This window comes from Cellulomonas avistercoris (assembly GCF_014836445.1).
In the GTDB taxonomy this organism is placed as follows: domain Bacteria; phylum Actinomycetota; class Actinomycetes; order Actinomycetales; family Cellulomonadaceae; genus Cellulomonas; species Cellulomonas avistercoris.
In genome coordinates this window covers 126,542-183,956 of sequence record NZ_JACSQV010000002.1, presented here as the reverse complement: position 1 = coordinate 183,956, position 57,415 = coordinate 126,542, and the positions used below count along the sequence as shown (strand labels likewise).

Annotated in this window: 51 protein-coding genes (2 of these 51 cut by a window edge); 20 read left to right on the top strand and 31 right to left on the bottom strand. The window is 75.8% G+C overall.

Translation table 11 applies throughout. The features are described 5' to 3' along the window. The 14 genes from H9657_RS03140 to H9657_RS03075 all read left to right on the top strand — a co-directional run. On the top strand, window positions 1–66 hold the final stretch of the coding sequence (locus H9657_RS03140) for an ABC transporter substrate-binding protein (protein WP_225214530.1). 1,506 nt of this gene lie to the left of the window's left edge; 66 of the gene's 1,572 nt are visible here — the last part of the coding sequence; its start codon lies beyond the left edge, outside the window; it ends in the stop codon at window positions 64–66. A 36-nt stretch (window positions 67–102) separates the two neighbouring features. Beyond that, the gene (locus H9657_RS03135; protein WP_191780256.1) at window positions 103–1,083 is read left to right on the top strand and encodes an ABC transporter permease; all 981 of its coding nucleotides are present in this window, start codon (window positions 103–105) and stop codon (window positions 1,081–1,083) included. Continuing rightward, window positions 1,080–1,979, top strand: coding sequence for an ABC transporter permease (locus tag H9657_RS03130; RefSeq protein ID WP_191780254.1), 900 nt, complete (start codon window positions 1,080–1,082; stop codon window positions 1,977–1,979). Before H9657_RS03135 ends, H9657_RS03130 begins: the two co-directional genes overlap by 4 nt. Beyond that, a complete protein-coding gene (locus H9657_RS03125) occupies window positions 1,976–3,019 on the top strand; it encodes an ABC transporter ATP-binding protein (protein WP_191780252.1) in 1,044 nt (347 codons plus the stop codon). Before H9657_RS03130 ends, H9657_RS03125 begins: the two co-directional genes overlap by 4 nt. After that, window positions 3,006–3,830, top strand: a complete 825-nt coding sequence (locus tag H9657_RS03120) for an ABC transporter ATP-binding protein (RefSeq protein ID WP_191780251.1) — start codon at window positions 3,006–3,008, stop codon at window positions 3,828–3,830. The genes H9657_RS03125 and H9657_RS03120 overlap by 14 nt, the downstream gene beginning before the upstream one ends. Window positions 3,831–3,887: 57 nt before the next feature. Next, on the top strand, window positions 3,888–5,240 hold the full coding sequence (locus tag H9657_RS03115) for a C69 family dipeptidase (RefSeq protein ID WP_191780248.1): 1,353 nt from the start codon (window positions 3,888–3,890) through the stop codon (window positions 5,238–5,240). Between the two features lie 11 nt (window positions 5,241–5,251). Then, window positions 5,252–5,959, top strand: a complete 708-nt coding sequence (locus H9657_RS03110) for a GntR family transcriptional regulator (protein WP_191780246.1) — start codon at window positions 5,252–5,254, stop codon at window positions 5,957–5,959. Continuing rightward, entirely contained in the window at window positions 5,956–7,143 is a 1,188-nt protein-coding gene (locus H9657_RS03105) for a glycerate kinase (protein ID WP_191780245.1), read from the top strand. The genes H9657_RS03110 and H9657_RS03105 overlap by 4 nt, the downstream gene beginning before the upstream one ends. A 272-nt stretch (window positions 7,144–7,415) precedes the next feature. Next, window positions 7,416–8,702, top strand: coding sequence for an urea ABC transporter substrate-binding protein (urtA, locus tag H9657_RS03100; protein WP_225214529.1), 1,287 nt, complete (start codon window positions 7,416–7,418; stop codon window positions 8,700–8,702). 113 nt (window positions 8,703–8,815) lie between these two features. Continuing rightward, window positions 8,816–9,700: an urea ABC transporter permease subunit UrtB gene (gene urtB, locus H9657_RS03095; protein WP_191780243.1), complete on the top strand. Its 885-nt coding sequence runs from the start codon at window positions 8,816–8,818 to the stop codon at window positions 9,698–9,700. Beyond that, window positions 9,697–10,914: an urea ABC transporter permease subunit UrtC gene (gene urtC / locus H9657_RS03090; RefSeq protein ID WP_225214528.1), complete on the top strand. Its 1,218-nt coding sequence runs from the start codon at window positions 9,697–9,699 to the stop codon at window positions 10,912–10,914. Before urtB ends, urtC begins: the two co-directional genes overlap by 4 nt. After that, a complete protein-coding gene (gene urtD / locus H9657_RS03085) occupies window positions 10,911–11,807 on the top strand; it encodes an urea ABC transporter ATP-binding protein UrtD (protein WP_191780241.1) in 897 nt (298 codons plus the stop codon). Before urtC ends, urtD begins: the two co-directional genes overlap by 4 nt. Then, window positions 11,807–12,502, top strand: coding sequence for an urea ABC transporter ATP-binding subunit UrtE (gene urtE, locus H9657_RS03080; protein WP_191780239.1), 696 nt, complete (start codon window positions 11,807–11,809; stop codon window positions 12,500–12,502). Before urtD ends, urtE begins: the two co-directional genes overlap by 1 nt. Window positions 12,503–12,566: 64 nt before the next feature. After that, the gene (locus tag H9657_RS03075) at window positions 12,567–13,301 is read left to right on the top strand and encodes a GntR family transcriptional regulator (protein ID WP_191780238.1); all 735 of its coding nucleotides are present in this window, start codon (window positions 12,567–12,569) and stop codon (window positions 13,299–13,301) included. A gap of 9 nt (window positions 13,302–13,310) precedes the next feature. On the opposite strand, the gene H9657_RS03070 is transcribed toward H9657_RS03075, so the two are convergent. From H9657_RS03070 to H9657_RS03055, 4 genes are all read right to left on the bottom strand, one after another. Beyond that, the gene (locus H9657_RS03070) at window positions 13,311–13,775 is read right to left on the bottom strand and encodes a hypothetical protein (RefSeq protein ID WP_191780236.1); all 465 of its coding nucleotides are present in this window, start codon (window positions 13,773–13,775) and stop codon (window positions 13,311–13,313) included. A gap of 129 nt (window positions 13,776–13,904) precedes the next feature. Next, window positions 13,905–14,039, bottom strand: a complete 135-nt coding sequence (locus H9657_RS03065) for a methionine/alanine import family NSS transporter small subunit (protein WP_191780234.1) — start codon at window positions 14,037–14,039, stop codon at window positions 13,905–13,907. After that, window positions 14,039–15,661: a sodium-dependent transporter gene (locus H9657_RS03060; protein WP_191780232.1), complete on the bottom strand. Its 1,623-nt coding sequence runs from the start codon at window positions 15,659–15,661 to the stop codon at window positions 14,039–14,041. The genes H9657_RS03065 and H9657_RS03060 overlap by 1 nt, the downstream gene beginning before the upstream one ends. 159 nt (window positions 15,662–15,820) lie before the next feature. Continuing rightward, the gene (locus H9657_RS03055; RefSeq protein ID WP_191780230.1) at window positions 15,821–16,114 is read right to left on the bottom strand and encodes a DUF4031 domain-containing protein; all 294 of its coding nucleotides are present in this window, start codon (window positions 16,112–16,114) and stop codon (window positions 15,821–15,823) included. A 185-nt stretch (window positions 16,115–16,299) separates the two neighbouring features. Between H9657_RS03055 and H9657_RS03050 the strand changes: the two genes are divergently transcribed. Beyond that, window positions 16,300–16,590 carry a WXG100 family type VII secretion target gene (locus tag H9657_RS03050; RefSeq protein WP_191780228.1) on the top strand — a complete coding sequence of 97 codons (291 nt, stop codon included), beginning with the start codon at window positions 16,300–16,302 and terminating at the stop codon, window positions 16,588–16,590. A gap of 25 nt (window positions 16,591–16,615) precedes the next feature. Here H9657_RS03050 and H9657_RS03045 read toward each other — a convergent pair whose 3' ends face one another. The 3 genes from H9657_RS03045 to H9657_RS03035 are packed head-to-tail and all read right to left on the bottom strand — an operon-like array spanning window position 16,616 to window position 19,686. Further along, window positions 16,616–17,410 carry an HD domain-containing protein gene (locus H9657_RS03045; RefSeq protein WP_191780226.1) on the bottom strand — a complete coding sequence of 265 codons (795 nt, stop codon included), beginning with the start codon at window positions 17,408–17,410 and terminating at the stop codon, window positions 16,616–16,618. A gap of 9 nt (window positions 17,411–17,419) precedes the next feature. Next, complete coding sequence (locus H9657_RS03040) at window positions 17,420–18,970, bottom strand: sensor histidine kinase (protein WP_191780225.1); 1,551 nt, start codon at window positions 18,968–18,970, stop codon at window positions 17,420–17,422. Continuing rightward, window positions 18,967–19,686, bottom strand: a complete 720-nt coding sequence (locus H9657_RS03035) for a response regulator transcription factor (RefSeq protein WP_191780224.1) — start codon at window positions 19,684–19,686, stop codon at window positions 18,967–18,969. Before H9657_RS03035 ends, H9657_RS03040 begins: the two co-directional genes overlap by 4 nt. Before the next feature lie 185 nt (window positions 19,687–19,871). On the opposite strand from H9657_RS03035, the gene H9657_RS03030 reads away from it, so the two are divergent. Continuing rightward, window positions 19,872–20,654 (top strand): type 1 glutamine amidotransferase, encoded by a 783-nt coding sequence (locus H9657_RS03030; protein WP_191780222.1) that lies wholly within the window; start codon window positions 19,872–19,874, stop codon window positions 20,652–20,654. Window positions 20,655–20,729: 75 nt separating this feature from the next. Here the strand turns inward: H9657_RS03030 and H9657_RS03025 are convergent, their stop codons facing one another. The 7 genes from H9657_RS03025 to H9657_RS02995 form a co-directional block, all read right to left on the bottom strand. Beyond that, window positions 20,730–21,509, bottom strand: a complete 780-nt coding sequence (locus H9657_RS03025) for a PspA/IM30 family protein (RefSeq protein WP_191780220.1) — start codon at window positions 21,507–21,509, stop codon at window positions 20,730–20,732. Between the two features lie 89 nt (window positions 21,510–21,598). Then, window positions 21,599–23,656 (bottom strand): TPM domain-containing protein, encoded by a 2,058-nt coding sequence (locus H9657_RS03020; protein WP_191780218.1) that lies wholly within the window; start codon window positions 23,654–23,656, stop codon window positions 21,599–21,601. 91 nt (window positions 23,657–23,747) lie between these two features. Beyond that, window positions 23,748–24,305: a DinB family protein gene (locus H9657_RS03015; protein ID WP_191780216.1), complete on the bottom strand. Its 558-nt coding sequence runs from the start codon at window positions 24,303–24,305 to the stop codon at window positions 23,748–23,750. 84 nt (window positions 24,306–24,389) lie between these two features. Further along, window positions 24,390–25,430: a GNAT family N-acetyltransferase gene (locus H9657_RS03010; RefSeq protein ID WP_191780214.1), complete on the bottom strand. Its 1,041-nt coding sequence runs from the start codon at window positions 25,428–25,430 to the stop codon at window positions 24,390–24,392. A 171-nt stretch (window positions 25,431–25,601) separates the two neighbouring features. After that, window positions 25,602–27,248 (bottom strand): DNA repair helicase XPB, encoded by a 1,647-nt coding sequence (locus tag H9657_RS03005; RefSeq protein ID WP_191780212.1) that lies wholly within the window; start codon window positions 27,246–27,248, stop codon window positions 25,602–25,604. 73 nt (window positions 27,249–27,321) lie between these two features. Next, window positions 27,322–29,727 carry a helicase-associated domain-containing protein gene (locus tag H9657_RS03000; protein WP_191780210.1) on the bottom strand — a complete coding sequence of 802 codons (2,406 nt, stop codon included), beginning with the start codon at window positions 29,725–29,727 and terminating at the stop codon, window positions 27,322–27,324. A gap of 73 nt (window positions 29,728–29,800) precedes the next feature. After that, window positions 29,801–30,706, bottom strand: a complete 906-nt coding sequence (locus H9657_RS02995) for a hypothetical protein (RefSeq protein WP_191780208.1) — start codon at window positions 30,704–30,706, stop codon at window positions 29,801–29,803. Window positions 30,707–30,839: 133 nt separating this feature from the next. On the opposite strand from H9657_RS02995, the gene H9657_RS02990 reads away from it, so the two are divergent. Continuing rightward, entirely contained in the window at window positions 30,840–32,099 is a 1,260-nt protein-coding gene (locus H9657_RS02990; protein WP_191780206.1) for a M20 metallopeptidase family protein, read from the top strand. Window positions 32,100–32,106: 7 nt separating this feature from the next. Here the strand turns inward: H9657_RS02990 and H9657_RS02985 are convergent, their stop codons facing one another. The 17 genes from H9657_RS02985 to H9657_RS02905 form a co-directional block, all read right to left on the bottom strand. Further along, a complete protein-coding gene (locus H9657_RS02985) occupies window positions 32,107–33,696 on the bottom strand; it encodes a sugar transferase (RefSeq protein WP_225214527.1) in 1,590 nt (529 codons plus the stop codon). Between the two features lie 65 nt (window positions 33,697–33,761). Continuing rightward, window positions 33,762–34,793, bottom strand: coding sequence for a glycosyltransferase family 4 protein (locus H9657_RS02980; RefSeq protein ID WP_191780202.1), 1,032 nt, complete (start codon window positions 34,791–34,793; stop codon window positions 33,762–33,764). Further along, the gene (locus H9657_RS02975) at window positions 34,786–35,955 is read right to left on the bottom strand and encodes a hypothetical protein (protein ID WP_191780200.1); all 1,170 of its coding nucleotides are present in this window, start codon (window positions 35,953–35,955) and stop codon (window positions 34,786–34,788) included. The genes H9657_RS02980 and H9657_RS02975 overlap by 8 nt, the downstream gene beginning before the upstream one ends. Next, window positions 35,952–36,950, bottom strand: a complete 999-nt coding sequence (locus tag H9657_RS02970; protein ID WP_191780198.1) for a glycosyltransferase — start codon at window positions 36,948–36,950, stop codon at window positions 35,952–35,954. Before H9657_RS02970 ends, H9657_RS02975 begins: the two co-directional genes overlap by 4 nt. Before the next feature lie 173 nt (window positions 36,951–37,123). Then, window positions 37,124–38,428 (bottom strand): hypothetical protein, encoded by a 1,305-nt coding sequence (locus H9657_RS02965; protein WP_191780196.1) that lies wholly within the window; start codon window positions 38,426–38,428, stop codon window positions 37,124–37,126. 33 nt (window positions 38,429–38,461) lie between these two features. Then, a complete protein-coding gene (locus tag H9657_RS02960; RefSeq protein WP_191780194.1) occupies window positions 38,462–40,189 on the bottom strand; it encodes a hypothetical protein in 1,728 nt (575 codons plus the stop codon). Beyond that, window positions 40,186–41,652 carry a hypothetical protein gene (locus H9657_RS02955; protein ID WP_191780192.1) on the bottom strand — a complete coding sequence of 489 codons (1,467 nt, stop codon included), beginning with the start codon at window positions 41,650–41,652 and terminating at the stop codon, window positions 40,186–40,188. Before H9657_RS02955 ends, H9657_RS02960 begins: the two co-directional genes overlap by 4 nt. Then, the gene (locus H9657_RS02950; protein ID WP_191780190.1) at window positions 41,649–42,863 is read right to left on the bottom strand and encodes a glycoside hydrolase family 5 protein; all 1,215 of its coding nucleotides are present in this window, start codon (window positions 42,861–42,863) and stop codon (window positions 41,649–41,651) included. Before H9657_RS02950 ends, H9657_RS02955 begins: the two co-directional genes overlap by 4 nt. 14 nt (window positions 42,864–42,877) lie before the next feature. Beyond that, the gene (locus H9657_RS02945) at window positions 42,878–43,984 is read right to left on the bottom strand and encodes a polysaccharide pyruvyl transferase family protein (RefSeq protein WP_191780188.1); all 1,107 of its coding nucleotides are present in this window, start codon (window positions 43,982–43,984) and stop codon (window positions 42,878–42,880) included. A 50-nt stretch (window positions 43,985–44,034) separates the two neighbouring features. Then, the gene (locus H9657_RS02940) at window positions 44,035–44,994 is read right to left on the bottom strand and encodes a glycosyltransferase family 2 protein (protein WP_191780186.1); all 960 of its coding nucleotides are present in this window, start codon (window positions 44,992–44,994) and stop codon (window positions 44,035–44,037) included. Then, window positions 44,991–45,908, bottom strand: a complete 918-nt coding sequence (locus tag H9657_RS02935) for an alpha/beta hydrolase (protein WP_191780184.1) — start codon at window positions 45,906–45,908, stop codon at window positions 44,991–44,993. Before H9657_RS02935 ends, H9657_RS02940 begins: the two co-directional genes overlap by 4 nt. Then, window positions 45,905–47,062: an acyltransferase family protein gene (locus tag H9657_RS02930; protein ID WP_191780182.1), complete on the bottom strand. Its 1,158-nt coding sequence runs from the start codon at window positions 47,060–47,062 to the stop codon at window positions 45,905–45,907. Before H9657_RS02930 ends, H9657_RS02935 begins: the two co-directional genes overlap by 4 nt. Next, window positions 47,055–47,966 carry an alpha/beta hydrolase family protein gene (locus H9657_RS02925; RefSeq protein ID WP_191780180.1) on the bottom strand — a complete coding sequence of 304 codons (912 nt, stop codon included), beginning with the start codon at window positions 47,964–47,966 and terminating at the stop codon, window positions 47,055–47,057. The genes H9657_RS02930 and H9657_RS02925 overlap by 8 nt, the downstream gene beginning before the upstream one ends. Next, window positions 47,963–49,567: a lipopolysaccharide biosynthesis protein gene (locus H9657_RS02920; RefSeq protein WP_191780178.1), complete on the bottom strand. Its 1,605-nt coding sequence runs from the start codon at window positions 49,565–49,567 to the stop codon at window positions 47,963–47,965. The genes H9657_RS02925 and H9657_RS02920 overlap by 4 nt, the downstream gene beginning before the upstream one ends. Beyond that, window positions 49,564–50,676, bottom strand: coding sequence for a glycosyltransferase (locus tag H9657_RS02915; RefSeq protein WP_191780176.1), 1,113 nt, complete (start codon window positions 50,674–50,676; stop codon window positions 49,564–49,566). Before H9657_RS02915 ends, H9657_RS02920 begins: the two co-directional genes overlap by 4 nt. Window positions 50,677–50,908: 232 nt before the next feature. Then, entirely contained in the window at window positions 50,909–51,247 is a 339-nt protein-coding gene (locus H9657_RS02910) for a TraR/DksA family transcriptional regulator (protein ID WP_191780174.1), read from the bottom strand. 35 nt (window positions 51,248–51,282) lie between these two features. Next, window positions 51,283–53,001 carry a hypothetical protein gene (locus tag H9657_RS02905; protein ID WP_191780172.1) on the bottom strand — a complete coding sequence of 573 codons (1,719 nt, stop codon included), beginning with the start codon at window positions 52,999–53,001 and terminating at the stop codon, window positions 51,283–51,285. 244 nt (window positions 53,002–53,245) lie between these two features. On the opposite strand from H9657_RS02905, the gene H9657_RS02900 reads away from it, so the two are divergent. The 3 genes in view from H9657_RS02900 to H9657_RS02890 are tightly spaced (at most 2 nt apart) and all read left to right on the top strand, a layout consistent with a single transcriptional unit that may run on beyond the window. After that, entirely contained in the window at window positions 53,246–53,629 is a 384-nt protein-coding gene (locus tag H9657_RS02900) for a cold-shock protein (RefSeq protein WP_191780169.1), read from the top strand. Between the two features lie 2 nt (window positions 53,630–53,631). Next, window positions 53,632–54,627 (top strand): DUF3027 domain-containing protein, encoded by a 996-nt coding sequence (locus H9657_RS02895; RefSeq protein ID WP_191780724.1) that lies wholly within the window; start codon window positions 53,632–53,634, stop codon window positions 54,625–54,627. Further along, on the top strand, window positions 54,624–57,415 hold the 5' portion of the coding sequence (locus H9657_RS02890) for a sacsin N-terminal ATP-binding-like domain-containing protein (RefSeq protein ID WP_191780167.1). 322 nt of this gene lie beyond the right edge of the window; only the first 2,792 of its 3,114 coding nucleotides appear in the window; it begins with the start codon at window positions 54,624–54,626; its stop codon lies off the right edge, out of view. Before H9657_RS02895 ends, H9657_RS02890 begins: the two co-directional genes overlap by 4 nt.

The window sequence follows — 57,415 nt, the reverse complement described above, 5'->3', positions numbered from 1 at the left end:
GTCCGCGACCTCGAGGTGCCCCCCACCTCGTACCACCGCATCGAGGACGCGTTCCTCGCGAAGTGACCGTCGCACCTCGAAGGATCAAAGGAGATCTGTCGAATGCTGAGATCCATCGCCCGACGCGTCGGGCAGACCGTCGTGGTGCTCCTCGGGGTCGCGACGCTGGTGTTCTTCGCCCTGCGTCTGATCCCGGGCGACCCCGCGCGCGTCATCGCCCCCACCAGCTCGCCGGAGGTGCAGGCCGAGGTCAGGCGCTCCCTCGGCCTCGACCAGCCGCTCGGTGTGCAGTACCTGACCTACCTGCAGGACCTCGTCACCGGTGACCTCGGGACGTCGTACTTCTTCGACGGCAGCACGCTCGGTCTGGTCGGCGACGCCCTGCCGTACACGCTGTACCTCGTCGTCACGGCGCTCGCGCTCGGCCTGCTCGTCTCGCTGCCGCTCGGCGCGCTCGCCGCGCGGCACCGACGGGCCGTCACCGACCGCGCGGTCCTCGGGTTCTCGATCGTCGCGCAGTCGACGCCGAACTTCCTCATCGCGCTCCTGGGGATCACGGTCCTGGCCTCGGCGCTCTCGCTGCCGACCGTCGGGTACGTGGGTCCCGTCTCGCTCGTCCTGCCGAGCATCGCGCTGGCGGTCTCGCTCGTCGGCCTGCTCACCCAGAGCGTCCGCAACAACCTCGTCACGACGCTCGACGGCAGCCTCACCGAGGCCCTGCGGTCCCGGGGCGCGTCGGTCTGGCAGATCATCCTGCGCCACGGCGCGCGCCTGTCGGCGGTGTCGATCACCAACCTGCTGGGGGTCCAGCTCGGCTTCCTGCTCGGCGGCGCCGTGGTGATCGAGTACATCTTCAACTACCCGGGTCTGGGGCTGCTCACGCTGAACGCCGTGCTGCGCCGCGACTACCCGCTGATCCAGGCGATCACGATCACCACGGCCCTGGTGTTCGTGCTGCTCAACCTGGTCATCGACCTCTCGCACGGGTACCTCGACCCGCGGATGCGACCGGCGCGCGGCCGACCGGCGCGAGCGCCGCGGCCGGCGGCCACCGCCGTGACGGCAGCAGGGAGCGCAGCATGAGCGCGGACGTGGACACCACCGCGGCGACGGTGCCGCCCCGGGCGGCGGCGGGCACCGCGGCTCCTCGGCAGCACCCCCTGGTCCGCTGGTGGCGGCGCCAGAGCGCGCTCCTGCTCACCGGGTACGCGGTCGTGCTCGCGACGGCGGCGCTCGCCTTCGTCGTCCCGCTGGTCGCCACCGAGGACGCGGGCCGCGTGGACCCCGGCCGGGCGTACCTGCCGCCGCTGAGCGACGGCCACCTGCTGGGAACCGACCAGATCGGGCGGGACCTGCTGCTGCGGGTGGCCGACGGCCTGCGCGTGTCGCTGCTCATCAGCGGCTCCGCGGTGGCGGCGGCGATCTGCATCGGTCTGCTGGTCGGCCTGGTGGCCGGCTACTACGGGGGAGCCGTCGAGACGGTGCTCATGCGGCTCACCGACGTCCAGATGGCGCTGCCCTTCATCGTGCTGGCCGTGATGATCCTGTCGATCGCGGAGCCCAGCTACGTCTCGCTGACGCTCGTGCTGTGCCTGGCCGTGTGGCCGGCGTACGCCCGGGCGGTGCGCAGCTCGACCCGGCTCGAGAAGGACGCCAACTACGTCCAGGGCATCAAGATCCTCGGCGGCAGCAACCTGCGCGTCCTGCGCAAGTACCTGCTGCCGGCGGCCCTGGCGCCGCTGGCGGTCCTGGCGGTCCTCGACGTGGCGGCGCTGATCCTCTTCGAGGCGACGCTCGGGTTCCTCGGTATCGGGTCGCCGCCCGACGCCCCGTCGCTCGGCTCGATCATGGCCGACGGCAAGCAGTTCATCACCTCCGCGTGGTGGATCTCCGTGATCCCCGGGCTCGTCACGTTCGCCGCCATCCTCGGCATCAACCTCGTCGGGGTGGCACTTCGGGAAAGGAAGGGGCGGTCATGACGGCTCAGCCCGCAGCGGGGACCGGGGCACTGCTCGACAGGCCGCGGGGACGGGACCCGCTCCTGGCGGTCACGGGGCTCACGACGTCGTTCCCGGACGGCGACGGGGGGCGCGTCCAGGCGCTCGACGACGTCTCGTTCACCGTGCAGGCCGGACGCACCGTCGGCATCGTCGGTGAGTCCGGGTCCGGCAAGAGCGTGCTCCTGCGCTCGATCCTGGGTCTCGTCGAGCCGCCTGGGGTGGTCGAGCGCGGTGACGTGGTGTTCGAGGGCGTCTCGCTGACGCAGTCCTCGGAGGCGGCCCTGCGCCGGATCCGCGGGCGCGACATCTCGACCGTCTTCCAGAACCCCGCCGGAGCGCTCAACCCGGTCGTGAAGGTCGGCGACCAGTTCGTCGAGGCGGTGCGCCTGCACGAGCGCGTGTCCCGCACGGCGGCGTACGAGCGGGCGCTGGCGCTCGTCACCGACGTCGGCTTCGACGACGCGGCCGCGCTCATGGCCACCCGCCCGTACGAGCTGTCGTCCGGTGTGGTCCAGCGCATCCTCATCGCGATGGCCCTGGTGCACGGCCCCAAGCTGATCCTGGCGGACGAGCCGACGACCAACCTCGACGTCACCGTCGAGGCGCAGATCCTGGACGCGATCGCCCGGATCCAGGTCGAGTACTCGACCACGCTGATCATCGTGAGCCACGACATGGGTGTCGTGAGCCAGGTCAGCGACGAGATCGTCGTGATGTACGCCGGGCGGATCGTGGAGCACGGCGAGACCGCGGACGTGCTCACGCGCCCTGCGCACCCGTACACACGGGCACTCATCGAGTCGGTCCCGACCGGGCGGATCACCGCCGGGACGCGGCTGCCGACCATCCCCGGCACGCCGCCGGACCTGTCGCGGCTGGGTCCGGGCTGCGCGTTCGCGGAGCGGTGCGCGTACGCGACGGACCGCTGCGTGGTCGAGACACCCCTGCTCGTCCCCGGCGCGCGCACCCTGCGTGCGTGCCACAACCCCCTGGAGGCGGTGGCCCGTGACCACGGATAGCTTCGTCTGCGAGCGGCTCACGAAGTCGTTCGCGCACGGCCCGGACGCCGTCCCGGCGGTGGACGACGTCAGCTTCACGCTCGGTGCCGGTCGGTCCTTCGGGATCGTCGGCGAGAGCGGCGCGGGCAAGAGCACGCTGCTCAAGTGCCTCGTCGGCCTGCTGCCGGCCGACGCCGGGCGCGTGACCTACGAGGGCCAGGACGTGGGCCGCCTGTCCCGCCAGGAGATGCGGGCGTACCGCCGGCGGGTGCAGCTGGTGCTGCAGGACCCGTACACCTCCCTGCCCGTCAACGCGACGGTGGCGCAGGCGCTCGAGGAGCCCCTCGTGATCCACCGGCTGGGCCGCGCGCAGGACCGCCGAGCGCGCGTCCTGCGCGCGCTGGAGTCGGTGTCGCTCGCGCAGCGGACCCTCGACCGGGGCATCCGCACGCTCAGCGGCGGGCAGCGGCAGCGGGTCGCGATCGCGCGGGCGCTCGTGCTCGACCCGCAGACGCTGCTGCTCGACGAGCCGGTCTCCGCCCTGGACGTGTCGGTCCGCGCCCAGGTGCTCAACGTGCTCATCGACCTGCAGGAGGAACGGGGGCTGCGCTACGTGGTCGTCTCGCACGACCTCAACGTCATCAAGATCCTCGCCGGCGAGGTCGCGGTCATGCTCAAGGGCCGGTTCGTCGAGCAGGGCAGCGCGGAGCAGGTGCTCTACAGCCCGCGTCACGAGTACTCCCAGCTCCTGGTCAGCGCCGCGCCGTCGGTGGAGCGCAGCCTGGAGAACCGAGCACAGCAGGGACGGCCGGTCGCCGCTCCGGCCGTCTAGCGCACGCCCCCGGCGGCGTCCGCAGCGACGCCGGGCACCCACGAGAAGGGAAGTCCCATGAAGTTCTCCCCGTCGTGCGACACCATGGTCGCACTCGGTTCCGTCACGGCCTGTGGTCACCCCGTCTTCGCCAAGAACTCCGACCGCGAGCCCAACGAGGCCCAGTACCTGGTCCAGCAGCCGCGTGCGACCCACGAGGAGCCGATGGTGCAGTGCACGCACGTCGCGATCCCGCAGGTCGAGCGGACGCACGCCTTCATCGGGTCGCAGCCCTGGTGGATCTGGGGTCTGGAGCACGGGGTCAACGAGTTCGGCCTCGCGGTCGGGAACGAGGCCGCGTGGTCGCGCGACGAGGCGTCGCTCGAGCCCGGCCTCCTGGGGATGGACTACGTCCGCATCGCGCTCGAGCGGGCGACGACCGCGACGCAGGCGCTCGAGCTGGTGACCGGTCTGCTCGAGGAGCACGGGCAGTCCGGGTCGTGCTCCTTCGAGGGCCAGACGGCGTACCAGAACAGCTTCATCTTCGCCGACCCCACCACGGCCTGGGTCCTGGAGACCTCGGGCCGGCACTGGGCTGCGCGCCAGGTCACGGACGTCGCGTCCATCTCGAACGTCTACTCGATCGGTACCCAGTACGACCGGATCTCGCGCGACGCCGTGCAGCACGCGGTCGACAACGGCTGGCACGACCCGTCGCAGCCGTTCAGCTGGACGCTGGCGTACACCGACACCGGGCTCGACCGGCTGCCCTCGTGCCGCGCGCGGCTGGGGCGCTCGGGGAGCCTGCTCGCCGGTGAGGGGCCCGGCGTCGGGCCCGCGACGATGATGGGCTTCCTGCGCGACCACAGCGACGACTCCGGGCGGACGGGCAACGACTGGGCGCCGAGCGCGTCGAGCGAGGGCTCGCTGTGCATGCACGCCGCGACCGCCGAGGGGTTCGAGACGGCCGCCAGCGTGGTCGCGGAGCTGCACGGCGACCCCGCGCGGGGCGGGGCGACGATCTGGGCGTCCGCCGCGTCCCCGTGCATGTCGGTCTTCGTCCCGCTCTGGAACGACCTCGAGGTCCCGGCGCAGCTGCGCCGCCCCGAGAGCATGGCCGGCCCCGACTTCTGGTGGCGGACCGAGACCACGCAGCGCAGGGTCGAGCGGTACTTCGACGTGCTCCACCCCGTCGTCGCCAGGCTCGTCGACGTCGCGCAGGCGGACCTGCTCGCGGCCGAGCCGACGACGCCGGTGGACGGCCGGGCGGACCTGACCCGCCAGGCGCTGGCCGCGGCGCAGACGCACGTCGAGCACGTGGCCGACCTCGTCGACCGCACGGGCTTCGAGGGGCGCGTGCCCGCGACCGACCGCAGGGCCACCTACCTGGACGACGTCGGCACCGGCGCGTCCCTTCCCGCGACCGCATGAGGACGGACCCCATGGGCACTGATCGGATCGACGCGGTCGACCCGCCCGCGCTCGCGGTGCTCGTCGTCGACCGCATCCGCGACGCGATCATGGACGGTCGGCTGCCTCCGGGCTCGCAGCTCGTCCAGCGGGACCTGGCCCAGCAGCTGGGGGTGAGCAGGGAGCCCGTCAAGCACGCGCTCCGGGTGCTCGAGGGGGAGGGCCTGGTCGAGGCGAGGCCGCGGCGCACCTCCGTGGTCGCCGAGGTCAGCATGAAGGCGACCTGGGAGATCTACGAGGCGCGGTCCTGCCTCGAGCCGTTCATCGCGGCGAAGGTGGCGCGCTACCCGGACGGCGACCGGGAGCGGCTGGCCGCGCGGCTGACCGAGCTGTGCGACGAGGCCGACCGGACGCAGGACGGCGTCGAGCTGGCCGTGCTCGACCGCAGGTTCCACACGGTCCTCTACGAGGCGGCCGACAGCGAGCTGATGCTGAGGTTCCTGCACGCCAACTGGCGTGACATCGAGCGGGTCATGCGCCGGACGTCGAGCACGTCCTGGGTGAGCGTCTCGTGGCGCGAGCACCGGCAGATCGTCGAGGCGATCCGCCGGGGCGAGGTCGAGGAGGTCTCCGCGTGCTCCCGCGAGCACGTCGTGCGGGCCTTCGAGTGGATCGCCGAGTCGGCGCGGTCCGACGCGCCGGGTGCGGGGCCGGACGGGGCGACGGGACCGGTGACGTGATCCGGGTCCTGGTGGCTCCCGACAAGTTCAAGGGCTCGCTGTCCGCGCCCGGCGTGGCCGAGGCGGTGGCCACCGGCGTGCGCAGCGTGCTGGGGGCGGTGCCGGCCGACGGGCGCCCGGGGTGCGAGGTCGTGTGCCTGCCGATGGCCGACGGCGGGGAGGGGACGGCCGGGTGCTTCGCGGCCGCGGGCTTCACGCCGCGGACGGTGCCCGTGACCGGTCCGCTGGGTGTGCCGGTCGACGCCCCGTTCTACCGCCGGGGGCGTGCGGCGTTCGTCGAGCTCGCCGACGCGGCAGGTCTGGCGCTGTGCGGCACGCGGCGCAGCCCGCTGGACGCCACGACGTCGGGCGTCGGTGAGCTCGTGCGGGCGGCGATCCACGACGGTGCCGACCACGTGTACCTCGGCGTCGGCGGGAGCGCGTCGACCGACGGCGGCATCGGGCTGCTCGCGGCGCTGGGCGGGCGGTTCCTCGACCGTGACGGCTACGACCTGCTCCCGGGCGGCGGGGGCCTCGACGAGCTCGGCACGGTCGATCTCACCGGCGTCCGACGCTCGACGGACGGTGTCGCCTTCACCCTGGTCGCGGACGTCGACTCGGCGCTGCTCGGTCCGACCGGCGCCGCGCGGGTCTTCGCGGCGCAGAAGGGTGCCACGCCGCAGGACGTCGACCGGCTCGAACGCGGGCTCGCGCGTCTCGTGGACGTGGCCGCCACGACCTACGGCCCGGAGTACCGCGAGGCAGCCCACCGGCCCGGTGCCGGAGCGGCCGGTGGCGTCGGCTACGCGCTCCTGGCGGCGCTCGGCGCGGAGTACCGCAGCGGGATCGAGGTGGTCAAGGAGCTCGTGGGCTTCGACGCCTACGCGCGCAGCGCCGACGTCCTGGTCACGGGGGAGGGCCGCGTGGACGAGCAGACGCTGCGCGGCAAGGTCGTGGCCGGCGTGGCGCAGACCGCGCGCGCGCTCGACAAGCGCCTGCTGGTGGTCTCGGGGCGGTGCGACCTGCCGGCCGAGACCCTGACGGAGCTCGGGGTCGAGGGCGCCGTGGCGCTGCTGGAGCTGGAGCCCGACGTGCGCACGTGCATGGCCGACGCGCCCGTCCTGCTGGAGCGGGCCGGGGCGCTGCTGGCGCAGCGGCACCTGATCGGTGCGGCCCCGGAGCCGGGGGTGCCCGTCGCCGGGTGACCCGGTGCATGACACGACGAAGGCGGTGGACCGGACGGTCCACCGCCTTCGTGCTGTCCGGCCGGAGCCGCCCGGATGACCTCGTCGCCGTGCGCGAACGGGACGAAACGCGATGTTTACAGAACGCGCCCGACCCGCGAAACACGTCCTCCCTAGCGTCCTCGGCCATGGGCACCGGCCTGTATACGCCGCGGGACACAGCGCGGTGGCACGCGGTGGGTCGGGCCCGGACCGGCACCCTCGCCAGCTCGTCCGAAGCGAAAGGCACACCGTTGACCACACACACCTTCCCCCTGCGGACGACCCGGAAGCGCGCGCTCGCCCTGTCGGCCGCCGCGCTCGCGGCCGCCCTGTCGCTGTCGGCGTGCGGCGGTGCGCGCACGGCCGACGCCGCGGCCGGCACCGCGTCCGCGTCGGGCGGCGCCTCCTGCGTGGACACGTCCGGGGACACCGTGAAGATCGGGTTCCTCAACTCGCTGTCCGGCACGATGGCCATCTCCGAGCAGACGGTCCGTGACTCCCTCGACCTCGCCGCCGAGGAGATCAACGCGGCCGGCGGCGTGCTCGGCAAGCAGCTCGAGATCGTGGCCGAGGACGGCGCGTCCGAGCCCACCGTGTTCGCCGAGAAGGCCGAGAAGCTCATCTCGTCGGACTGCGTCGCCGCGGTCTTCGGCGGCTGGACGTCCTCGTCGCGCAAGGCCATGCTGCCGGTCTTCGAGTCGAAGAACTCGCTGCTCTTCTACCCCGTGCAGTACGAGGGGCTCGAGGCGTCGAAGAACATCTTCTACACCGGTGCGACGACGAACCAGCAGATCATCCCCGGCATGGACTACCTCAAGGAGCAGGGGAAGAAGAAGGTCTTCCTCGTCGGGTCGGACTACGTCTTCCCGCGCACCGCGAACAAGATCATCAACGCCTACGCCGAGGCCAACGGCATCGAGATCGTCGGCGAGGAGTACGCGCCGCTCGGGCACACGGACTTCGCGACCATCGTCAACAAGCTGAAGTCCTCAGGTGCGGACGCGGTGTTCAACACCCTCAACGGTGACTCCAACGTCGCGTTCTTCAAGGAGTACAAGAACGTCGGCCTGACGGTCGACGCGACCCCCGTGGTCTCGGTGTCGATCGCGGAGGAGGAGGTCGGCGGCATCGGCGTCGACAACATCGTCGGCCAGCTCACCGCGTGGAACTACTACCAGACGGTCGAGTCGCCGGAGAACTCCACGTTCGTCGCGGCGTTCAAGGAGAAGTACGGCGACGACCGCCCGACGTCCGACCCGATGGAGGCCGCGTACACGTCGCTGTACCTGTGGAAGGGCATGGTCGAGAAGGCCGAGTCCTTCGCGGTCGCGGACATCCAGGAGGCCGCGGACGGCGTCTCGTTCGACGCCCCCGAGGGCACGGTCACGGTGAACGGCGACAACCACCACATCGCCAAGACGGCGTACATCGGGGAGATCGGGCCCGACGGCCTCATCTACTCCGTCTGGGAGTCGGACGGCCCGATCGAGCCGGACCCGTTCCTCGAGGGGTACGACTGGGCCGAGGGCCTGTCCTGACCCGCGTCCCGCACGCCAGCACGCACCCCTGAGCGCGGTGGCCCGGTCCGACCTCGGCCGGGCCGGGCCACCGCCCTGCGGGCGCGTCGACCACCCACGGAAGGCGGCGCCGCATGGACGCCCTGTTCTCCCAGCTCTTCGCGGGCCTGAGCCTCGGCTCGGTGCTGCTGCTCGCGGCACTCGGCCTGGCCCTGACGTTCGGTCAGATGGGCGTCATCAACATGGCGCACGGCGAGTTCATGATGGCCGGCGCCTACACGGCGTTCGTCCTGCAGACGTTCATCCCCGACGCGGGGGTGTCCCTGCTCGTCGCGCTGCCCGTCGGGTTCGTCGTCGGCGGGCTGCTCGGGCTGCTGCTGGAGGTCACGCTGATCTCCCGGATGTACCGACGGCCGTTGGACACGCTGCTCGTGACGTTCGGCGTCGCGCTGGTCCTGCAGCAGCTGGCGCGCGACGTCTTCGGCGCCCCCAACGTCGACGTGCGCGCCCCGGCGTGGCTGTCGGGGGCCGTGCCGTTCCTCGGCATGAACCTGCCGAAGACGCGCCTGTTCATCCTGGGCCTCGCGATCGCGTGCGTGGTCGCGCTGTCCCTCGTCCTGAAGCTGACGTCGCTGGGCCGCCGCATCCGCGCGACCGTGCAGAACCGCGACCTCGCGGAGACCTCGGGCGTCTCGACGCGCGCCACCGACCGCCTCACGTTCTTCGTCGGCTCGGGCGTGGCCGGCGTCGCGGGCGTCGCGCTGACGCTCCTCGGGTCCATCGGGCCGACGCTCGGCACCAACTACATCGTCGACGCGTTCCTCGTGGTCGTCGTCGGCGGCATCGGGCAGCTCAAGGGCGCCGTCATCGCGGCGTTCTCGCTCGGCATCCTGCAGGCCACGTTCGAGTACTCGACGACCGCGAGCCTGGCCAAGGTCCTGCTGTTCGTCGTCATCGTCGCGTTCCTGCAGGTCCGGCCGCAGGGGCTGGTCTCGGTCCGCACCCGGAGCCTGGCATGAGCGCGGCGACCGGACCCGTCCCGGGCACGGCCACGCCCGCCCCGTGGTGGCGGCGTCCCGCGACGCGCGTGTGGGCCGGCGTCGCGATCGCCGCGGTCGTGCTCTTCGGCCTGGCGCCCGCGCTGCTCTCGGACTTCCGGCTCAACCTGCTCGCGAAGTTCCTGTGCCTCGCGATGGTCGCCGTCGGCATCGGGCTGGCGTGGGGCCGTGGCGGCATGCTCGTCCTGGGGCAGGGCGTGTTCTTCGGCATCGGCGGCTACCTCATGGCGATGCACATGAAGCTGTCCGACGCGGGCCCCGGCGCCGTCCCCGACTTCCTGCTGCTGTACGGCGACGGCGTCGTGCCGGGCTGGTGGGAGCCGCTGCGCAGCCCGGTCGTGACGATCCTCGCGATCCTCGTGCTGCCCGCCGGCATCGCCGCACTGCTGGGGCTCGCGGTGTTCCGCCGCCGTGTGCGGGGCGCGTACTTCGCGATCCTGTCGCAGGCGCTCGCGGCCGCGTTCGCGATCCTGCTGGTCGGCCAGCAGAAGGTCACGGGCGGCACCAACGGCCTCAACGGCTTCCGGTCGTTCTTCGGGTACGACCTGGCCGACCCGGTCAACAAGCGGATGCTCTACTTCATCGCCGCGGGCGTGCTCATCGCGATGGTCGTCATCGTGCGGCTGCTCATGAGCTCGCGCTACGGCGAGCTCCTGGTCGCGGTGCGCGACCAGGAGAACCGCGTGCGGTTCCTCGGGTACGACCCGGCGAACGTCAAGGTCGTCGCGTACGCGATCGCCGCGTGCTTCGCGGGCATCGGCGGCGCCCTGTTCGCACCGGTCGTCGGCATCATCTCGCCGGCCGACGTGGGCGTCATCCCGTCCATCGGGTTCCTCGTGGGCGTCGCGATCGGCGGACGCGCCACGCTGCTCGGGCCCGTGCTGGGCGCGGTCGCGGTGTCGTGGGCCGAGACCGGGCTGTCCGAGCAGTTCCCGTCGTTCTGGACCTACTTCCAGGGCGCGCTGTTCATCCTCGTCGTCGCGTTCCTGCCGCAGGGGTTCGCGTCCCTCGGCGGGCTGTGGCGCCGGCGCCGGGCGGCGGGCGCGCCCGCGCCGGACGACCCGCCGGTGGGGTCCGGGCCCGACGCGGCCCGCGAGCTCGCGTCCACCGACGCCGCCGACGGCGCCGCGCAGGAGGCGGCCGACGCCGCCCGCACCGCAGGGAGGAACGCATGAACCCGCAGCCCGAGAGCGTCGAGCCCGTCGTGCCCGACGACGCCGGCGGCCTGGACCCCGAGGCCCTCGAGCAGGTCATCGCCGCGCCGGGCGAGCGGTTCCGGCACGACTACCTCGAGATCCGTGACCTGCGCGTGGTGTTCGACGGGTTCGTGGCCGTCGACGGCGTGGACCTCACGGTGACACGCGGTGACCTGCGGTTCCTCATCGGTCCCAACGGTGCCGGCAAGACGACGATCGTCGACGCGATCACCGGTCTCGCCCCCGCCACGGGGTCCGTGCAGTTCGGCCGCGTCGAGCTGCTCGGCAAGCCGTCGCACCGCATCGTGCGCGCCGGGGTGGGGCGCACGTTCCAGACGGCGAGCGTCTTCGACGAGCTCACCGTCCTGCAGAACTTGGACATCGCGGCGGGCGCCGGCCGTGGCCCCCTGACGATGCTGCGCCGCCGGCGCGGGATCCCGCCGGAGGTCGAGGCCGCGCTGGAGACCGTCGGCCTGACGAAGGTCCGGGACCTGCCGGCGGGGATCCTCGCGCACGGTCAGAAGCAGTGGCTCGAGATCGGCATGCTGCTGGTCCAGGACGCGCGGCTGCTGCTCCTGGACGAGCCGGTGGCGGGCATGAGCCAGGCCGAGCGCGAGGAGACGGGCCTGCTGCTGCAGCGCATCGGCGAGCAGCGCACGGTCGTCGTCGTCGAGCACGACATGGAGTTCCTGCGCTCGTTCGCGTCGTCGGTGACGGTGCTCCACCAGGGCAAGGTCCTGTCCGAGGGCACGGTCGCGCAGGTGCAGGCCGACCCGCGCGTCGTCGAGGTGTACCTGGGATCCGGGGCGCACGGACGGGGCCGCGGCGCGGCCGCCGGCGACGCACCGGCCACGAGCACGGGGGTGGAGTGATGCTGGAGCTGCGCGGGGTGCACGTCGGGTACGGCCGCACGTCGGTCGTCCACGGGGTCGACGTCGAGGTGCCGGACGGTGCGGTCGTCGCCGTCATGGGCCACAACGGCGCGGGCAAGACGACGCTGCTGCGGGCCGCGGTCGGCCTGCTGCCCGTGCGGTCGGGCACGGTGCTGCTCGGGGGGCAGGACGTCACGCGGTGGCGGCCGCACCAGCGGGTCCGCGCCGGGCTCGCGTACGTCCCGCAGGGGCAGCAGTCGTTCGGCCAGCTCACCGCGCGGGAGAACCTGCAGCTCGTCGCCGACGTCGCCGGGTCGGCGGGGGCTCGGCGGCTCGACGAGGCGCTCGACCTGTTCCCCGCGCTGCGCGGGCTGCTGGGGCGGCGTGCGGGGCTGCTGTCCGGCGGGCAGCGCCAGCAGCTCGCGATCGCCCGGGCGCTGATCACCGGTCCGCGCCTGATCGTCCTCGACGAGCCGACCGAGGGCATCCAGCCGTCGGTCGTCGCCGAGATCGAGGACGCGATCGTGCAGCTCGCAGGGGCCGGCGGGCTGTCGGTCCTGCTCGTCGAGCAGCACGTGGGGTTCGCGCTCGCGGCCTGCTCGCGGTACTACGTGCTGGAGTCCGGGCGGGTCACCGCGCAGGGTGACGGGGGTGTGGCGCAGGAGGCGGACGTGCGTGCCGCGATGGCGCTCTGAGGGTGACGGAGGTGGCTTCCGGGACCCTCGTCCCGGAGCCGTGGGGGGCGGGAGGGCTGGCGTCATGAGCATGTCCATCGGGCCGCACGGGCTCGCCGTGCCGGAGCCCCCGGCGGGTGCCGCACCCGCCGGCGAGTCGCTGCGCGAGCAGGTCTACCAGCGGCTGCGGGACGAGATCCTCAACGGGCGGGTCTCGTCGCGCGAGCGCCTCACCGAGCCCAAGCTGTCCCGGGCGTTCGACGTGTCCCGCACGCCGGTGCGCGAGGCGCTGTCGCGGCTGCTGTCCGACGGGCTCGTCGAGCGCACCGACTTCGGCTACGCGGTCGTCGTGCCGTCGCTCGCGTCGTTGCGTGACCTGTACGAGCTGCGGATCACCCTCGAGCTGCGCGGCATCGCCCGGGCCATCGAGAACCCCCAGGTGCGGCACGACCGTGCACTGCTGGCCGCCGCGCTCGAGCGCTGGCGCGAGCTGCGCGACGACGTCCCGGACCCCGACCCGAGCTTCGTGCTGCTCGACGAGGGCTTCCACCGGGCGCTGTCGCAGGCGTCCGGCAACGCGCAGCTCACGGACGCGCTGGTCACGGTGAACCAGAAGATCCGTGCCGTGCGGATGCACGACTTCGTCGAGGACGAGCGCATCACCGCGACCATCGCGGAGCACATCGAGATCCTCGACCTCGTCCTCGACGACCGCCTGGACGACGCGCTCACGGCGCTGCACAAGCACGTGGGGGAGTCGCTCGAGGTGGTCATGGAGCGCGCGTCGCACGCGATGGCGCGCATGGCGGTCCACACCTGACCGGTGCGGTCAGCTGCGGATGGCGGTGCAGTCGTCCTCGAGGAACGTGACCGTGCTGCGGTCGACGCGCCCGACGTCCGGGAACGTGCGGGGCCACAGCTCCGTGAGGTCGACGCGGCGGTCCTCCCCGGCGAGGTAGAAGCCGTAGTCGACGTAGTCGAACCCCGTCAGGTGCTCGCAGATCGCCCGCGCACCTGCCGCCACGGCGTCCGCGTCGAGCGGCTGCTCGTCGGGCCACGTGACGGTCAGGCCCATGCGGTAGGCGAACCCGTCCAGCCCGGCGCGCGGCGTGACCTCGGCGGCGTCCGGCAGCGCCTCGGTGACGGCGTCCTTGACCAGCCGCGTGATCGGGACGTCGTTCTCGTCACGTGGAGGGCCGGAGAGCTGGTCGCGGGCAGCGTTGCACCCGCCGAGCAGGACGGCGAGGGCGGTCGCCGTCACGAGACCGGTGGCGAGGCGGATGTGGCGTGGCATCGGTGCGGGTCCTCCGGGTGGCGCGGCTGGAGGCGCCAACCTAGACGGAGCCCGGTACGCGACACCCTGTGCGCACCGGCGCGCACGGGGTGAAACGCCCGGACCCGCCTCGTCAGCAGGCCGCACGCCTCACAGGTCGCGGCGCACGTTCTCCGCGCGGTTCTCGACCGCGCCGTGCCGCAGCAGGTTGACGATCGCCGCGGCCAGCCCGCCCCAGATGACGACCATCGCCACCACCATCATCACGATCGCGCTCGTGCTCATCAGCGGTCTCCCTCGTGGTCACGGGCCGGGCTCGCGCCCGACGCCCCGATGCCGGTGGCGTCGAGCGGCGCCGTGGGGTCCGAGCCGGGTGGCGGCCCGTCCAGGTGGGTCCCGGCGCGCCACGGCACGCGGGCGACCAGGAAGCCGACGACCGGCAGCAGCACGACCATGAGCCAGCCGAAGACGATCAGCAACCAGGCGGGGTAGTCCTCGTAGGGCGCGCCGAGGTCCTCGCGGAGCGCGAAGACGAGCACGACGACCAGCCCCACCGGGGCCACGACGCTGGTCAGGACGCGCCAGGTCCGACCGAGCCGCGGGCGGCCGTGGACGTTGAGGTGCGCACCGAGGGCGGGCAGGGCCCGCAGCCCCCAGGCGACGACCAGCATGCTGACGAGGGCCACCACGAGGATGCCGTACTGGTTGACGAAGTGGTCGACGACGTCGAGGACGTAGATGCCGCTCGTCGTGCTGAACAGGGCCAGGCTCAGCACGGCGCACGGCACGACGACCGCGAGGGTCGCGGTGAGGCGACGGGTGTCGAGCTTGTCGCGGACGGCGGAGATGACCACCTCGATGACGCTGACGAGCGACGTGATCCCGGCCAGGACGAGGGACCCGAAGAACAGGACGCCGATGAGCGCGCCGGCCGGCGCCTCGCTGATGATCGTCGGGAACGCGATGAACGCCAGACCGATCCCGCTGCTGGCCACGTCGCCGACCGCGACGCCGTCGGCCTGCGCCATGAAGCCGAGGGCGGCGAACACGCCGATGCCCGCGAGCAGCTCGAAGCTGGAGTTCGCGAAGCCCACGACGAAGCCCGAGCCGACCATGTCCTCGCGGCGGCCCACGTACGAGGCGTACGTGATCATGATGCCGAAGCCGATGGACAGCGAGAAGAAGATCTGGCCGAACGCGGCCGCCCACACCGACGCCGAGGTGAGCGCCGACCAGTCCGGTGTGAAGAGGGCGTCGAGGCCGGCCGCCGCGCCCGGGAGGAACAGCGCCTGCACGACGAGGGCGGCGAACGCGAGGATCAGCACGGGGATGAAGACCACCGAGCTCGCACCGATCCCGCGCTGCACGCCGAGCGCCATGATCACCAGGACGCCCAGCCAGACGATCGTGAGGGGCACGAGCACCCCGGGCACCACGTCGGTGGTGACGCGGACGTCGCCGGCCTGCAGGAACTCGCCGAAGAAGAACCCCTCGGGGTCGGAGCCCCAGGCCTTGTCGAGCGAGAAGAAGGTGTAGCGCAGCGCCCACGCGACCACGGCCGCGTAGTAGACGGCGATGACGAAGCAGATGGCGACCTGCCACCAGCCGAGCCCCTCGGTGCCGCGGCGCAGGCGGGCGAACGACAGCGGGGCGGAGCCGCGCTGCCGGTGCCCGATCGCGTAGTCGAGCAGCAGGAACGGCAGGCCGGCGGTGAGCAGCGCGACGAGGTAGGGCACGACGAACGCGCCGCCGCCGTTCTCGTAGGCGACGTAGGGGAACCGCCAGATGTTGCCGAGCCCGACCGCCGAGCCGATGGCCGCGAGGATGAAGACGCGGCGGGAGCTGAACGACCCCCGTCGTCGCTCCACCTCGGCCTGCTCGGTGGCACCTTCCGGTGTGGTGCTCATGCTGCCCCCCGCCGTCCTCACGAGCCGCCTCGCCGCGATGCTGCCGTTCCGGACACTACGCCCGGGCCGGACATCTGCACCTCGAGGGGGCCCGACCGGAGCGTGCCGTGCCCGACGCACTCCGGCGGGGGTCGACGTCCGCGCAGGTCGTGCGGGGGCTCAGCCGCCCGGGCCGAGAGGTGAGGGGGCCCGGCGCGCGCGGGCGGTGACCCGCAGGCCCGACGCGCGCAGGCGACGGACGAGGTCACGCGTGCCGACGGGTTCGGCGCCCAGCGCGACCACCTCGTCCCACCGCTCGACCGGCACGTCGTAGTGGTCGAGGTCGAACGCGCGCCGGGGGATGCCGGCGCGCGCGGCGAAGGCGTGCAGCTCGTCGTACGAGGTGTCGCTCACGAGGTGCCCCCACACCGTGCCGTGCCGGGGCCACAGCGGGGGGTCGACGAGGACGGTCACCACCCGAGGCTACGAGACGCGCGGGGGCACGCCGGTCCGTCCCGTCCCGCGAGCCGACCCCAGGCACCTCCCCGGACCGGCCCGTCCACCGACTGCTGCGGGCTCGCCCGACGACGCGCGTCTCCTCCCTAGCGTCGAGGTGGTCGGTGCCGCGCACGGCGGCACCCCGGACCGGGAGGACGTCCATGAGCAGGTACGAGGTCGACGCCGCACAGCTCGACGGGTCCGCCGCGGCGGTGCTGGCGCGCGCCGCGAGCATCCAGGCCGAGGTCGCCGCGATGCAGCGGCAGCTCGTCGAGCTGCAGGTGACGTGGCGGGGCGGTGCGGCCGGAGCCTTCGGGTCCGTCGTCGCCGAGTGGAACGTGACGCAGGGCCGTGTCGAGCAGTCCCTCGCGCAGATCGCGGCGGCGATGCAGGCCGCGGCGCGCACGTACGCCGAGGCGGAGGCGCACGCGTCGCGGCTGTTCGCGCACTGACCGGTGCGCGGGGCGGCGCGGCGCCTCAGTCCCGGCGAGCGGGCGTCGCCGTGCTCCCGTTCGTCGGTCCCTCGGGGCCGGCCTGCTGCTGGTCGCCCGCCCGGTCGGCGGCCTGGTCGGCCTCGGCCTTCTCGAGGCGGGCCATCTCCTTCTCGAGGCGCTGCAGCTCCGCCGAGACGTTCTGCCGCGCGGGCTCCTCCCAGGGCTGGGCCAGCGGGCTGACGAAGAGGGACGGGCGTGCCAGGAGCTTGTGCAGGATGCGCAGGCGCGCCCGCACGTAGTCCGCGACCGGCAGGTGCGCGTACTCGGCGCGGACGTCCTGGAGGTAGGCCTTGTACCGCTGCGGCTCGGTCGCGAGCATCGCGAGGTCCGCGTCGCACAGGACCGCGCAGTCGCTGTCCCGCACGTCGGGCGAGTGCCGGATCAGCGCCGAGACCAGGTCCGCGACGCGCTGCGCCTGCGTCTCCGGCACGCCGAGCCCGGTGAGCTGCTCGCGGGCCAGGACGGCGCTCGCGGCCTCGTCCTCGCCGCCGCGGTTGGCGTACGCCTTGCGCTCGGCCGAGTCGAACACCGCGCCGTGGTACCAGGCGGCGAGCCGGACGAGCTCGGGGTGGTGCGCCTCCTCGTCGAGCTCGTCGACGCGCGCGAGCACGTCGACGAGGTGCCGGAGGTTGTGGAAGTGCCGCTCGGGCCGGGTCCACCTCTCCAGGAGGTCCTCGGCGGTGCGCCGGACCTGCTCGACCGGTGCGGTGCCTCCGGCCTCGGCGACGTTGCGGGTGAAAGCCGGGACCAGCCAGGCGGGTGCGTCATGGACGCCCATGGATCAGCCTCACGACGTTGGCGACGGACCCGTCATCGTAGCCACGTCCGCGGCGGGCGTCGCATCGGCGGGCCGCGATGCGGGAGGAGGGCCGGCCACGGGCAGCTCGACGCGCACGGTCGCGCCCCCGCCGGGGGTCGGGTGCACCGCGACCGTCCCGCCGTGGGACGCGACGATCGCCGCCACGATCGCCATGCCGAGACCCGAGCCTCCCGAGTCGCGGGTGCGTGACGCGTCGATCCGGTAGAACCGCTCGAAGACGCGCTCGGCGTGCTCCGGCGGGATGCCGGGGCCGTGGTCGCGGACCTCGACGACGGCGGTCTCGTCGTCCGCGGCGCCCACGGCGATCTCGACGGGCGTCGCGGGGGGCGTGTGGCGCGCGGCGTTGCCGACGAGGTTGGCCAGCACCTGCCGCAGCCGCTCCTCGTCGCCCACGACGACCCGCGGGGCCGTCACGCCGTCGAGCGCCACCAGGCGCACCGGACGCTGCGGGTCCAGCGCGCGCAGGTCGCTCACCGCGTCGGCGGCCAGCACGGTCAGGTCGACCGGGCCGATGCTGCCGCGCCGCCCCTCGTCGAGCCGCGCCAGCGCGAGCAGGTCCTCGACGAGCGACCCCATGCGGGCCGCGGAGCCCTCGATGCGCTGCATCGTGTCCGCGATCTGCTCGGGCGTCGTCGTGGCGCCCATGCGGTACAGCTCGGCGTACCCGCGGATCGCGGCCAGGGGCGTGCGCAGCTCGTGCGACGCGTCCGCGACGAACCGCCGCATGCGGGCCTCGGACGCGGTGCGTGCGTCGAACGCCTCCTCGATCTGCGCGAGCATGCCGTTGAGCGCCGCGCCGAGACGGCCGACCTCGGTGCTCGCCGGCGCGACCGGCACGCGCTGCGACAGGTCGCCCGCGGCGATCTCGGCGGCGGTCCGCTCGATCTCGGCGAGGGGCCGCAGCGACCGGCGGACCGCCCAGCCGCCGGCGACGACACCCGCCACGACGATGAGCAGGCCCGACGCCGCCAGGCTCCACGACATCGCGACGACCGTCCCGTGCAGGTCCCGCAGCGGCAGGCCGACGACGACCGACCCGGCCGTGCCGTCCGACGCCTGGAACGGGTAGGCGACGACGCGCCAGGGGGAGCCGGTGCGCGTCGAGGGCACGGTGAACGGCTCGCCGCTGATCGCCGACGCGTCGAGCGCCGTCAGGTCGGCGACCCGCGGCATGCCGTACATCTGCTCGGTCGCCGGGCTGACGACCGAGGCCTCCTGGGCGCGGGTCTGCACCCGCACGTAGTAGTCCGTCGGCCCGATGTGACCGCGCTGGCTGGTGAGGTACCCGAGCGCCTCGCCGGCGACCGACTGCGCCTCGGTGGCGAGCTTCTCGTCGACCGGTGCCAGCAGGTTCCGCTCGAGCAGCGTCGTGGCGGTGACCCCGGCGACGACCAGGCCCGTGCCGAGCAGGACGGCGGTGATCGTCACGAGCCGCCAGTGCAGCGACGTGCGGCGCCACAGGGTGCGGGCCGCCGCGACGGGACCGGCACCGTCCGTGGCGTCCGCCGCTGCCGTCACGCGGACTCGCGCAGCAGGTAGCCCACGCCTCGCCGGGTGTGGATGAGTGGGGGCAGCCGGTTGCCGTCGGCGTCCGTGAGGTGGTCGATCTTGCGCCGCAGGTAGGAGATGTAGGACTCGACGATGTTGGCGTCGCCGCCCCACTCGTACTGCCACACGTGGTCGAGGATCTGCGTCTTGGACAGCACGCGCTGCGGGTTGAGCATGAGGTAGCGCAGCAGCTTGAACTCGGTGGGGGACAGGTCGACCGCCTGCCCGGCGCGGCGCACCTCGTGGGTGTCGTCGTCGAGCTCGAGGTCGGCGTACCGCAGCACGGACGAGCCGAGGCCGTCCTCCGGGGCGGTGCGTCGCAGGATCGCGCGGATGCGCGCGACGACCTCCTCGAGGCTGAACGGCTTGGTCACGTAGTCGTCCCCGCCGACGGTCAGGCCCTGCACCTTGTCGGCCGTGTCGTCGCGCGCGGTGAGGAAGAGCACGGGCACGTGCTGGCCCTTCTCGCGCAGGCGGCGGGTGACCGTGAACCCGTCCATGTCGGGCAGCATGACGTCGAGCACCACGAGGTCCGGCTCGATGTCGCGCGCGAGCCGCAGGGCGGACATCCCGTCGGCGGCCGCGTGCACCTCGAACCCCGCGAAGCGCAGCGACGTCGCGAGCAGCTCACGGATGTTCGGCTCGTCGTCCACGACGAGCAGGCGGGCCTCGGGCGTGCTGGTCATGTCCCCATTCTCGCGCCGGATCCTGGGAGCCGCCTGAGTGCCGGAGAGGAAGTCGGGGGCGTCACCTGGGAGGTTCCTGGACGCGTCATGAGGGCGCGAGCGGCCGCTGCGCACGAGACGCAGATCGTTGTGGACATGTGACCTGGACATTCGGCTCAGCGGCCCCTCGCCGCTACCGTTGAACCGTGACCGTTCCCTTCAGCGACCACGCGCTCGACGCTGCGGACGCCGGGGCGAGGCCCCGCGTCACCGTCGTGCAGAGCTCCCCCGACTGCGGCCTCGACCGCTTCGCCGAGTGGTGGACGGGGATCGACGTGCACCTGGTGCGCGCCGACCTCGGTGACGCCCTGCCCGGCCCGACCGAGGTGGGTGACGGGCTCGTCGTCCTGGGCGGCCCCATGTCCGCGCACGACGACGACGCCGCACCGTGGCTGCGGCCGCTGCGCGACCTGCTGGCCGTCGTCAGCGCGACCGACGTGCCGGCCCTCGCCATCTGCCTGGGTGCCCAGCTGCTCGCCGTCGCGCGCGGCGGACGCGTCGAGCTCGCGGCGCCCCCGGGGTGCGAGGCGGGCGTCGTCGACGTGCGCTGGCGCCCGGAGGCCGCGGCCGACCCGCTCGTCGGCGCGCTCGTCCGGCACGCCGGCGCGGCGCGGACCAGCCCCCAGCCGAGCATGCACGGCGACGCCGTCGTGGACCTGCCCCGCGGGGCGGTCTGGCTCGCCTCGACGGCGATGTACCCCTTCCAGGCGTTCCGCATCGGCAGCGCCTGGGGCGTGCAGTTCCACCCCGAGGCCGGGGTCGCGACGATCCGCACCTGGGCGGAGGGGAACGACGCCGTGGACACCGAGGCGGTCGTCGCGCAGATGACCGCGCGCGCCGACGAGCTCACGGTGTCCGGACGCGCCGTCGCCGACGCGTTCGCCGGCCTGGTGCACGAGCGCGCCGCGGCCCACCGCGTCAGCGTCTGACGACGCGGACAACGACACCGACAACGCGACGGCCCCGGCCCCCCGACGTGCGGGGACCGGGGCCGTCGTCGTCCGTCAGGCGTCCGACGTGCCGGTGCCGATCTGTGGCGTCACCGTCGTGGCCTCGATCTCCCGCGGGTTGGCACCCTGCTTGAGCGCGGCGAGCCGGGCCTCGATCTCGATCTCGGTGCCCGCCGACTCGAGCTCGGCGAACTGCGCGTCGAGCGACGACGCCGCCAGCTCGGCCTGACCCGCCGCGTAGGCCTCCTCGCGGCGGACCTTCTCCTCGAAGCGCGCGATCTCGCTCGTCGGGTCGAGCACGTTGATCGAGCCGATCGCCTCCTGCACCTGCCGCTGCGCCTGCGCGGACTTCTGGCGCGCGACGAGGGTGTCGCGACGGGACTTGAGCTGGCCCAGCTTGTCCTTCATCTGCGCCAGGCCGGACTTGAGCTTCTCGACCGTGTCGCGCTGCGAGGCGATCACGGGCTCGGCGTCACGGACCTCCTGCTCGGCGGCGAGCTGCTTGCCGATCGCGATCTTCGCGAGGTTGTCGAACTTGTCGGCGTTGGCCGTGTCCCCGGCGGCGCGGAACTGGTCGGCGCGCGACGACGCCGCGACCGCCTTCTGGCCCCAGTCGCGGGCCGCGGCGACGTCCTCGTTGTAGTCCTGCTCGGCGAGGCGCAGGTTGCCGATGGACTGCGCGATGGCCTTCTCGGCGTCGGCGATGGAGCCCGTGAAGTCCCGCACGAGCTGGTCGAGCATCTTCTGGGGGTCCTCGGCCTGGTCGATGAGCGCGTTGATGTTCGCGCGCGTCAGCTGCGCGATCCGTCCGAAGATCGACTGCTTCTCGGTCATCGTGTCGTGCCCTCCCTGTGGTGCCGACCCGGACCGTCCGCCCGGTGTCACGTGCCGCACCCGCCGTCGTCGGCGGGTGCGTGAGGTCGTCAGAACCCGCCGCCGCGCCCGCCGCCGCCGAACCCTCCGCCGCCGCCGAACCCGCCCCCGAACCCGCCGCCGCGTCCGCCGCCGCCGAAGCCGCCGCCTCCCCAGCTGCCGCCGCCACCGCCCCACCCGCCGCCGCCGCGTCCGCCGCCGCGCAGGATCGAGTCGATGAGGATGCCGCCGAGGATCATGCCGCCCACGTCGCTGCCGCCGCCCCGGCCGCCGCGGCGGTCGTCGTCGTGCCACTGGGCGTTCTCGACGTCGGTGCGCGCGAGCCGCTGCGCCTCGGCGACGAGCTGCTCGCCGCGCTGCGCGGTGGCGAGGGCCGCCTCGGGGTCGGTGGTGCGCTGGTCGAGCGCGCGCAGCCGCAGCCGGTCGGCCTCCGCCAGCCGGGTGCGGGCCTGCGGCCCGACGGCGCCGCGACGGGTGCTGATGTAGTCGGTGGTCGCGCGCACGGCGGAGTCGAGCCGTCCGAGGGTGTCGTCGAGCAGCGCCAGCGCGCGCCGACCGCGCTCCTCGGCGTCGCGCCGCGGTGCGAGCGCGGCGTCGATCGCGGCCTCGGCGGACGTGAGGCGGCGCAGCGCCGCGAGCGGGTCGCCCGTGCCGCTGCGGGCGGCCTGCGCGTTCTCGACGGCCGCGCGCGCCTCCTGCGCGTGCGGGGCGACCTGCGGGTCGCCCGGGGCCAGGCGCGCGGCGTCGGCCAGGTCCGCCGTGATCGACGCGATGCCGGCCTCGAGGCGGGCACCCGCGGCCGCGAGCTCGCTGTCCGCGGAGCCGACCGCGTCGAGCATCGTCGTGGCCTGCGCGAGGGCCTCCTCCGCGGCGCGGGCGAACCCGACGGCACCGCCCTTGTCGCCCTCGGCGGAGCGGGCGCGGGCCTGCGTGAGCGCGTCGTCGACGTCGTCGAGGAGCCGCGCGGCCTGGTCCGGGTTGCCGGCCACGGAACCCAGCGTGTCGGGCGAGTAGCGCGCCGCGAGCGCGGTGACGGCGGCGCGGGCGGGCTCGACGCGCGCCCGCAGCCGCTGCGCCTCGCGCTGGTGCGCCTCGACGGCGTCGTCGACGCGGGCCTCGATGGCGCGCAGCCGGTCGAACGCCTCCTTCTGCTGGTCGAGGGCGTCCTCGACCTGCCCGCACAGCCGCAGGATCTGCGCCGAGGTGGCGCGCACCTGCTCCTCGGTGTCCGGGACGTCGTCGTCGAGCGTCTGGCGCAGCCGGAAGGCCTCGGTGAGCGTCTGCTTGCCCTGCGCGAGGACCGTCTCGAACTCGCGCGTGGGCTCGGTGCCGAACTGCGCCTGCGCGAACCCGAGCTCCTCCTCGGACGAGCGCAGCGCGTCGTCGAGCGCGACCAGCGCGGACGCCGAGCGGTGGTCCAGCTCCGCGGTCGGCAGGGCCGCGAACTCGTCCGCCGCGCCCGCGACGCGCGTCGCGCCCGCGGTGTCGCGCAGCACGCCCGCCGGCCGGTTCGTGCGGCGGCGCAGGAACGTGAACAGCAGCACCGCGCCGATGACCGCGGCGCCGACGAGCAGCACCGCCGTCAGCGCGCCGCCGGACGACCCGCCGCCGGACGCCGCACCGGAGGACCGGCCGCCCGCCGCCTCGACGATGCCGTCGGCGGCCGCGACCGCGGCGCCGTCCCAGTCGCCGTCCGACAGCTCGGCCCGGACGTCGTCCGCGACGCGGTCGAGCTGCGCGGGCGTGATCGTGCCGAGCGACGTGGGGGCCAGCGTGTACTGCGCGTCGTCCACGGCGACGGCGAGCACGGCGTCCGACTGCCCGAGCCCCGACTCCTCGGCGGTGCGCTGCACCCACGTCTCCGCGCCGAGGCCGTCGAACGTGTCGACGTAGACCACGGTCAGCCGGTACGGGGTGTCCTGCCCGACCCGGTCCACGGCCTGCTGCACGGCCGCCGGGTCCTCGAGCACGCCGGCGCGGTCGACCACCGTCGCGCCCCCGAGGTCGAACGGCGCCTGCGCGGCAGCGCCTCCCGCTCCGGCGACGACGATCACCGCGCCGGCGGCGAGGGCGCAGAGCGGGCGGAGGGCGCGACGGGCCAGGGGCACGTGTCGATCCTTTCTCAGGGTGTCACCCTGGGCAACGCGACGCCGGTGCGGGAGGTTCCGGCGGGGGACCGCGCCGCAGACGACGTGCTGGTCAGGACGACCGGAAGCCGGCGCGGTACAGGTCGCGCAGGAGGGCGACCTCGCCGCCGTGGTGCATCGTCTCGCGGTGCAGGTGCAGCACGAGGGCGGCCACCGGCTGGTCCGCGTAGCCCGCGCCGAGCGGCCCCAGCGGGCGTGCCAGGGCGTCGTCGTCGAGGCCCGCGAGCCCGTCGTGCCACGTGCGGTACGACGCGTCGAGGAGGGCCAGCGCGTCGTCCGCGGTCGCGGGCAGCGACGCCGGCCGCAGCCGGGGGTCGAACATGTCGGCGCCCGCGGGCAGGTCGCCGAAGAGCGCCTGCGCGCGCGTGCCGAGCACGTCCACGGCGATGTGCGCGAGGCGCCACGCGATCGTGGTGACGGGCGGCGGGTCCGGCTCGGCGACGTCGAGGCCGTCCGCCTGCCACGTGCCGTCGGCGCGCGGCCGCACCGACCAGCACCCGGCGACCGGCTCCCACAGGTACTCGTCGTCGGTGAGCCCCTGGACCCGTGGCCACAGGCTCGCGGTCCAGTAGAAGTCGAGCTGGTCGAGCAGCAGCGCGCCCCAGTGCACGGTGACCCCCTGACGTCGGCGACGTGACCGGTCTACCACCGGGCACCCGCAGGCGCCCCTCCTCGGGGCGGGGTCAGCCGTGCGTCAGTGGACGTCGACGTACCGGTGCCACGACTGCGTGACGTACGACGTCGTGTAGCCGGAGGACAGGTACAGGTCCGCCGCTCCGGTGGGGGAGTCGGCGTCGACCTCGAGCCCGACGTACGCGCGGCCCCGCTCGGCGGCGTCCGTGACGACGGCGTCGAGGAGCGAGCGCGCCACGCCGCGACCCCGGGCGGCCCGCAGGACGCCGAGGTACTCGACGTAGCTGCCGACGGCGCGGCCGTCGGCGTCGGTCGACGCGCTCGCGATGAGCACCCCGACCGGCTGCGGCTCGTCGCCGTCGACGAGCTCGGCGAGCCACCAGTGGTCCCACCGGTGACCCGGGTCGGACCGCAGCCGCGCGAGGAACTCGTCGAACGTCTCCTCGTGGTAGTTGAAGTGGTCGCCGAACGCCTGCTCGAGCACGTCGTGCGCCGCGGCGAGGTCGCGCGTCCCGGGCATCGCGCCCTCGTCGCGGTCCAGCCGGCGGACCACCACGCCGGGTCCGGTGGGGCGCAGGCCGCGGTCGTCGTCGACCACGGGGCGGCGCATCTGCCACCACGTCCGGACGCGCTCGTAGCCGGCGGCGGCGAGCCGGCGCTGGTGGCGCGCGTCGGGCTCGAAGGCGCCGCTGTCGAGCTGCGTGCGGGTCAGCCCGCGGTCGCGCGCCTGCGCCCCGCCGGCGCCCTCGGCCCACGCGAAGAGCGCGGCCGCGACCTCGTCGCCCGTCGCGTCGTCGAGCTCGGGGTCGACGACGACGGCCACGAGCACACGGCCCGCCGCACGGTCCTGCGCGGTCGCCCACCCGCGCGCGGCACCGGAGGCGTCCCGCACCATCATGTGCACGCGGCTGGCGGCGGCGTCCCCCGTGAGCTCGGCGCGGGTCGCGTCGGGACCCGCCGACTCCGCACCCCGCGCGGCGACCTCGTGCCGTGCGCGCAGCGCGTGCAGGTCGGCCACGTCGTGCGGTCCGGGGAGGGCGGCGTGCCACCCGGCGGGCAGGGCGGTCGACAGGAGGTCAGGGTCCAGCAGCAGAGAGGTCATCGATCCCAGTTTCTCGCAGATCCGGGCCCCGACGCGACGCCGGCCGTCTCCAGCAGTGGGTCGGCGCCCGCGAAGTGGGCACGTCTGCGTCGTGCCGAGCGTGGAGTGGTCACATGTGCGACCACTCCCACGGTGGGGGTCGGGAAGGGGTGGGTGCAGCGGGGCGTGGGGTCAGCGGGCGACGCCCAGGTCCTCCGCGTCGACGATCGTGTACGCGTAGCCCTGCTCCGCCAGGAAGCGCTGGCGGTGGGCGGCGAAGTCCTGGTCGACGGTGTCGCGCGCCACGACCGTGTAGAAGTGCGCCGTCTTGCCGTCGGCCTTGGGACGCATGATCCGGCCGAGGCGCTGGGCCTCCTCCTGGCGCGAGCCGAACGACCCGGACACCTGGATGGCGACGGACGCCTCGGGCAGGTCGATCGAGAAGTTCGCGACCTTGGAGACCACGAGCGTCGTGATCTCGCCCGTGCGGAACGCGTCGAACAGGCGCTGGCGCTCGCGGACGGTCGTCTCGCCGGTGATGAGGTCGGCGCCCAGGTGCTCGGCCAGGTCGTGCAGCTGGTCGAGGTACTGGCCGATGACGAGCGTCTGCTCACCGGCGTGCTTGGACACCAGCGAGTCGACGACCCGGTTCTTGCCCGCGGCGGTGGCCGCGAGCCGGTAGCGGTCCTCGGGCTCGGCGGTCGCGTACGTCATGCGCTCGTGGTCCGGCAGCGTCAGGCGCACCTCGACGCACTCGGCGGGCGCGATGTACCCCTGGGACTCGATGTCCTTCCACGGTGCGTCGAACCGCTTGGGCCCGATGAGGGAGAACACCTCGTCCTCGCGGCCGTCCTCGCGCACGAGCGTCGCCGTGAGCCCCAGGCGCCGGCGGGCCTGCAGGTCCGCGGTCATGCGGAAGATCGGCGCGGGCAGCAGGTGGACCTCGTCGTAGACGATGAGGCCCCAGTCGCGGGCGTCGAGCAGCTCGAGGTGCGTGTAGACGCCCTTCCGCTTGGTCGTCAGCACCTGGTAGGTCGCGATCGTGACCGGCCGGACCTCCTTGCGGGTGCCCGAGTACTCGCCGATCTCGTCCTCGGTCAGCGTGGTGCGCTTGACGAGCTCGTCGCGCCACTGCCGCGCCGAGACCGTGTTGGTCACGAGGATCAGGGTCGTGGTCGACGACCGCGCCATCGCACCCGCGCCCACGAGCGTCTTGCCGGCCCCGCAGGGCAGCACCACGACGCCCGACCCGCCGTGGAAGAACCCGTCGACGGCCTGCTTCTGGTAGGGCCGCAGCGACCAGCCGTCCTCGAGCAGGCCGATCTCGTGGGCCTCGCCGTCGACGTACCCGGCGAGGTCCTCCGCGGGCCAGCCGAGCTTGACCAGCACCTGCTTGAGGTGCCCGCGCTCGGACGGGTGCACGACCACGTCGGTCTCGTCGAGCCGTGCGCCCAGCAGCCCCGCCGTGCGCCGCGACTTCATGACCTCGGCGAGCACGGCCGCGTCGAGCGCGTGCAGCACGAGCCCGTGCACCGGGTCCTGGACCAGCTGCAGCCGGCCGTACCGGGACATGGTCTCCGCGACGTCGACGAGCAGCGCGTGCGGCACCGGGTAGCGGCTGAACTCCAGGAGGGTGTCGACGACCTGCTCGGCGTCGTGCCCGGCGGCGCGCGCGTTCCACAGGCCCAGCGGCGTCAGCCGGTAGGTGTGGACGTGCTCGGGTGCGCGCTCGAGCTCGGCGAAGGGGGCGATGGCGCGGCGGCACGCGTCGGCCTGGTCGTGGTCGACCTCCAGCAGGAGGGTCTTGTCGGACTGGACGATCAGCGGGCCGTCGGGCACTCGGGTTCTCCCTGGTTGCGTCGTTCTCGCGGGACCGACGGGCCGGACGCGTGCGCGCCCGGGTCCCCCGGTCTCATGAGGCAGGTGTGTCGGCGGGCTCGACGCCCGCGATGCGGTGGACGGCGACGGTGAGCTCGGCCTCGCGCTGCGGGTCCAGCGCGCGCAGCCGGCCGCCCTCCACCTTCAGCGGCCGCACGAGGCGACGCTGCGACCGGCCGTCGGGGCCCACCATCTCGACCCACACGGACGTGCGCGCCTGCGCCGCCTCCCGCAGGACCACCAACAGGTCGGCGGGCTCGGATGTTCCGCCGGCCGCGCGCGCCCGGGCGGGCCCGGCCGCCTCGCCGGTGCGCGCCGCGCGTGCCCGGCGGCTCGCGGCCGTGGCGTGCGCGACGTCGACCGAGCGCGTCAGGTACGAGCCGGCGTCGTGGGTGGCGTGCCGCGGGTCGGGGGTGCGCGAGGACGTCGCGGGATCCGGGACGTCGCCCCGGCGCAGCGTCGCGACGACGGACGCGGCGCGCTCGGGCAGCGGACGCTCGCGCACGGGCGACGTGCGGGCGGCGCGGGCACGGACGCGTCGCTCGGGTGCGACGGCATGCACGACGGACCCCTGCGCGTCCTCCGCGACGGGCGCCAGGCCGCGCGCGCGCAGCGCCGCGAGCAGCTCGCCCGGCGAGGCGTCGGCGACGAGCACCGTCGGGGCCAGGAGCCGCGGCCGCAGGGACGCCAGGTGGGGGTCGTCGGCGAGCCCTGCCAGCAGCGCGGGGTCGTCGGCGCGGACGTACGACGACGCCGCACCGGCCCGCAGCCGGCCGTGGCGCCGTGCGACGTCCCGCACCAGGTACTCCAGCGGCTGCGGGACGCGTCCCCGTGCGGCGGCGGACAGCCGCGCGAGCAGGTCGTCCGCCGTCGTGCCCGCGTCCAGCGCGCGCAGCACCGAGTCGGCGGTGAACCGCACGGTCACCGCACCCCCGCGGGACTCGACGACCGCGGCCAGGTCCAGCAGGTCCTCGAGGTCCGCGCCGGGGTGTCCGGGCACGACGCCGGTGAGGTCGCCCTGCAGCAGGATCTCCTCGACGGGCGCCGGCAGGTCCGCGGCGAGCGCCTCGACGGCGTCGTCGCCCGCGAGCAGCGCGCGCCCCGCGGCCGCCAGCGCGCCGGCGCCGAGCACGCCGAGGCGGGTCGCGTCGGTGAGGACCGCCTCGACCGCGGACAGCGGCGGCACCGAGCGCGGTGAGCGCCACTGCAGCGCGGCGTGGACGTCGGCGGCGGACAGGGCGGCGCCGACGGGTGCGGCCGCGAGCACGTCGAGGACCGCGCGCCGCAGCCGCGGCACCCACGGCCGGCTCAGCTCGGGGTCCAGCGCGGCCCGCAGTGCGCCGCGCTCGTCACGCGCCCCGACGAGCCACGGCGTGCGGGCCGACGTCAGCCACGCGCGCGCGAGCGCCCCCCAGCGGGGGGCGACGTCCTGCGCGGACCACGCGTCGGCCTCGAGGGTCGGGACGAACGACGGGGTCTCCTCGCCGTCGTCGGCCAGCAGCCCGGCCGCCGCGGCGGTCTCGACGAGCCACGCGGCGTGCGCGTCGTCGACGTCGAGCCCCTGCGCGGTGCGGCGCAGGTCGCGCGCCCCCAGGCCACCGCCCCGCAGGACGTGCGGCGGGGTCTGCTCCCAGCGGGTCAGCAGCTGGCGGACCAGGCGCACGGTGTGCTCGGCCGCGCGGGCGGACTCCGCGGCGACGGTCTGCGGGTCCCGCACGGGCGCGTCGGCCGACGTCGGCGCGAGGGCCGGCGCGCGGTGGGTGCGCCCGCCCCGCAGGGCCAGCGCCACGTCGCGCGGCAGCAGCACGTGCCGGCCGTCGCCGCGGACCAGCAGGCCGTGCGCGAGCAGCCAGGTCACGGCGTCGGCCGCGGTGGTGCCGGGAGGCGGCACGAGCCCCACGGGCGGGCCCCACGTGAGGGCGTCGAGCACCGGACCGGCCGCCGCGGGCGCGTCGGCCAGCACCGCGAGCGGCCCGTCGTCACGCGTGACCGGTCCCGGGGTCCCGCCCGGGGCGTCGGTGCCGTCGTCCTCACCACCGGGAGCCAGACCCGCGACGGACCCGCCGAGCGCGTCGACCAGGCCCGGCGCCGGGTGCAGCGCGCCGTCGTCGTCGGGCCACAGCAGCAGGAGCGCGACGGCGTCGTCGACCGCGCGCGCCACGGCGGGCGCGTCGTCCGGCCCGGCGCCCACGGCCGCGAGCACGTCCTGCCGCGACGGGGCGCCCGTGCGCGGCGTGAGCACGACGACCGCCTCGAGCACCTGCAGCACGAGCGCGTCCACCCAGGTCAGCACGCGGTCGAGGCTCGAGCGGCTGGTGGCGCGGGCCGCGAGGGACGCCATCGTCGCGGGGTGCGGCGTGGCCAGGTCGGGTCGGCGCACGAGCAGCGCGACGAGCTCGTCGTCGCTGCGTGCGCGCAGGTACCCGGTGAACGTGGCCATCCGCTCCACGATACGTGGGCGTCGGACCTCCGGTCCCGCGGGCCGGGACGTGCACCCGCGCGGGGAGGGGGCGTCAGGGGGTCGCGGGCGGTGCCGTGGTCTCGTCGTCGGCCGGCGGCGCGGTCGGGTCGGACGGTGGCGAGGGCTCGGGCGCGGGGGAGGGTGACGCCGGTACGGGGTCGGCCGTCGGGGCCGCGGGGGGCGGCGCGGCCGCGGGCGTCGTCGGGTCCGGGACGGGGGCGGACGTGGCGAGCGGCGGCGAGCCCGCCGGACGTGCCGGTGCGCGCGTCGACGCGGGTGCGTCCGGGACCGCACGGGGCCGTCCCGCGTCGGACGCCTCCGCGTCGGACGACCCCGTACCGGACGACCCGTCGGGCGTGCTCGCGGACGTCGGCGCGGCCTCGACCTGCCCCACCCGCGCGAGCAGGGTCGCGAGCACCTCGCGGTGCGCACCGGCCTCGCGCTGCAGGCGGCCGACGTCCCGCGCGCTCGACGGCGCGACGTAGCCGTCGAGCCACGCCTGGGCGGCGTCGACGGCCGCCCCGAGGTCCTCGCGGGCGGACGGGTCGCCCTGCACCGCGCCCGCCCAGGTCGCGCGCGCCACCGCCAGGTCCACGCGCAGGCGACCGATCTCGCGGTCCAGGGCCGCCGTGCCCGGTGCCGACGGGGTCGGCGACGACGTCGTGCCGGCGCCGGTCGCACCGTCCGCCGGGTCGCCACCCGCGAGCGACGCCGCGGCCACCGCGGCGGACACGACGAGCGCGGCCGCCGCGGCGGCCACCGTCACCGGGCGCGTCCGCGCGCGCCGACGCGGTGGGCGTCCACCCGGCCGGCCGGGGTCGCTCGACGAGGGCGGCGCAGGCGCCACCGGTGCGGCGCCACGGGGAGGCGTCGACACCCACGCGCTGTCCCAGCCCGGGGCGATCGCGACGGGCACGGGCGCGGGGCCGCGGCCGTCGGCGTCGGGGCGGGTGGGCACCGGCCCAGGTTAGGGACCGGTCGGGCGGCGTCGTGGGACGTCGTGGTCGGCGGACGGGGGACCGCCCGATCGTGGACGTCACCCGGGTGGAGCAGGCGCTCGACCCGCGCGTGCGCTGTGGCAGGGTGGCGGCATGGGGCACGACGAGGACACGACCCGGGACCGGGCCAGCGGGCTGGCCGACGACGTGCTGGCGTCCCTGCGCGACGACGCGCTCGCGGACCTGCCGCGCACGTCGGCGCTGCGCCACGCGCTGCACCGCGTCCCCGAGCGCGGCCTGGACCTGCCGAGGACGCAGCAGCTCGTGCTGGACGCGCTCGCGGACCTGGACCTCGAGGTGACGACGGGGCGCGCGCTGTCGTCCGTCACGGCGGTGCTGCGCGGTGCGCGGCCGGGGCCCGCGGTGCTGTTGCGCGGCGACATGGACGCCCTGCCGGTGACCGAGCGGACCGACGAGCCCTTCACGTCGGAGCACGACGGCGTGATGCACGCGTGCGGGCACGACCTGCACGTGGCGGGCCTCGTCGGGGCCGCGCGGCTGCTCGCGGCGCGTCGCGAGCAGATCGCCGGGTCCGTCGTCCTGATGTTCCAGCCGGGCGAGGAGGGGTACCACGGCGCCCGGTTCATGATCGAGGAGGGCGTGCTGGAGGCGGCGGGCACGCCGGTCGTCGCCGCGTACGGCGTGCACGTCATGTCCTCGACGCTGCCGGCGGGCGTCGTCGCGTCCCGCGCGGGGACCTTCATGGCGGCGTCGGACACGGTGCGGGTCACGGTCGAGGGTCGCGGCGGGCACGGGTCCAAGCCCTACCTCGCGGCGGACCCCGTGCCCGTCGCGGCCGAGATGGTGCTGGCGCTGCAGACGATGGTCACGCGGCAGTTCGACGTGTTCGACCCGGTGGTCGTCACGGTGGGCCGCGTCGAGGCGGGGACCAAGGACAACATCATCCCGGACACGGCCTACCTCGAGGCGACGGTCCGCACGTTCAGCCCGGCGACGCACGCGGCGGTGCCCGAGCGGATCACGCGCCTGTGCGAGCACGTCGCCGCGGCGCACGGGCTGTCCGCGACCGTCGAGTACACGCGCGGCTACCCGGTCACGGAGAACGACGCGGACGAGGTCGCGCGCGCCCGCCGCCTGACGCGGGGCCTGTACGGCGACGCGGGGTGGGTCGAGGCGGACGTGCCCGTGCCCGGCGCCGAGGACTTCTCCTACGTCCTGCAGCAGGTGCCCGGTGCCTTCGTGTTCGTCGGCGCGACGCCCGCGGGGCTGGACCCGGCGGACGCGCCGTACAACCACTCGCCGCGGGCCCGTTTCGCCGACGACGCGCTCGCGCCCAGCGCCGCGGTGCTCGCGGCGCTCGCGCTGGACCGGCTCGCGCAGGACGCGGGCTGACGCCTCGTCAGTACGCGCCGGCGCGTGCCAGCACGCACCGGAAGGTCCGCAGGATGATCATGAGGTCACCCGACAGCGACCAGTTCTCCACGTAGGACAGGTCGAGCTGCACGCTCTCCTCCCACGACAGGTCCGACCGGCCGCTGACCTGCCACAGCCCCGTGATGCCCGGCTTGGAGAGCAGCCGCCGGTGCACGTCGCCGTCGTAGAGCGCGACCTCGCGCGGCAGCGGGGGGCGTGGGCCGACGACGGACATCGTCCCGACGAGCGCGTTGAGGAACTGCGGCAGCTCGTCGAGCGACCAGGCGCGCAGCACGCGTCCCACGCGCGTGACGCGCGGGTCGTCCGTCATCTTGAACAGCACGCCCGCGCCCTGGTTGCGCTCCTGCAGCGCGGCGAGCCGGGCCTCGGCGTCGACGACCATCGTGCGGAACTTGTACATCGTGAAGAGCTGCTCGTGGTTGCCCACGCGCTGCTGGCGGAACAGCACGGGCCCGCCGTCGTCGAGCTTGATCGCGACCGCCACGGCCAGCAGCACGGGTGCGAGCACGACGAGCGCGGCCGACGCCACCAGGACGTCCATGACGCGCTTGGCGACGTAGGCGACGCCCGTGTACGTGGGCAGCGAGAGGTGCACGAGCGGCATGCCCTCGACCGGGCGCAGGTGGATGCGCGGCCCGGCGACGTACGTGAGACGGCTCGGCAGGATGAGCTCGGTCGCCGCCCCCTCGAGGGACCAGCCGAGGCGGCGGATGGCCGCGCGCCCGCCCGGCAGGTCGCCCGCGAGCACGACGGTGGTGACGCGCGGGTGGTGCGCGCGGTCGACCAGCTCCTCGAGGCCGAACGTCTCGACGTCGTCGATGCGGGCGTCGGGCGCGGGGTCCACGTCGGTGAGCGCGATGCCGACGACCCGGAAGCCCGCGCGGTGGTTGCGGCGCAGGTCCGGCAGGAGGCGCTCGACGTCGCGCCGCGGCCCGACGAGCAGGGCGTTGCGCTTGCAGCGGCCGGCCGAGCGCCACGCGATGAGGCGGTGCCGCCACGCCAGGCGCGTCACCATGAGCCCCAGCAGGCCGAGCCCGAACGCGCCGGCGAGCGTGTCGCGGGCGACGTCGGCCTCGGCGAGGAACGCCGTGCTCATCACGGCGCCGAGCGCGAACACCGACGCGTTGAGCACGCGCTGCAGCTCGGTCACGCCGACGGCGAGGATGAGCTCGGACCGTGAGCGCACCGCCGCCAGGGCCACGAGCCACACCGCGACGACGGCGGCCAGCCACGAGACCGTGGGCACCTGCACGCCGAAGACCGTGACGGCCGGGTCGTGGCGCCCCCACGTCCACGCGGCGGCGGCGGTCGCGACGACGAGCACCGCGACGTCGCTGGCCAGCAGCAGCGCGTGGAACCGCACGACCCACGCCGGGCGCCGGGGACCGCGGGTGTGCGTCCGCGACGGGTCCCAGCGCAGCGCGTGCGGCGGGGGCGGTGCGGGTGGCAGGGCCGGCGGCGGTGGCGCGGCGGGGTGCGCGGCCCGCCCGGACCGCTCGGACCGTCGTCGCGCGGCAGCCCGTGCCTGCGCGGCCGTCTCGTGCTCCACGACCATCGTGTCCCCGTCCGGTCGGGCCGGCACCGTCGTGCCGGCTGGTGTGCTGGTCCCAGGTGCTGGTGTCAGGCGGTCGCGCCCTCACGGGTCGACAGCCAGAGGTCCTCGACCCGCGGGTACACCGCGGGTGCGGCGTACGTCGCGGTGAAGCGGTGGCGTGCGCGCGCGACGATCGCCTCGCGCGCGTCGTCGTCGGCCGTCACGCGTCGCAGCGCGTCGGCGAGGGCGTCGACGTCGGCGGGCGGCACGACGACGCCGCAGCCGTCCTCGAGCACCGCGGCGACACCGCCGACGTCGGTCGCGACGACGCACGCGTCGCGCGCCATCGCCTCGAGCACGAACATCGGCATCGCCTCGTCGCGCGACGGCAGGACCGCGACGGCGGCCGCGTCGAGCAGCGCCATGAGGTCCGCGTGGTCGAGGGCACCGACGAACCGGGCCTGCGGCGTCGTGGGGTCGACGAGCGACGGGTCGGGCACGGGACCGGCGACGAGGAGCTGCCAGCCGGCGGGCGGACCGGCGCGCCGCCACGCCTCCTGCAGCACGTCGACGCCCTTGCGGTGCCCGACGACGCCGCCGAAGACGACGGTCCGCCGCTTGGGCACGGGGGCGCCGGGCGGGACGGCGTTGGGCACGAGGGACACACGGGACGCGTCGACGAACCGCCGGACCACCTCCGCCGTCTCGTGCGAGAGCACGATGACCTGGTCGGCCGCGCCCAGGACGTCACGGACCAGGCGCGGGTGCGCGTCGGCGAAGGCGACGAAGTCGGCGCCGTGCAGGTGCGCCACGACGGGCAGCCCCCGGCGGCGCGCGTACCGCAGGACGGCGCCCTCGCGCAGGAAGCTGCCGCGCTCGGACAGGTGGACGACCAGGACGCGCGGGCCGGGCGCCCGCGTGAGGCGCCGCACGGCCCGCAGCGCGCGGACGAGACCGCGGGCGGCGGCGACGTGGTCGCCGGGGTCGCCGCGGGACTCGATGACCTCGACGTCGCACCGCTCGAACGGCCAGGCCAGGTACGCGTTGACCACCTGCGTCATGCCGCCGGGGACGTCCCCGCTGCGCCCGACGTGGTGGACGACCGCGCGCCTAGCCAACCCGCACCTGCTCGGGCCGGCCCGCCGGGGCGTCGTCGACGGGCGCCGGGCCCACGCGTGCGTCGTGGCCGGCGAGCAGCCGCACGACGTCGCCGCGGACGTCGTCGAGCCGCTCGCGCGCGACGAGCAGCGCGTCGAGCGCGTCGGCACGTCGACCCGCGGCCGTGCGGACGCGCTCGAGCACGGTCCCGGCGTCGAGGCCGGTCGCGTCGACCGTCACGTCGTGCACGCCGATGGTCGACAGGTGCCGCGCGGCCTTGTCGGAGGCGTCGAGCTGCAGGGACACCGGCGCGGCGCCCTCGGTGAACGCGGCGATGACGACGTGCAGGCGGTCGCTGAGCACGACCCGTGCGCGCCGGTACAGCGCGCGCAGCCGCTCCTCCTGCACGTCGTGCCCGGTGGCCTGCGGCCATCCGAGCACGTGGGCGTCGAGGTCCGCGGCGAGGCGGTGCGAGCGCTCGTCGTCGACGGACACCTGGGTGACGACCCAGGTCTCGAGCCCCTCCTCGGCGGCGTACCGGCGCAGGGCCTCGACGACCGCGGGGGTCGGGTACGGGCGCGGGGCGACCTCGGCGTCGGCACGGAAGGAGACGACGAGCACGTCGCGCTCGTCGGCACCGTCGCGCGCCGCCCGCAGCGTGGCCGTGCCGGCGCCCTCGGCGTACCCGAGGTCCGGCATCGCGGGCCCGCCGCCGAGGTAGGCGGCCGTCGCCTCGTCGCGCCAGCGCGTGAACGTGGTGAGCAGGATCGAGGGGCGCACGAGCGCGCGCGGCAGGGGTGCGAACCCGCGGGCGCCGGCACCGACCCGCAGCACCGCGCCGCCGCGCGCCCGCACGAGCGCCACGGCGGGCAGCATGACGAGGTGCTCCTTGGTGCCGACGAGCGTGAGCTGGATCTCGCCGGGCTTGAACAGCGACGACGCGCGTCCGGCCCACGCGGAGCGGACCAGGGCGGCGTACCAGCGGGCGAACGACCGGTACACGACGTCGTCGGGCTCGAGCGCGAGCCCCTCGTCGTACCCGTCGGGGGAGTGCCCGACGTACACGTGCAGGCGGCTGCCGCTCTCGCGCGCCCAGCGCAGCAGCGGGCGGCGCAGCAGCACGTCGCCGACGTTCTCGTACTGGCCGCGGGCGACCGCGAACACGTCGCGGCGGGGTGTCATGCGGACCTCCGGTGCTGCTGGGGGAGCGGGGGCGTGCGGACCGGCTCGACGCGCCGGCTCGCGGCGTGCTCGAGGACCTCGCGCGTGAGCTGCGGGCCCTCGACCGGGATGCCGAGGTCGCGGTCGCGCACCAGGTCCGCGATCTGTGCCTGGTGGTCGTCGACGTGCTCGCCGCGCGCGGCGCACCGGACGGCCTGCACGGGGTAGACGCCGAGCGCGAGGAGGTCGAGCAGGGTGCCGACGCCGCCGTGCGCGACGACGACGTCCGCCTCGACGGCGCACCGCGCGAACTCGTCCGGCGGGAGCTGGTGGACGACCCTGCCGGGCAGGTCGTCGCGCGAGGTGTCCCCGAGCTGCCAGACGGTGCGCTCGTCGGCGAGGCCGGACGCCAGGACGGCGTCGACCGCGGAGTCGAAGCGGTAGCCGCGGATGGTGCCGAGCGTGACGAAGAGCCGGCCGCCGGCGCGCGGTCGGTCGCGCTCGACGGACCGGTACTCGTCGAGGACGCTCGGGTGCGTGCGCCAGCGCTCGTCGGCCCAGCTCTCGTGCTGCGTGCGCAGCGCGACGCGCGGCACGCGCGACAGGATGCGTCCGGTCACCGAGGGCCCGACGACGCGGCAGACGGACTCGATGTACGTGCTGGGCACCCCCGCCGCCGCGGCGACGGGCAGCGCGCTGACGGCGATCGCGGCGCCGGTGCTCACGGCGAGGTCGAAGTGCTCGCGTCGCAGCAGGTCCCGCACCTGCGGCACCGCGCGGAGCGTGCCACGCAGGTCGCGCGGGCCGATGTACGGCAGGTAGTGGACGCGGCGGCCCTCGAGGAGCGTCTCGCTCTGGGGGGTGCGGAACGTGACCCACAGCGACTCGGGATCGGGCTCGAACGTCGGGACGAGCCGGAGCAGCTCGTTCAGGTGCCCGCCGGTCGACGCGATCAGCAGGGCCTTGCCCCCGGTGGGACCGGCGTGGGTGGACGGTAGGACGGTGCTTGCAGCCATGTGGTGCTCCCCCTCGGCGTGCGTCTGGTGACGCCGACCCCGCGGTGGTCCCCACGGTGTCGGCCAGGCCCCGACGCGCCATCGAGCGGTTGCCCCCTGCGGGACGATGCTCACATATCCGGGCATTCGAGGCCACAAGTCAGTAACGATTTCGACCAGAGTTCATGGGTTTGTTACGTGGCGTCGGCCTGCCGCCCCCGCGACACCCAGACGACGCCGCCGACCGACGTGCCCGCGGCCTGCAGCGTGTGGACGGCGGCGCGCACGTCGTCCCGGCGCGTCCGGCCGGGAGCGACCAGCAGGACCACCTCGTCGCACGCTGCCGCCAGCACCGCCGCGGCGACGTCGACCGGCCCCGTGGCGACCACGACGACCTCGGCGCTCGCGCGCACGTCGTCCCAGGCCTTCTCGGACTGCCGCGACGCGACCAGGTCGGTCCGGTCGCCCTCGGCGTCCCCCGCCGCGAGGACCCGCAGCCCCGGCACGCGTGTCGCGTGCGCCGCCTGGACCACGGAGACCACGCCGGCCAGGACGTCCGCCAGGCCCGGGCCGCTCAGCCCCAGGCCGGCGGCCAGACGCGGTGCCGCCAGGTCGCCCTCGACGAGGAGCGTGTCGCGGCCCGTGCCCGCGTACGCACGCGCGAGCGCCGCCGCGACCTCGAGAGACGCCCCGGCGCCGCACGCCACGACGGCGACCGACGTGTGCGCGCGGTCGCCCGCGCGCGCCAGCAGCGCCGTCCGCAGGCCCGCGACGTCCCCCGGCGGCTGCGTGACGGCGTCCGCGAGCGTGACGCGCGCGGGCACCCGGACGTGGGCGAGCACGGGAGCCGGCGTCGCCGCCGCCAGGTCGTGCTCGTCGTCCACCACCTGGTCGGTCCGGGCCCGCCACGTCAGGAGCAGGGCGGCGAGGAACAGCCCGACCAGCAGCGCGCCCGCCATCGTCAGCAGCGGGTCGGGCGAGCTCGGGCGCTCGGGCTCCACGGCCGGCGCGACGACCGCGAGGTCGAGCGTGACGACGGGGGCGTCGGGCGCGGCCGCGGCGGGGGCGAGCTGGTCGTCCGCCGCCCGCAGCGCCAGCTGCGCGACCACCGACTCGGCCACGCGCGCGGCCACCTCGGGGTCGCCGAGCCCGACCTCCACGTCGAGGAACGTGCCCGTCGCGGTGGCCTGCACGGCCGTGCCGAGCTCCCGGACCGTGACGTCCTGCAGGCCCAGGTCGTCGATCACGGGCTGGAGCACCGCGGGTGAACCCGCGAGCTCGGCGTCCTGCGCGGCCCGCGCCGCGGCCAGGGCCCCCGCCGGCACGCCCTGGTCGACGCCCGTCAGGCCGGTGACCGCGTAGAGCACGCGCGTCTCGGCGGTCCACGTGGGTGGCACGAACCGCAGGACCGCCCAGCCGGTGGCGAGCGCCAGCAGGACGATCAGGGCGGCCCACACGCCGTGCCGGCGCAGCGTCCGCATCGCGACGTCCAGGTGCATGGTGTCTCCTCTCGGACCCCGGGGGGTCGCAGGTCAGCCGGGGGGCGGCGTGGTCGGGTCGACGGTGCCGACGCCGTCGGACCAGCCGACGCCCTCGACGTGGTCGCCCGCGTCGAGCAGGCGGACCTGGCGCACGGCGCACGGCAGGTCGGTGTGGCGGCCGGGCCGGTCGCCCTCGCCGCGCCACAGGAGCAGCGCGGCGGGTGCGGTCGGCAGGGTGACGGTCAGGCGCACGGCGCCCGTGGCGGTGGTCCGCACGCTGGTGCGCGCGGCGGGTGACACGCGGCCGTCGGCGTCGCGCACGGCGGCCCAGTAGGTGTGCTCGCGGCGGGCGCGCAGGCTGCCGCGCCCGTCGCGCCCGTCGGCGGGCGCGGGCTTCGCGAGCGGCGGCGCCGCGGGCGCCTCGGGTGCCGCGACGGCCGGCGCGGAGGTCGCCTCGGCCCCCCAGGCGCCGGTGCGCCGGCTGACGGTGAACCCGCGCGCGACCAGCGCGACGCCCTGCACGGCGTCACCGACGGCTCCGGCGCCGGTCAGCCGGGGTCCGGCCGTGCCGACCCACGTGCCGGGGTCGGCGGTGTCCACGCTCACGGCGCGGACGTCCTCGGCGCGCACCTCGGTGAGGTCGTGCGCCGACGCCACGTGCAGCAGCGGGCCGTGCGCGGCGTCGGCGTCGCGCGCGTCGTGCAGGTGGACCTCGACGCACGCGTCGAGCCGGACCTGGGAGGCGTCGGGCTCGGCGGGGTCGTCGTCGACGAGGATCGCGGGCGTGCTGCCGTCGCGCGCGCAGTAGAAGGCGGTCTGCCGGAACGTCACCTGCGAGCGCCGCACGACCACCGCGGTGTGGTCGCCGATGCTGCACTCCTGGTGCCCGCCCTGCACGAGCACGCCGGTGCAGCGGTCGAGCTCGAGGCGGCCGGTGACGTTGGCGTCGACGACGGCGCCGCGGCAGCGGCGCAGCCGCGCGGTGAACAGGCCCGCGTCGGCCTTGCAGCCGCTGATGATCAGCCCGTCGCCGGGCGCCACCTGCTCGAGGAGCGCGCCGTCGCGCCGCTCGCCCTCGCCGTGCCGGGCGTGGCAGCCGGTCAGCCGCGTGCCGTCGCTGTAGTCGTGCCACGTGACCAGGGCGCGCGCGCCGACCATCGTGACGTTGGTCAGCTCGGTCCCGGTGCGGTGCGCGAGCACCAGCCCGGCGGCCGTCCCGCGGCCGTCGAACGTGCCGTCGCGCACCGCCAGGGTCTGCAGCGCTCCGACGGTGTCGCCCGTCGCGCGTGTGCCGACGGCGACGTCGACGGTGCCGGCGCCCGCGTCCCACGCGCTGCGCAGCGTGTTGGGCCACAGCATCCAGCGCGTCGTCGGGTCGGGGCGGAACACTGCGCTCGTCGGCAGGTGGTCCCCGGCGACGAGCGTGCCGCCCGCGAGGTCGAGCACGACACGCGCGTGCGGGTCGCCGCCGTCGAGGAAGACGGGGGTGTCGACGAGGTAGTCGCCCGGACCGGGCAGCGCGACGTGGCCGCCCGCGTCGAGGTGCCGCTGGAGCGCGGGGCCGTTGTCGGTGGTGCCGTCGCCGACGAGGTCGGCGGCGACCCGGGCGGGCGCCTCGGCGGGGGTCGGCGTGGGCGTGGGCGTCGCGACGGCCGACGTGGGCCCGGGGGCGCCGGCGCGCGTGCACGCGGTGAGCACCGCGGCCGCCGCGGCACCCAGGCCGCCGAGCACGGCGCGGCGCGGGACGCCGGTGCGGCCGGTCGCCGGGGGCGCGCTCACGCGGCGACCTCCACGGGGGTGCGGGGCGCGACGTGGGACCGGGCGCCCGCGGCCGCACCCGCACGCGCGTCGGCGCGCATGCTCGCGACGATGCCGGGGGCGAGGTGGATGAGGACGTACGACGGCGGCGAGGAGAACGCGGCGGCGCCCACCGAGTCGAGCAGCACGAGCGCCAGGCAGCACACGCCGCTGATCCGCAGCCAGCGGGTCAGCGCGCTCTCGTCCGCGCGCACCCGGCGCAGCAGCATCGCGAGCGCGCACAGCGTCCCGGCCGCGTAGCAGGCGGCGCCGAGCCACCCGGTCTCGCCCAGCAGCGCGGGCCACTGCGTGTCCAGCAGGAACGCGCCCCAGCCCTCGGCGCGCCCCAGGCCCCAGACGTGCTCGAAGCCGAGGCTGACGTACTCGGGGCTGTAGTGCTCCGCCGCCGTCGCGCTGCCGTAGCGCCCCAGGCCCGCACCGAGCGGGAAGTCGCGGGCCGCGAGGGCGAGCCCACCGGCGGTCAGCAGCGCGCGCGCCGAGTACCCGCCGCCGTAGTAGAGCTGCACGTCGTCGACGACGTACCGCCACGCGGTGGGCCCGACGACGAGCAGCACGGCGGGCAGCGCGACGAGCGCGAGCCGCACGACCCAGGGACGTCCGGCCCGCAGCACGACGCCCGCGGTCGCCAGCACCAGCCCGACGAACGACTTCACGCGGAACGTCAGCAGCGACAGGCCGGACAGCGCGAGCGCGAGGGCGTAGCCGCGCGCCGACGCCCGCACGACGAGCTGGTAGGTGAGGGTCGCGGCGGCGAGGATGACGGCGATGCGCCCGTACGCGGCGGGCAGGCGGAACGGCCCGACGACCGCCGCGAGGGGGCCGTGCATCTCCGGGGTGGACTGCGCGACCAGCGCGGTCCACGGTCCGGGGAACGCCACGTTGAGCGCACCGGTGACCACGAGGACGACGGCGACGACGGTCCCGGCGCGCACGATGCGTGCGAGCTCGAGGTCGCCCCAGTGCAGCTGCGCCGCGGTGTGGCCGACGAGCACGGCCTTGAGCAGCAGCAGCCCGCCCTGCAGCCACAGGGTCGTCGGCACGTCGTGCAGCAGCGACGACGCGACGCCCGCGAGGCCGAACGCGGCGAACCAGAGGATCCCGGGGAACCGCACGACGTGGCCCTCGCGCACCAGGCGGCGCACGGTGACGACGGCGGCACCGACGACGATCATGCCCTCGTCGAGCGCGCCGCCCGCGGCGCCGAGCTGCGTCACCAGCAGCGCGGACACGACCGTCGTGAGCAGGCCCGCGCGCGGGTGCCGCCAGAACAGCGCGACCAGGCCCGTCAGCCCGGCGGCACCGGCGACCACGAGGGGTGCGAGCAGCGCCGCCGCCGTGACGACCACGACGACGAGCGCGCCCGCGGGCACCGCGACGTAGGCGGGCAGCGTGCGTCGCGGCAGCGGCGGTGCGACCGGCGTCACGGCGCCCGCCGTGACGGGTGGCGCTCGATGACCTCTGCCTGCGACAGGGCCGTGTCCAGACCGCTGGGCGACGGGTATCCGGGGCGGCTCGCGACGTAGGCGAGCAGCGTGCCGGTGGTCTGCGAGGACGACGCCGCGAAGTACGTGACGTCGAGCCCGTACTGGTCGGCGAGCCGGTAGAACTGCTCGAACACCAGGTTCCAGCCGCGGGCCGACGCAGCCGACTGCACGCCGCCGGGGCCGCCCGACGGCCAGCCGACCTCGCCCGCGACGCACCGCACCTGCCACGTGCGGCACCACGTGCCGAACCGGTCGACGTCCAGGAGGACGGCGTGGTTGCCGGCGAGCGGGTCGAACGTCGAGCCGATCGGCGAGGGGTAGAAGTGCTGGGAGTACATGACCTTGCCCAGCGGGTCGCTCACCCACGGGCCGTCGGGCGCCATGACGTCGAGCCGCCCGCGCTCGCCGAGCATGCGCTGCACCCACAGCGTCTGCTCGGCGCCCGCACCGCGGACGGCGTCCGCCGCGGCCTGCGTGAAGAGCTTGTAGCGCGCCACGGGCACCCGGTCCAGGCGCGTCTCGTTGAGCAGGTCGAACGCGATGACGCGCTCGTCCCCGGCGAACCGCGCGGCCACGGCCGCCCAGACCTTCGCGACGTCGGCGCGCGTGACGCCCTCGCCGCACGTCAGGGAGCCGGCGGCCGTGATGTTGGGGTAGCTGCACGCGTTGTGCAGGCCGACGACGGTGCGGATGCCGGCGCGGGCGGCCCGCCGCACCTGCTCCTCGACGACGTCGAGGTACGCCTGGGAGACGGGCGCGTCGAGCCCCGCCCGCAGGTTGCCCGACCCGGGCACGGGCTGCAGCCGGACCCACGAGACGGGCAGCCGCACGACCTTGACGCCGCGGCTCGCCAGGTAGTCCCAGCTCGCCTGGCTCTCGCCGACCCGGTCGGCGGGCCGGTCGCCGCCGAACACGAGGCTGTAGACGTTGACGCCGCGCAGGTAGCTGAACCCGTTGAGGTAGGTCCCGGTGCCCCAGCGCTCGACGCCGGACGCGGGCCGGTGCAGGGCGGGCGTGTTGCCCCCGGACGGGTCGTCGGCGGCGCTCGCGGGCGCGGCGGGGACGAGCAGCGCGCCGACGAGCGCGACGAGCGCGGCCAGGGCCCCGCGGGCCCGGCGCACGGTGGTGGTGCGGACGCGTGGTCCCTGCATGTGGTTCCCCCCTGTCACGGTGCGGCTCCCGCGGGCACCGGGGGCACGCGCACGTGCCCGGCGGCGGCGTGGATCCGGTCCCCGAGCGCGTCGAGCCGCGCGCGGGAGTCGAGCACGGCGTCGACGACGGCGTCCCGGCTCGCGACCGCGAGCCTGCCGACCGCGCCGTCGACGTCGGTGAGGTCGCCGGGCAGGCACGTGCCGGTGATGCCGGCGGCGGCGAGCGTGCGCGCGACCTTGTCGGGCGCGTCGCCCGGGGCTCCCGCCACCGTGAGCCCCACGGGCACGGCGCCCTCGGTGGCCGCGACGACGGCGACGTGCAGCCGGTCGCTGAGCACGTGGCTGCAGCTGCGGTACACCTCGCGCAGCCGGTCCTCCTGCGCGGCGTGGTCGTCACCGTCCCACCCGACGTGCTCGGCGCCGAGGTCGCGGGCGATCCGGTCGCCCAGCGGGGCGTCGCGCCCCACCTGGGTGACGACGACGGGCGTCAGGCCCAGGCCGCCCGCGAGGGCTCGCACACGGCCGGCCCACGCGGCGTCCGGGGGCTCGCGGCGCACGGACCCGGTGCCCTGCCGCACCGAGACGGCGAGCAGCGGCCGGTCGGTGCCCGCGCGCAGCGTGCCGGCGTCCGGCCCGAGCGCGAAGCCCCAGTCCGGCGCGACGCCGCCGACGCCCATGAGGTCGCGGCTGTACGCGTCGCGCCAGGAGACGACGTCGCACAGCCGGAGCACTGCGGCGATCGGGACGCGCCACCGGTAGGACGCACGCACGCCCGTGCCGACCTGCACGGCCGCGCCGCCGCGCGCGCGGTTGACGGCCAGCAGGGGCGCGAGCCGCGTGTACCGGCGCGCGTACGGGCGGCGCACCTCGGTCTCACCGCTGTCGAAGCCGTAGAACGACCCGGCGAGCAGGCCGTCGCGGACGCTCCGGCGCCAGGACGCGGGCACGCGGTGGACGACGTCGTCGGGTCGCAGCCGCAGTCCGGCGACGTAGCCGTCCGGCTTGTCGCCGACGAACACGTGGAGGCGTCCCAGGGGTCGCACGACGTCCAGGTACGCGCGGCGCAGCACGGTGTCACCGATGTTGTCGTGCTGGCCGACGGCCGAGACGAAGACCTCCATGGGCGCGGTCCTTCCGGTCGGGGCGGTCACGGGGGCGGTCACCGGGGCGGTCACCGGGCGGCCAGCGCGAGCAGCACGCGGTGGGCGGGCAGGGAGCAGCGCGCGGTGAGCGCGAGCGCGAGCCGGCGCGTGTCGCGCCGTGCGGCGAGCGCGCGCAGCTGCGGCAGGCCGATCTCGTGGCGCAGCGTGTGCAGGCGCGCGACGTCGGGCTCGTCGGTCGCGCCGACGAGGTCCTTGACGGCCGACAGGGTGATGAACCGGCAGCGGAAGTACTCGTAGTCGGGGTCGCCGGGGCCGATGCCGTGCGCGGCGGCCGTGCGCGCCACGGCGTCCCCGACGACGCGCAGCGACTCGCCGCGGCTGCGCCGCGTCGTGATGATCGACCCCTCGCGCAGGCGGTAGTCGTACACGTGCGCGTCGATGCTCACGGCGCGGCGGGCGCGGCCCAGCGCCGCTGCCGCGAGCGCGAGGTCGGAGTGCGCGCGTGCCGCGACGAAGTCCTCGGGTCGCAGCAGGTCGCGGCGCAGCAGCTTGTTCCACAGGTGGCCCGACGCCTCGCCGCGCAGCAGCGCCCGCAGCACGTCGGTCCCGCTGCGGGTGCCGGGGGCGGGGGACGGCACGGGTCGTGTGGTGGCGTCGGGGTAGACGAAGCGCGCGCGTGCCAGGACCACGTCGGCGTCGTCGGCGCGCGCGGCGGCGAGCATGCGCGCGGCGGCGTCGGGCGCCACGTGGTCGTCCGAGTCGACGAACCACACGTGCTCGCCGCGGGCCTGCGCGACCGCCACCCGGCGCGCGTGCGAGACACCGGCGTTCTGCTCGAGCGCCACGACCCGCACGCGCGGGTCCCGCGCGGCGACGTCCCGGCAGACGTCCACGGTCGCGTCGCGCGAGCCGTCGTCGACCACGACGACCTCGAGGTCGTCGACGGTCTGGGCCAGCACGGCGCGCAGCGTGCCCGCGACCCACCCGGCGGCCTCGTACGTCGGCATCACGATCGACAGGGCGGTCATCCGGCGGCTCCCGGTGGGGCGAGGCGGGTGTCGAGGAACTCCAGGACGCGCGGCCAGACCGTCTCGTCGAGGAGGTGGGCGCCGTGCGCGTCGCCCTCGACGGTCACGAGCTCGTGGGCCACGCCGGCGGCTGCCAGCGACTGGCTCATGCGCTCGGCGTGCGGCAGCGGGATGGACTCGGCGGTGCCGTTGACCAGCAGCGCCGGGCTCGACGCGGCCGTGACGGTCAGCGCGGGTGAGGCCGGCTCGCCGACGGGGCACGCGTCGACCTCGGGGCAGCCGAGGTAGGCGAGCGCCGCGTCGACCTCCGCGGGGGCGGTCGTGCCGAGGCCCAGGCCGTCGGCCGTGAGGAGCGTCGCGGCGGACAGCGCGACGACGCCCTTGACGCCGGTCTCGGCGGCGGGCCGCGTGCCGAGGGTGAGGGCGAGGGTCGCGCCGGCCGACGTGCCGAGGACACCGACGCGCTCGGGGTCCACGCCGTAGGCGGCCTGCTGCGCGGGGTCGCGCAGCCACGCGACGGCGGCGGCGACGTCGTCGACGGGCGCGGGGTACGTGTGCTCGGGTGCGAGGCGGTAGGAGACGGCGAACGCGGCGACGCCGTGGTCCTGCAGGCGCCGTGCGACGCCGACCATGCCCGCGCTGTCCTTGGAGCCGCCGACGAACGCGCCGCCGTGCACGAGCACGACCGCGGGCACGGTCCCCTCGCCGCGGCGCGGCAGGTAGGCGTCGAGGGTCAGCGGGACGTCGTCGGGGGCCGCGTACGTGAGGTCGCGCTCGATCGACGCGGGCCGCTCGTGCGCGCCGACGGCCAGGACCGGGTCCGGCGGTCCCGCGCACGCGGCGACGGCGGCGGCGACGGCCAGCGCCGCGGCGACGGCTCGCCACGCTCCGCGGGCGGTCGGGGCGGGTGTCATCGGTCCTCCGTCTGCAGCTCGGGTGCCGGTGCGCCCGCGGTGGCCGGCGCGCGCGGGGCGTCGGCGGGGACGTCGGCCCGCGCGGCGGGGACGTGCGCCGGCGCGGCGGCGACGTCGACGCGTGCGGTGCGGCGGGGCCGCAGCAGGGTCGTGGGCAGCTGCAGCAGCCGCCAGCGGTTGGGCAGGAGCCGCGCGACCAGCAGCGACGCGAGCAGCGAGAGCACCGTCACGAGCGCGACCAGCGGCATCCCGCGCGCGGGCGTGCCGTGCAGCGCGGGCACCTGCCGGACCGCGATGGTCAGCAGCGCGACGGGGTACAGGTGGACGAGGTACAGGGGCAGGCTGCGCCGCCCCAGGTCCCGCAGCGGACGCGTCCACGGGCGCTCGCCGACGAGGTGCGCGGCGCCGAGGGCGGCCGCGAGCACCGCCGCCTGGCCGAGCAGGGCGGCTCCGGGCACGCGCCGCGTGAGCGGCACCGCGACGAGCGCCGCGAGCACGAGCAGCACGACGCCGACCGCGAGCGCCACGCGGCGCCACGTCATGGCGGCGACCGCCCGCACCACCCAGGGCCCGGCGTGCACGCCGACGACGTACGGCGCGAGGAACGCGAGCGCGCGGTCCCACGCGAACACCCCGGTGACGACCAGCCCTGACGTCACGGCGCCGCTGACCAGGACCGCCCCGACGACCGACGGGACCGGGTGGCGGCGCAGCAGCCACGTCAGGACGGTGACGGCCGCGAGCGCCCAGAGGAACCAGTAGATGCTGTCGGGCGCGACGAGCACGAGCAGCAGCCGCGAGGCGTCGCGGCCCGACCAGGGCGGACCGTCGGACCGCACCATCGGCAGCGCGGTGAAGAACGCGAACCGCACGAGCGACCACACGACGAGCAGGTACAGCAGCGGCAGCACGCGCCGCTGCCAGACCTGCGCCCAGCGCGTCGTGACGAGCCGGCGCTGCATGACGCCCGCGAGCAGGAAGAACGCGGGCATGGGGTAGAGCTCGAGCGCGAGCCGCGCGCGGCCGAGCGGTGCGACACCCACGTCCGCCGTCTCGAGGAACAGCAGCGCGTGGTACGCCACGACCATGACGATCGCGACGCCCTTGGCGAGGTCCACCCAGCCGTGACGGCGGGCGGCGGTGCCCTCAGCCACGTGCCTGCTCCGCCTGCCAGGCCCGGAACCAGCGCGTGAAGTACAGCGGCACCTCGTTGCCGACGAACGGCGGCGTGGTGTGCCCCAGGTCGTGGGTGCGGACCGTCACGTCGGCCCCCTGCTGGCGTGCGCGCTCGTAGAACGGGATGGCGTGGACCTGCGGTGGTGTCACGAGGTCGAGCCCGGTGGTGTGGACGATGCGGATGCGGTCGCCCGCCCAGGCGGACGCGGGGTGCCGGGCCGGGTTGGTGCGGTCGACGGCCGCCGTGGAGTACCCGTACGCGGGGCCGATCTCGGCACGGCCGCCCAGGTCGTACGACCGCCGCACGTCCCAGATGCCGTTGACGAAGTACAGGCCCACGACGTCGGGCAGCAGGCCCGCGCCGAGCACCTCGGCGGCGAGCGCACCGCCGCCGGACGTCGCGCGCAGGAAGTTGGCCCCCACGTCCGCCAGGGACGACACGTACCGCCACCCGGCGGCCTGCGCGGACATCGCGTAGGGCCCGGCGTACCCGTTGCCGCCGGCGTCCTGGCAGATGCACGCCAGCCCGCGGTCCATGAGCTGGCGCGACTCGTACCCGAATCCGTCGAGCAGCGCCCCGTGGTCGGACCCGGCGCCGTGGTAGAACCACGCGAGCCCGACGGGCTCGTCGAGCCGCAGGCCCTGCGGGATCATCAGCCACGCGCGGTCGCCCGAGACGTCGACCTGGACGGCGTCGTAGCGCGTGCCCGCGGCGGTGCGCTGGTCGGCGCGGCGGCTGATCTCGCCGGGCAGGCGCGGCAGGCTAGCGGCGCGCGCCACGGGGGCGCCGAGCAGCCCGGCGGCGCCGAGCCCGGCGACGGCGGCGCCGGCGAGGAAGGCCCGCCGGCCGGGGTGCGGCGCACGGTGGGTCGTGTCGGTCATCGGGGCTCCTCGTCGGGCGTGCGCACGGGGTGGTGCGGCGGGCGTGCGGCGGGTGCGGTGCGGGGGGTGAGGGCCGGGGCAGGCCGGTGGCCGTGGTCCGCGACCGGTGCGGGAGGGGTGGCCGGTGCTGCGGCAGGGGCGCCGCGTCCCCGGAGCTGGTGGCGCAGGCCGGCGACCGTCCGCAGGTCGCGCCGGTAGGCCGGCACAGCCAGGGCGGCGAGCGCGAGCGCCGCGACGAGCGCGAGCGCACCGGTCGCCAGGGCGAGCCACGTCTCGCCGGGCGGCAGCCAGCGCGTGGCCGCCGCGCTCGCGACCAGCGCCCAGCCGTAGACGAGGACCGTGCGGGCGCCGTTGCTCCAGATCCGGCCCACGGGGGCGTCGGAGACGCGGTGCAGCCACCACAGGTTCGCGGGCCACTGCAGCACGACGGCCGCGGCGTACGCCCACGCGACGCCGTACAGCCCCCAGTGCGCGCCGCCGACGATCATGGCGATCTGCACGGGGCGGGTCACGAGCGACAGGCGCAGGTGCTCGCGCGTCAGGCCCTGCGACAGGTACACCCAGTAGCAGGCGTAGCCGGCCATGGTGAAGAACCCGGCGATCGACAGGACCTGGAAGAGCCCGGCCGTCTCGAGCCAGCGTGGGCCCAGGGCGACGAGCACGACGGCCGGGGCCTGCGCGGCGGCGAACGCGAGCATTGCGCTGACGAGGTTGAGCATCGCCGTCTGGGCGGTCAGCAGGTAGTGGCGGTAGCGCGGCGGGTCGTCGACGAGGCGCGCGAGCACGGGCAGCGCGACCCGCGTGACCGGCGCGTTGATCTGGTAGAGCGGCAGGACCAGCAGCTGGAACGCACGGTTGTACAGGCCGAGGGGCCCGGCACCCAGGCTCGAGCCGATGACGACGGAGTCGACGTTGTTGCTCGCGTGCGCCAGCACCTGGCTGCCGACGAGGTTCGCGCCGAACGACACGAACGGCCGGACCGGCTCGTCGCGGGCCCAGCGCCCGGGCAGCCACCGGCACACCACGACCAGCACGACGAGCTGCGCGGCGAGCTGCACGACCTGCTGCGCGACCAGGGCCCAGTACCCGGCGCCGCCCGCGGCGAGCGCGACGGCCGCGGCGAGCCCCACGGCCTGCCCGCCGAGCTCGAGGCCTGTCAGGGCCCCGAACCGCAGGCGGCGCTGCAGGTCGGCCTTGTACTGCGTCATGACCCCGTTGAGCACGAAGGTGACCGACAGCAGGGCGGTGACGCCCCGCAGGCGCGGCTCGTCGTAGAACGCCGCGAGCAGCGGCGCGACCGCCAGCACGAGCAGCGCGAGGACGACGCCGGTGCCGGTGCTCAGCCAGAACAGGTTGCTGCGCTGGCCGCGGCTCAGCGTGCGGGCCTGCACGGCGGCGCTCCCGAGGCCGAAGTCGCGCAGGATGTCGGCGACGCCCGTGACGGCCATGACCATCGCGAGCAGGCCGTAGTCCTGCGGCGAGAGCAGGCGCGCGAGGACGACGACGCCGGTCAGCAGGAGCGCGATCCGCGCCCCCTGCCCCACGAGCGTGACGGCCGCCCCGCGCGACGCGGACGTGCCGAGCCCGGCCGGGGCCGTCACGCACCCGCCCGGGCGCCGGGGCCGGGCCGGCGCCGGCCGCGGACGAGCGCGAGCGCGGTCCGGTACGCGTCCTCGTGCGCGGCGCCGACGGTCTGCCAGTCGCGTGCGCCCAGGTCGGGGCGGTCGGCCCGCGGCGTGGTGCGTGCGCGGTGCAGCCCGTCGGCGAGGACGGCCGCGTCGACGTCGCCCTCGTACTGCAGGACCCAGCCGTCGCCCACCTCGGCCGCGACGGCGGCGTTGGCGGGGGACGCGGGTACCAGGCAGGGCCGGTCGAGGGACAGCGCCGCGAGCAGCACGCCGGAGTTGGTCATCTGCCGGTAGGGCAGCACGACGAGCTCGGCGGAGGTGACGTGCTCGACGAACGTCGCGTCGGGGACGAAGCGCAGGTCCGTGCCGATGCGGGGGTCGCGTGCCGCCGCCGCCTCGATCGTGGGGGCCAGGTCGGGCGTCGGCCTGCCCGCCACGGTCAGGCGCAGGTCCGGGTCCGGCAGCGCGGCGAACGCGTCGAGCAGCTCCTCGACGCCCTTGTAGGGGCGCAGCAGCCCGATGGTCACGAGGTGGCCGGGCGTCGTCGCCGCCTGCGGGAGGGGCGCGAAGACGTCGCGGTAGTGGCCCAGCGGGATCCGCACGCTCGGGGCCCCGCCGGGCGCCGGGGTCGCGGGGGTCAGCAGGACGTAGAGGGTGGTCGCGGCGTCGACGGCCGCGAGCGCGCGGGCCTCGGGGCGGCTGACCGACTCGTGGGGGACCGTGTTGTGCAGGGTCCGGACCACGGGGACGCGGCGTGCCCGCGCGAGGGCCAGCACCACGCGCAGCGCGGCCCGGCGGCCGAGGCGCCGCACGGGACGCGGGTGGCGGACCAGCAGCTCGGGCCAGTGCACGTGCAGCACGTCGTACCCGCCGCGCAGGGCCGTGCGCCACGAGAACACCAGGGCGTCGACGTCGCCGCCCGCGCCGCCGAGCATCTGGTCGACGTAGCGCGTGGTGCCGTCGGGCGGCTGCAGCGAGTGCAGGACGCGGAGCCGGCGCGCGGCGGTGCGGGTCGCCGCGTCCGGGGTCGTCGCCGTCGTCGCGGCACCTGCGTCGGCCGTCGCCGTGCGTCCCTGCTCCATACCGTGCCCCCCGCCGGTGGAGTGACCGCGCCACGTCCCGCCGCGAGCCGCGGCGGACGGACCGCACGGTCGGCGAGGGGGACAGGCGCCATCGTCGATCCGGACGATCATAGGGGCGCATGACGGGAGAAATAACCCGGTCTGTGTGAATTGTTCGTTGCGGGCTCGGGTCGGCCGCGACGTCGCCGGATGCGTGCGGCGGCTGGTCAGCGGGTCTGCCGGCCGTGTCGTCTCAGGAGTGGACGACGCAGGTGGTGGCCGTGGGCCGTGCCTCGAGCCGGGCGTCGTCGATCGGCTCGCCGCCCACCGCGCACGTCCCGTACGTCCCGGCCGCGAGGCGCGCGAGGGCCGCGTCGACCTCGACCAGGCGCCTGCTCGCCGCGGCGCCGAGCGCGTCGAGCTGGGCGCGCTCGAACGCGATGGTGGCGCCCTCGGGGTCGTGCTCGTCGTCGACGTTGGCGTCGCGTGCGGCGTCGACGACGTCCTGGCGCGCGTCGCCGAGCCCGCTCAGCCGGCCGAGGGCGTCGGCGCGCAGCGCGAGCAGCAGCTCACGCGCCCGGTCGTCGTCCACGCCCCCGGTCTACCACCTGGCGGGGGAGCGGTCGGTCACGCGTCGACGGACGCGTCCGTGGTGCCGGCGCCCGTGACGCCCTGGGTCAGGACCGTCGGAGTGCCGTCGGTGCCCGTCGCCGGCCGGCCGAGGCCCGCGACGACGCGGGCGTGCTGCTCGCGCGCGTCCTGCCGGCACGTCCCGACGACCTCGGTGACCTCGGTGACCCGGTCCTGCAGTCGCTTCGCCTCACGGCCGACGAACGCGACGCCCCGCGTCGCACGCGCGGTGTCCTCGCGGCTGCGCCGCACGCGCCGGGTCACGAGCACGCCCGCGGTGACGGTCAGGGCCACGGCCAGCACGCCGAAGAGCCACCGCAGGTCCGAGCCGCCGACGGCGGTCGCGAGCCAGAGGACCGCGGCGGCGGTCGCGACGCCGGTCGTCGTGCGCGTCTCGCGCGGCGTGCGCGGGTGCTGCGGCGTGCGTGCCCTGACGAGCGCCTCGTCCAGGCCCTCGACGGGCCCGGTCGGGCGGGCCCGCAGCGTCACGCCCATGACGGGACCCTCGACGTGCTCCGGCGGCGCGACGTCCGACTCCGCGAGGAACGTGTCCGCGACCGTCAGGAGCCACGGCGCGCACGCGTCGCGGGCCGCGGCGCCCGTGGCGTCACGCCGCGTCAGGGCGTCCTCGCGCAGGAGCGTCAGCAGGTCGCCCGCGGGGGCGTCCCACCCGGGGCCGGGGGCGTCCTGGCCGGTGACGACGGCCTCGAGCTCGGCGATGCGCGTCATCAGCGCGCGCTCCTCCTCGGCACCCTCGTCGACGAGCGCGCGCAGCACGGCCACGAGCTCGTCGAGCGTCGGGTCGCCGGACCCGGTGGTGCCGTCGTCGGCGACGTCACCGAGGGCATCGCCCGGCGTGCCGTAGACGGGGACGGCGGGCGCGGCCACGGGGGCGTCGACGAGCGTGCGCAGCGTGGTCAGCGCCGCGGCGGCGTGCCGCACCTGCGGCACCTGCGGCGCGCTCGCCTCGGCGGTGCGGGACACTGCGCCGCCACCCCCGGCGGACAGCCGCACCTCGGACGTCCACACGGCCACGGCCTCGTCGACGGTCGCGGCAGGCAGCGCGCCGACGGCGGCCCGCAGCCGCTCCAGGAGCGCCGCCCGGGCGTCGTCGCCCAGCCGGGCCTGGGCGGCGGCCACCCAGACGGCCCGCTGCGCACGCGTCACCGGGCGGTCGGGGTCCAGGGTGCCGAGCGCGTCGGACGCCCACCGGGCCACGAGGTCGGTGCGCCCGCACGCCGCGCCCGCGACGGTGAGGAAGGTGGCGGTGCGGCGCAGGTCGATCGTGGCGGCACGGTCCGCGGCGCCCTCGTCGTCCGGGCCCAGGGCGCCCAGGGCGTCGGCGAGCCAGTAGCCGGGGGCCAGCGGCGTGCCGCTCACGTCGAGCAGGGGGCCGCCGTCGCGCGGCGCGGTCCCCAGTGCGGCGAGCCGCGCGCGGGTGGCCTGCCGCACGAGCGCCGGGCCGGCGACGAGCGAGAGCTGGTCGCGCAGCGAGCTCAGCTCGACGAACGCGTCGAACGCCGCGGTCAGCCGCGCGAGGCGCGTCTCGATCGACCCCCGCAGCGACGCCAGGTCGCTGCGCAGGGCCGAGGCCGTGGCACTCTGCCGGCTGAGGGACGACCGCAGGTAGCCGAGGTCGTCGGTGAGCTCGCGGATCCGGCGCGACTGCGCACCGTCCGACTCCTGGATCCAGCCCCCGAACAGGTCGTTCGTCATCGCACGCTCCCACGGTAGGCCGCGAGGATAGTGGTTCGGGCGACGGTGGGGATGGGCCGAGCGGGTGGCGCCCGCGTGGCGCGGGTCCGCCCGGCGGGGCGCCTCGGGACCCGTGCGGGAGCGTGGTCCGCCGTGCTCCGGGGCCGTCCGTGGGGTGTGAGAGGGAATCGGCGTGCGCAGCCCGGTAGCCTGGTCACCGTCTGCGGGAGTGCTCGTGGACGTGCCCGGCGCTGAAGGAGCAGGAGTGCCCACCGGCAAGGTCAAGTGGTTCGACACCGAGCGTGGATTCGGCTTCATCGCCAGCGACGACGGCGGTGAGGTGTTCCTGCACGCCTCCGCGCTGCCCGTGGGGGTCAGCGACCCCAAGCCCGGCACCAAGGTCGAGTTCGGCGTGGCGGACGGTCGGCGTGGACCGCAGGCCCTGTCCGTCACCGTCCTGGACCCGGTGCCGTCGGTCGTCAAGGCCCGGCGCCCCCCGGCGGAGGAGATGGCCGTGGTCGTCGAGGACCTCATCAAGGTGCTCGACAAGATCGGCAACGACCTGCGCCGCGGTCGCTACCCGGAGGGGCAGCGCTCCGCCCAGTACGCGACCCTGCTGCGCGGCGTCGCCGACAAGCTGGAGGCGTGAGCGTGGCTGCCGTCAAGGACGCCGTGCTCGAGCGTGCCGTCGACCTCGCGCGCGAGGTCGCGCTCGAGATCGCCGAGGAGCCCGAGTACGTCGGCGAGTACCTGGGCGCGGTGCGCGAGGCGGAGCGGCTCGTGTCGCACCGGTTCGCGTGCACGGCCCGCGGCTACCGCGGCTGGGCGTGGACCGTCACCGTGGCGCGCGTGCCGCGCGGGCGCACCGCGACGGTGTGCGAGGCCGAGCTGCTGCCGGGCGAGGACGCGATCCTCGCCCGCACCTGGGTGCCCTGGTCCGAGCGGCTGCGTCCGGGTGACATCGGCCCCGGCGACGTGCTGCCGTTCCGTCCGGACGACCCGCGCCTCGAGCCGGGCTACACCCCGACCGGCGACCCCGAGGTCGACGAGGTCGCGATCGACGAGCTCGCGCTCGCGCGCGTCCGCGTGCTGTCCCCGCAGGGTCGTGACGAGGCCGCCGAGCGCTGGTACCGCGGGTCGCGCGGCCCGGCGACGCCCGGTGCGGTCGCGTCGGCCGCCGCGTGCTGGTCGTGCGGGTTCCTCGTGCCGCTGCAGGGCGCGCTGGGCCAGCTCTTCGCGGTGTGCGCCAACGAGTGGTCGCCCGACGACGGCAAGGTCGTGAGCCTCGACCACGGCTGCGGCGCGCACTCCGAGACGGACGTCGAGCCGGTCCCCAGCGAGTGGCCCGCGCCCGACCCGCTGTTCGACGAGATGGCCATCGACGTCGTCGAGCGCGCGCCGTCGACCGCGACGGCGGCGAGCGAGCCGGTGCCCGCCGAGGCCGCAGCGAGCGAGCCGGCAGCGACCGAGCCCGAGCCGGTGCCCGCCGAGCCCGAGCCCGCGCCCGCCGAGCCCGCGCCCGTCGCGACGGACCCCGCGCCGACGGACCCCGTGCCCGGCGAGCCCGCACCCTCCCCGACCGACCCGGCCGACGCGCTCCCCACCGAGGTCACGGACGCCGACGCGCGCCCGTCCGACGGGGCGTGACCACCGACGTCTTCGGCACGGCCGCGCTGCGCGCGGCGGTGCTGGAGGCGTGGCGGGCGTCGCCCGCGCGGCTGCGCGAGGACGCCAACACCGAGGAGGACCACGCCCGCGGGTACTACCGCGACCGGGTGCTGGTCGAGCTCGCGCAGAACGCCGCCGACGCGGCGACGCGCGCGGGCGTCGGGGGGCGGCTGCTGCTGCGCCTGGGGACGGCGGACGACGGCACCGCCGTGCTGGTCGCCGCCAACACCGGCGCCCCCCTGGACGAGGCCGGCGTGGCGTCGCTCGCGTCCCTGCGGGCGTCGGCCAAGCGCGACGCCGGGACGGGGACGGTCGGCAGGTTCGGCGTCGGGTTCGCGGCCGTGCGGGCCGTCTCGGACGAGGTCACGGTCGCCTCGACGACGGGCGCGGTGCGGTTCTCCCTGGCCGACACGCTCACGGTCCTCGAGGAGACCGCCGCGCAGGAGGCCGCGCAGGGTCGCGCGACGCTCGCGGACGAGGTGCGCCGGCGCGACGGCTCGCTGCCGGCGCTGCGCCTGCCGTGGCCGGCGGAGGGGCGCCCGCCGTCGGGGTACGACACGGCCGTCGTCCTGGTGCTGCGTGACGAGGTCGTGCGTGACGAGGTGCGCTCGCTGCTGGAGGCCGTCGACGACGTGCTGCTGCTGGCGCTGCCGGGCCTCGTGGAGGTGCTGGTGGACGTCGAGGGGGACGCCCCGCGGCGCCTCGCGGACGTCCACGACCGGTGGGACGTCCTGACGGCCGAGGGCGAGGTGCCCCTGGCGCTCGTCGCGGACCGCCCGGTCGAGCAGCGCTCCGCACGGTCGTGGCGCGTGACGTGGGCGCTGCCGCGGGGTGGTGAGGCGCTGCCGCGCGGTGATGAGGCGCTGCCGCGCGGTGATGAGGCGCCGCCGCGCGTGGTGCACGCGCCCACGCCCACCGACGAGCCGTGCTCGCTGCCCGCGCTGCTGGTCGCGACGCTGCCGCTGGACCCGTCGCGCCGGCACGTGGCCCCGGGTCCGCTGACGGACGAGGTGCTGGCGCGCGCGGCCGTCGCGTACGCCGAGCTCGTGGGGCGGGTCGCGGCGGCCGGGCAGGACGCGACGGCGCTGGTCCCGACGGGCCTCGCGGCGGGCGAGGTCGACGCGGTGCTGCGCGAGCGCGTCCTCGAGGCCCTCGTCCGCACGCCCATGCTCGTCCCGGCGTCACCGCAGGACGGCCTGGTCCCGCCGCTGCGCGCGACCACGGTCCGGGACCTGACGGACGGCCCGGCCGCTGCCGCGCTCGGCGCGGTGGTCTCGGGCCTGGTGCGCGTGCCGCCGTCGGGTGCGGCGGCCGTGCGGGCGCTCGGCGTCGAGGAGCGCACGCTCGCCGAGGTCGTCGACGAGCTGCCGACCGGTGGCGACGTCGACTGGCCGGCGCTGTACGACGCGCTGGACGCCGCGGCGCAGGACGCGACCGCGCGTGAGGGGCTCGCGTCCCTGCCGGTGCCGCTCGTGGACGGGCGGGTCGTGCGGGGGCCGCGGGGCGTCGTGCTGCTGGACGACGACGTGACGGGCCTGGCGCCGCGCACGCTCGAGGCGCTGCGCGAGTGGGGCCTGCGGGTCGTGGACCCGGCGGCGGCGCGTCCGCTGCTGACACGGCTCGGGGCGCAGCGGGTGGACGCGGCCGCGCTGCTGGCCCACCCGGGGCTGCGGGCGGCGGTCCTGGGCCAGGCGGACGACGACGACCTGGAGCACGCCGACGACGTGACCGCGGCGGTGCTGGACGTGGTGCGCGCGGCGGGCACGGTGCCGCCCGACGCGACCGCCTGGCTGGGCCTGCTGACGCTCGACGCAGCGGACGGCGAGCCGGCCCCCGCGCACGGGCTCGTCCTGCCCGGCGGCCCGGCCGCGCGGCTGCTGGACGACCGGGTCCTCGCGCCCGTGGCCGCCGACGTGGTCGAGCGCTGGGGGCGCGACGTCCTCGCGGCCGTGGGCGTGCGGGACGACCTGGTGGTGACGACCGTGCCGGACGTCGTCGCGGGCGTGGTCCCCGACGACGAGGGCGACGACGGCGCGTCGCTCGCGGCCGCGTCGTTGGACGGCTGGGCGCAGTACGTGAACGACCTCGCGGACGTCCTGGGCGTCGGTGCGTACTGCGGGGACGTGCCCGCGGTCGCGGACCTGGACGCGGTCGACGACGGGCGCTGGCCCGAGCTGCTGGCGCACCTGGCGGGCACGCCCGCGCTGCGCGCGGCGCTCGTGACGCCGGTGCGCGGCGAGGGCACGACGGCCACGGGCCCGTCGTACACGGCGTGGTGGCTGCGCACGCGCGCGGACCTGCCGCTGCCGGAGGTGTTCGCGCTGCCGGGCGCGGCCGGGCTGCCGGCGGCGCTCGTGCCGCCCGTGCCGGACGTGCTCGCGGGCCTGGACGCCGAGGTGCTGCGCGCACTGGGCGGGGTCGGGTCGCTCGCGGAGGTGCCGGCGACGCGGTGGCCCGCGGTGCTGGAGCGCCTGGGTCCGGTCGGTACGTCGGTGCCGCTCGACGTGGCGGGCCAGGTGTGGCGGGCGTGGGCGGCCGGTGCCGGGCCGGACGAGCCGCCCGCGGTCGTGGTGGCGCTGACGGCCCCGGGCGTCGCGCACATGGTCGACGACGCGGTGGTCGCCGACGACCCCCGGTGGTGGCAGCGCGCGGGCGACGACGACGTGGCGGTCGTGCCCGTCCCGGTCGTGCCCGTCCCGGTCGTGCCCGTCCCGCCCGGGGCGCCGGACGACGACGACGCCGCGGGCCGGGTCGCGGAGCTCCTGGA

Coding starts and splice junctions, on each gene's coding strand:
- H9657_RS03135 (WP_191780256.1), top strand. CDS start 103: ATGCTGAGATCCATCGCCCGACGCGTCGGGCAGACCGTCGTGGTGCTC.
- H9657_RS03130 (WP_191780254.1), top strand. CDS start 1,080: ATGAGCGCGGACGTGGACACCACCGCGGCGACGGTGCCGCCCCGGGCG.
- H9657_RS03125 (WP_191780252.1), top strand. CDS start 1,976: ATGACGGCTCAGCCCGCAGCGGGGACCGGGGCACTGCTCGACAGGCCG.
- H9657_RS03115 (WP_191780248.1), top strand. CDS start 3,888: ATGAAGTTCTCCCCGTCGTGCGACACCATGGTCGCACTCGGTTCCGTC.
- H9657_RS03110 (WP_191780246.1), top strand. CDS start 5,252: ATGGGCACTGATCGGATCGACGCGGTCGACCCGCCCGCGCTCGCGGTG.
- urtB (WP_191780243.1), top strand. CDS start 8,816: ATGGACGCCCTGTTCTCCCAGCTCTTCGCGGGCCTGAGCCTCGGCTCG.
- urtC (WP_225214528.1), top strand. CDS start 9,697: ATGAGCGCGGCGACCGGACCCGTCCCGGGCACGGCCACGCCCGCCCCG.
- urtD (WP_191780241.1), top strand. CDS start 10,911: ATGAACCCGCAGCCCGAGAGCGTCGAGCCCGTCGTGCCCGACGACGCC.
- urtE (WP_191780239.1), top strand. CDS start 11,807: ATGCTGGAGCTGCGCGGGGTGCACGTCGGGTACGGCCGCACGTCGGTC.
- H9657_RS03075 (WP_191780238.1), top strand. CDS start 12,567: ATGAGCATGTCCATCGGGCCGCACGGGCTCGCCGTGCCGGAGCCCCCG.
- H9657_RS03070 (WP_191780236.1), bottom strand. CDS start 13,775: ATGCCACGCCACATCCGCCTCGCCACCGGTCTCGTGACGGCGACCGCC.
- H9657_RS03065 (WP_191780234.1), bottom strand. CDS start 14,039: ATGAGCACGAGCGCGATCGTGATGATGGTGGTGGCGATGGTCGTCATC.
- H9657_RS03060 (WP_191780232.1), bottom strand. CDS start 15,661: ATGAGCACCACACCGGAAGGTGCCACCGAGCAGGCCGAGGTGGAGCGA.
- H9657_RS03050 (WP_191780228.1), top strand. CDS start 16,300: ATGAGCAGGTACGAGGTCGACGCCGCACAGCTCGACGGGTCCGCCGCG.
- H9657_RS03045 (WP_191780226.1), bottom strand. CDS start 17,410: ATGGGCGTCCATGACGCACCCGCCTGGCTGGTCCCGGCTTTCACCCGC.
- H9657_RS03035 (WP_191780224.1), bottom strand. CDS start 19,686: ATGACCAGCACGCCCGAGGCCCGCCTGCTCGTCGTGGACGACGAGCCG.
- H9657_RS03025 (WP_191780220.1), bottom strand. CDS start 21,509: ATGACCGAGAAGCAGTCGATCTTCGGACGGATCGCGCAGCTGACGCGC.
- H9657_RS03010 (WP_191780214.1), bottom strand. CDS start 25,430: ATGACCTCTCTGCTGCTGGACCCTGACCTCCTGTCGACCGCCCTGCCC.
- H9657_RS03000 (WP_191780210.1), bottom strand. CDS start 29,727: ATGGCCACGTTCACCGGGTACCTGCGCGCACGCAGCGACGACGAGCTC.
- H9657_RS02990 (WP_191780206.1), top strand. CDS start 30,840: ATGGGGCACGACGAGGACACGACCCGGGACCGGGCCAGCGGGCTGGCC.
- H9657_RS02985 (WP_225214527.1), bottom strand. CDS start 33,696: ATGGTCGTGGAGCACGAGACGGCCGCGCAGGCACGGGCTGCCGCGCGA.
- H9657_RS02975 (WP_191780200.1), bottom strand. CDS start 35,955: ATGACACCCCGCCGCGACGTGTTCGCGGTCGCCCGCGGCCAGTACGAG.
- H9657_RS02970 (WP_191780198.1), bottom strand. CDS start 36,950: ATGGCTGCAAGCACCGTCCTACCGTCCACCCACGCCGGTCCCACCGGG.
- H9657_RS02965 (WP_191780196.1), bottom strand. CDS start 38,428: ATGCACCTGGACGTCGCGATGCGGACGCTGCGCCGGCACGGCGTGTGG.
- H9657_RS02950 (WP_191780190.1), bottom strand. CDS start 42,863: ATGCAGGGACCACGCGTCCGCACCACCACCGTGCGCCGGGCCCGCGGG.
- H9657_RS02945 (WP_191780188.1), bottom strand. CDS start 43,984: ATGGAGGTCTTCGTCTCGGCCGTCGGCCAGCACGACAACATCGGTGAC.
- H9657_RS02940 (WP_191780186.1), bottom strand. CDS start 44,994: ATGACCGCCCTGTCGATCGTGATGCCGACGTACGAGGCCGCCGGGTGG.
- H9657_RS02935 (WP_191780184.1), bottom strand. CDS start 45,908: ATGACACCCGCCCCGACCGCCCGCGGAGCGTGGCGAGCCGTCGCCGCG.
- H9657_RS02925 (WP_191780180.1), bottom strand. CDS start 47,966: ATGACCGACACGACCCACCGTGCGCCGCACCCCGGCCGGCGGGCCTTC.
- H9657_RS02915 (WP_191780176.1), bottom strand. CDS start 50,676: ATGGAGCAGGGACGCACGGCGACGGCCGACGCAGGTGCCGCGACGACG.
- H9657_RS02905 (WP_191780172.1), bottom strand. CDS start 53,001: ATGACGAACGACCTGTTCGGGGGCTGGATCCAGGAGTCGGACGGTGCG.